This window comes from Parapedobacter koreensis, assembly GCF_900109365.1.
In the GTDB taxonomy this organism is placed as follows: domain Bacteria; phylum Bacteroidota; class Bacteroidia; order Sphingobacteriales; family Sphingobacteriaceae; genus Parapedobacter; species Parapedobacter koreensis.
The window spans coordinates 230,687-288,357 of the sequence record NZ_FNZR01000002.1 but is presented as its reverse complement, the minus strand read 5'-3'; the positions used below and the strand labels follow the sequence as shown (position 1 = coordinate 288,357).

The following is a 57,671-nucleotide window of genomic DNA, read 5'->3' as shown; positions in this document are numbered from 1 at the left end:
TTAATACAGGAATTGCAAATTCAAGAGCATTAGGTGTAGCTGGCGAACAGTCAGTAGGTTTGTCCGGAACAAAAACAGCTATCCAAATTGGTGGTAGAACTAGGATACCTGATGCCCTTACTAGAACAACTTTGACAGAAGTAAAGAATGTTAAAACACTAAGTTTTACTAGCCCGCTAAGAGATTTTCTGGCTTACTCCCAGCAAAATGGATTGGATTTTGTACTTTATACCCGTCCAAATACAGTTTTGTCTGGACCTTTACAACAAGCCATAAACAATGGATTAATTATTCACAGATTTATCCCCGGGCTATGATTAAAGAAAATATAACAGAATTAGAAAAGAAATGGGTTGAATTATTGAAAAGCCCTAAAAGGTTAAATGCACCTAAAATTACTAATACAAAAATTGTTGCTGCTGAATTACAAACCCAATTATTACAGGATGAAGAATACCAGAAATGGATTAAGGAAAAGGACGAAGTACGAGCAGCACTTGAAGCAGCTTATGCTCAAGATGAGAAACCACTGGTTGAAGACTTGGTGAAAGCGGGTATGAATATAAGGTCATCTTGGGATTTGGTGAATGCCAAATCAAGCTATAAATCAGCCATTCCGATTTTGATAGAACATCTATCCAAACCATATTGTTTAAAGAATAAAGAAGGAATTATTCGAGCACTGGCAGTGAAAGAGGCAAAAGGCGTTGCTTGCAAGACCATTCTTGATGAATATAATAAAACTGAAAAAAAAGATGCTAACTATCGGTGGTCTTTTGGGAACACAATGGCGGTGATTATGACGGCGGATTATATTGGAGATGTTTTAGCCATTGTTCAGGACGAAAGTAATGGGGATTCCAGACATATGTTTGTTACAGCTTTGGGAAATACAAAATCTTCAAAGGCAGAAGAGACGTTAAAACAATTGCTGACCGATAAGAGTGAAGTAATAAGAAAAGAAGCTCAGAAAGCTTTAAAGAAAATCAATTAAAAAATCAATATTACCCGATGTTTGGATTAGATGATACGGATTTGCATTTTGAAGAAGTGAAAAAGTTATTGGCTCAGACAAAATCACTTCTCATTTAATAAACGAATACATAACAAAAAATCCAAATAGGGAGTATCATAATAGGAAATGAAGTCAACAAAAGAAATTCTCGTAATGTTAGTTCATGAACTAAATAATCATCTTGATAAGATTAAATCTATCAATCCAATATCAGTATATTATTATAACGAAATATTAGGAGATACTTCTTTTCTTATAGTGGGGCTGCTAGAATCGCTTCTGAAGGAAAGTTGTAGTGAATGGGGTGAGAAAAAATGGATTGACGATAGTCTTATAACAAATGTTATTGTACAAAATAATAAACTGAAAATTGAAGGCGTAATTATATGGGGTAAAATGGATATTACCGAACAATGGACAGATCCTTTTTCTTTCGAGATAGAGCTACTTAGGGATGAAATAAGTTTTAAAGAATTTACCTTTTTGTTTTGCGATCTGGATAATCCTGAAATAACATATGAAGACTTTAGAGATAATCGTGATTATTGGGTAAGGACAAATAGGAAGTGGAAGTATGTTATTAATTCAAATGAAGTTTTAATATAAATACTCCTAGCAGAACAAATGTTCCCAGGAATGAAAAAATAAGCAGAAGCCCAGCAAGTCGGGAGAGTGTAACTTAAACAGTGTCATTTCATTGATAAACGGATAAAAAATAATAGATTCGTAAATCCGCAACGGCAAGAGCATGAAGACTGCCAGGACCATCCTTTAAGAAATTACCTGGATTATTCCATGACGACGCCCATCTTGCTGAATTTGTCTATGCGATCGGCAACCAATTGGTCGGCTTGCTTGTTTTGTAAGGTGGCGATATCGGTAAGGATCTGCTGCTTGACCGATTCGGCAATTGCCTTCGGATCATGGTGGGCACCTCCCAATGGTTCGGGGATGATGCCATCGATGAGCCCATTTTTCAGCATATCGGCGGCTGTCAAGTTGAGTGCTTCAGCCGCTTTTTCCTTGTAATCCCAACTGCGCCAGAGTATGGACGAACAGGATTCAGGGGATATGACCGAATACCAGGTATGCTCAAGCATGTAGACCCGATCACCGACGCCGATGCCCAAAGCACCACCGGAAGCCCCTTCACCGATAATGATGCAGATGATGGGAACTTTCAGCACGGACATTTCCATTAGATTGCGCGCAATGGCCTCGCCCTGTCCCCGCTCTTCGGCTTCTATACCGGGGTAAGCCCCCATCGTGTCAATCAACGTGACAACGGGCTTATTGAATTTTTCGGCTAACTTCATTAACCGTAAGGCTTTTCGGTAACCTTCAGGATTAGCCATCCCAAAGTTGCGGAACTGCCTTTCCTTTGTGTTTTTGCCTTTTTGGTGGCCAATGATCATAAGGGATTGGCCGGCAATGGTCGCAAAGCCACCTACGATGGCTTTATCGTCTTTTACATTCCGATCGCCATGGAGTTCGATGAATTCCTCACAGATTTGGCTGACATAATCGAGCGTCTGCGGCCTGTCCGGATGGCGTGACATCTGCACTTTTTGCCAGCCCGTCATGTTATTGTATAGCTGGTGTTTGGTTTTTTCCAGCTTATCCTGCAACTCTACCAGCGTTGCGCTCATGTCTACTTTTGTCTTGTCGGCTACTTGGCGCACTTTTTCGATCTGCAATTGCAGATCGGCTATTGGCTTTTCAAAATCAAACGTTGTCTCCATAAAACGCATTTGCAAAATCAGGCCGCTAAGTTAGGGAATTGTATTGCTATTTAAAAATGTGGGCCATAGCAATGGCTTGGTTTTTGTGTAACTTTGCCTTGTTCAGTGTCGATATAACGCAATCATGCATATGATTAGAGCAACTACCTTATTTGTTAGTTTTTTTTTGGTGCTGATATCGTCCGCTTTAGCGGAGACGTATCCCGAGGTTTTGTTTGAGAATAGTATGTTAGGAGGGAGCTATGCCTATAGCGCCATACACCATGAAGGTGGAAGCTGGGTGGAAAACGTAGGTGGCCGACTACCGGTGTCGGATTCGATATACTTTACCCCCGGTAACGCGTTGTCGTTGAAATACACCGCTCTGCAACAAGGCAACTGGTATGCGCAGATTGTTTACCCATATGCTTCAAACCATTACCGGCCGGAAAGCACGGATGTGCTGACATTCAAGCTGTATGTGGTGTCAAACACAAAAAGTAGCGCGCTGCCCAAGCTGGCCATCTACCAGCAGGATACCTTGAGTAGTTCGGTGGATTTGGCCAATTACATCACGGATTTTCAGACCAACATGTGGCTCAATGTACGTTTGCCAGTACGGGATATCCATGGGGTGCGCATGGACGAGGCAATTGACGGCATACGGTTTTCCCAAGGGGCGGGTGACAATGGCACCCATTGGCTGTATATCGATCAGATTGAATTTTTGCCAGCTAAACCACCCCGCGTAAAATTGTCTTCCCCTGCTGTGCTGTCCGCTGCGAAAGCCTATGATAGGCATGTAGACCTTACTTGGCAATTACCGCTGACGCCGAGTATCCGGTACATCAAGATTTACCGATCAGAAGACAATACCCATTTTGATCCCGTTGCCATACGGCCCATCTTCGTACAAAAATGTACAGATTTTGTGCCCTATTCGAATAAAACATACTATTACAAAATTGCATGGGTAGATTACGATTACCTTGAATCACCATTTTCCGAGGTCATCGAAGCATCACCAAAAACAGCCAATAATGAAGCGTTGCTGGATGTTGTGCAAGCGGCGCATTTCAACTATTTTTGGGAAAGGGCAGAGGTAAACAGTGGCATGCATGTCGCACGATTTGGCGTAGACGATGCGACGGTTTCGGTGAAAGAAACCGGCTTGGGCATTTTGTCTTACGTCGTGGGAGCCGAGCGGGGCTTTGTATCGCGATCGTCGGTAAGAAACAGGTTGCAACGGATATTGAATTTTTTGGACAAAGTGGAGCGCTACAATGGGGTGTTCCCTGCTAAGATAGACGGCCGTACGGGCAAAGGGGTTTTTGCTGTTGACACGATACCTGAGGCTGATTTGGAGGCCACAGCGTTTTTGATGCAAGGATTGCTGGTCGCTAAACAGTATTTTGAGGGAGACGGCGATAAAGCGCATTTGCTGACTGAAAAAATCGATACCCTGTGGAGCGAAGTTGCATGGAACCAATTCGTCATCGAAGGGCAAGAGAATATTTTGCTTGACCGCTGGTCGCCTGTTGTTGGGTTTCGGGATGCATTGCCATTAGGTGGGTTCAATGTGGATTTTATCTGCTATATCCTCGCATTGGCTTCCCCCCAATTTGCTTTAGGGCCGGAGGCTTATACCGAGGGATTGGGAATACACCGGAAATTGGCGGATTCAACGCATGCGTTGGAATTAGTGGGCAATCCTGCTTTTTCCGTGCAGCTTCAGCAAGAAAACGATCCGGTATTGCCCCATTACGTTGAATTTCCTTATACATCAGACAGTACCGTATATGGCCTGCCGATAACGGTCGGATCGGTAGATACGTCGCTGCTCGAAGCTTATAAACCTTTTCTGGCATTTGACCCACGGAATAAAAAAGATAAATTCGTGAATTATTTTGCGAACAATGTCAATCTTGCAAAGGCCTACCAACGGCGGGATAATGAACATAGGTGCTGCGGGTTTTCGAAAGATATATGGGGAATGGAAGCGGTTGTGGATACCACAGATTCCCTGTCGGATACACTATATACCGTTAATCCAGCTATCGCATCGGCCAGTTATGGCTATATGCCAGCCGAGGCCATGCAATCCATCCGTGCATTTTACGACGAGTTTGGCCAAGCCCTGTTTACGGAGTATGGATTCCGAAAATGGATTGCCATCAACGACAATGCGTTGGCGGATGAGTATGATGCTATGAATCAGGCGGCTGTGGTGGTGATGATTGAAAATGGACGCAGCGGACTGATTTGGAAGTTATTTTCAGACCATCCGGATATAAAAAAGGTTATTGAAAATCATTTTTCTGTTGAGTAGTTTTTTTATTTTTACCTCATCGATTTCCAAACATGAAACACTATATCGCTCTTTCGTTCGTATTGATTTTTTCCGCAGCGCTCTTTTCCTGTAAAAACAAGAAAATGACTGTCAATCCCGGTGCACAAGTCACCATTGATGGCACCCAGGATGGCCTAAAACATGTGCAAAGCAATTTTGAAGACGCAGCAATGACGGATAGGGGCATTATGGTAACCTTTGATGCGGATGTGCTTTTTCCGCTTAATTCCTCTTACCTGACTGATCAAGCGAAAAGCGAACTGGATAAATTGGTAGCGCTTTTAAATGACTATCCCGGCGCATCGCTTATCGTAGACGGTCATACGGATGCTACCGGGACGGAAGAATATAACCAGTGGTTATCTGAAAAAAGAGCAGAATCTGTGAAGAAATATGCCGTTGACAAAGGCATGGATGAAAGCCGGATTGCCACCCATGGATATGGCCAGGCCAAGCCCGTAGCGCCCAATAATACCAAAGAGGGCAGGCAACAGAACCGCCGGGTAGAAGTGACCATCGTAACGGAGAAACCGTAACTTAAGTTGACAGCTTCAATTCGTCTGCCGTAACGGTTTTACCATAGAATCTTCCCGCCCGTTCCTCGAAATCTGCCGCGTTGTCCGTGGTGAAAAAACGGATGGTGTTGTTTTTTGTACAAAGGGTCTCCACTTCCGGATGCCGCTGGAGGTAATCAACCAAGCTGCTGGCTACCAATTTGCCTTGGGCAAGCACCTGGATATGCGGTGGCATGAAACGCCGGATCAGCGGTAGGAGCAATGGATAATGCGTGCAAGCCAGTATGACGGTATCAATATCGGGAGATTGCTGGAGCAATCGATTGATATCGGCTTCCACAAAGTAAGCAGCCCCCTGGGAATCCAATTCATTGTTTTCTACCAGAGGCACCCACAGCGGACATGCTTGCTGGTACACGGCTACATCCGGGAAAAACTTATGGATCTCAATGGGATAAGAAGCGGATTTCACGGTTCCGGGGGTCGCCAAGATGCCCACATGCCGCGTATGGGTATAATGGCCGATTACTTCTGTCGTTGGCCGGATGACTCCCAGCACTTTATGCAAATCGGTATAAAGGGGCAAATCGCGCTGCTGGATGGTGCGGAGCGCTTTGGCAGAGGCGGTATTACAAGCCAACACCACTAAACGGCACCCCATTGCAAAAAGACTTTCCACGCATTCTTTGGTGTACGCATATACCGTCTCAAATGAGCGAGTGCCATAAGGCACACGCGCATTATCACCCAAATAGATGTAATCATATTGCGGTAACGCCTTCACAATTTCCCGGAACACGGTCAGCCCGCCATAACCCGAATCAAATATTCCTATAGGGCCCATATGAGATGTGAGATTCTAACGTCTACTTCAACAAATATGGTTTTTCTTTATAGGTTTTCCATAAAAATTCGCCAAATAAGGTGTTGGCCCAAGCAAACCATTTACGGGTGAATCGCTTCGGGTCGTCCTTATGGAACGATTCGTGCATGAATCCCGTGTCGCCGTGGGTGTTTTTCAACGACTCGATGCACGATTTTATCTCATCGTCATTGATGGATGTCAAGCCCCGCATGGTGGTGGCCATGGGCCAAATCATGTCGCGGCCGATATGCGGGCCGCCGATGCCCTCGGCTGCCGAACCTTTGAAGAAAAACGGATTGTTTTCGGAAAGCACATACGTGCGTGTTCGCTGATATATCGGATCCTGAGCATCCACGGCGCCGAGATAGGGCAGCGATAACAGGCTTGGGATGTTGGCATCATCCATCATCAGGTAACTGCCAAAGCCGTCCACTTCGTAGGCATATATCCGTCCATGCATTGGATGGTCAATGATACCGTATTCCTTTATCGCGTTTTCAACCTCGTCGGCCAGGTCGAGCATTTCCGTGGCAAGTGCCTGCTCGTTGGCAATGTGTGCGAGCATTTCAGCCGAATGGCGGAGGCTCACCACGGCAAACAGATTAGCCGGGATGAGAAAAGAGAATACGCTGGCATCATCACTGGGCCTGAAGCTCGAACAGATCAATCCCACGGGGTTGACCGGATACCCATATCCGTCTACTTGCAAGGTGTCGGATCCGCGCGCCGTTGTCCGTTCAAAGTGGTAAGGGCCAAGGTTTTCTTTCCGTTGCTGCTCCCTGAACGTGCGGAGGATATTGCGCTGTGCAGCTATCCACTCGGCATCGAACGGCGTAGTATCGCCGGTAGTTTTCCAGTAGCCATGAGCCAGGCGGATGGTGTAGCAAAGGGAGTCAATTTCCCATTTCCGCTCATGGATGCCGGGTTTCATATCGGTATGGTCGCTGCCCCATTCGCCGACCTTAGTGGGATCATTATAAAAGGCGTTGGCATAGGGATCGATGTTGATGCACTGGCTCTGCTTATTGACCAGGCCTGCAATCAGGCGCTGGAGCTTGGCGTCATCTTTCATAAACGGCAAATACGGCCATACCTGTGCACAGCTGTCGCGTAGCCACATGGCGTCGATATCCCCGGTGATGACATACGTGTAGGGCTTGCCATTCTTTTCCTCCGGAAATACCGTGGTGTCCAATGTATTGGGGAAGCAGTTGCCAAATAGCCACCCCAATTCTTTATTGCTCACCTGTTGCTGGAATTCGCGGATAGCTTGCTCAATGGCCGCGCTGCTGAAATGGCGCTGGCCTTCGGATACGCGCACGGTGGGAAAATCCTGAGCGGCCGAAGCCACTGAAAATTTACCGGCCCAGATTCCCGCGCTTAGCATAGCGGTGTTTTGGATAAACGTTCTTCGTTTCATGGTGTTAATATTGGGTTTGTTTTGGCAATTGCCTCATGGATGCCGATTTAAGGGCTGCAATATGCGAAAAAAAACTAATATAGTGATTTGCCAAATGCTGCCTTGATTTTAACGATAATATGGCTTAATTCTTGGTTGGCAATGTTATCTTTGCTAACTGATTTTTTCTTATGGTAAAACATTTAAATGATTGTTGCTTGCGGATGGTATTATCCGTTGTCCTATTAAGTTGCGCTGTTTACATCGGAAACGCACAATCAACATACCAACCCTATTCCTACCAGTTTTACCAGAAGCTTAATAATGTACTGTACAGTACCGATACCCGGCTTCATACGGCCCTGAAACCTTTCATCATTGATAGTGCCTTGCAGCCGCGGTATGATTCATTGATGCAATTGGGGGTGACCGAGCGGGCGTCCTGGGGAGGGCGTAAGCTGTATAATGAGCATTTGATTGATATTAAAAAAGACGACCACACATTTTATGCGGATTTCCTGCCAGATTTCCAGATTGGGCGGGATTTTGCAGGTGGGGGAAGGACGACCTGGCTGAATACAAGGGGGGCGCAGGCGGGCTTGACCATACAGGATAAATTTTCACTTTATGTGAATTTCTTTGAGAACCAAGCGGTATTTCCGAAATACTTAAACGATTATATTTTTGAAAATGCCATCACCCCAGGCCAGGGGAATGGGAAAACATCCTACTCAAATCCCAAGATGAGCGATTGGATGTATTCTTCGGCTACCCTGTCGTATACGGTCAATAAGTACCTGAATGTGACATTGGCCTACGATAAGAATTTCATTGGCGATGGATACCGTTCGGTACTGCTCTCGGATATTTCGTCGAATTATACTGCGTTGAAACTGACCGGTACATTAGGAAATGTGCAATACATGAGTATGTGGACGTACATGCTTGATCCGGTGCATCCTCGGTCGGATACGTATGACCCCATCACCGGCTTGCCGACAAGGGGGGGCGATAATTGGAAATGGGGGGCATTTCAATATTTGGATTGGAATGTCGACGACCGGTTTTCGGTGGGCTTATTCCAATCAGTCGTATGGGGTGCTAAAAATGCCGCCGGCCGCAGGGGATTTGATTTCAACTATTTCAATCCCATCATTTTCATGCGGTCGGTCGAACTGACCAATACGTCTTCACCCGACAAGATGCACTTGGGACTGAATACCAAGTACAAAGCCCTGAAAAACCTGTCGGTATACGGGCAATTCCTTTTGGGGGAGTTCGTGGCAAAGAACTTTTTTTCCACCAATGGCCACGTGACGAACAAATGGGCGGCTCAAGTTGGCTTTAAAGGTTTTGATGCTTTCGGTATTAAGGATTTGAACTTTTTGGCTGAATACAATACCGCGCGCCCCTATACCTATGCCCATTTTGATCCGGTGAGTAACTACAGCAACTACGGGCAAGCGTTGGCCCATCCCTGGGGAGCCAATTTCAGGGAATTGGTCGGGATATTGAATTACTCCTATCGGCGGTTTGACTTTTCATTCCAGGGTACCTGGGGCCAGTTTGGCACGGATCCAAACCCGGAGGCAAATTTCGGAGGCGATATCTTTAAATCCTACCTGACACCCACCAACGAATATGGCAATTACATTGCCCAAGGCGTCAAAAACAACCTGTTGTATGGCGATGGACGGGTATCTTACCTGTTCAATCCAAAATACAACCTACGGATTGAGGCTGGTGCGGTATACCGTCGGCAGGAAATCCCCGAGTTGGGCAAACATCCACAAACGGGCATGATTACACTGGGATTGCGTGGCTCGTTCCGCAATTTCTACTACGATTTTTAGAATAGGTGATTTTTTTTGATATTGCAGCAATATGAGCAAGATTATCATCATCAATGGCCCGAATCTTAACCTATTGGGCGTACGAGAAAAAGGCATTTACGGCGACCAGGATTTCATGACTTTTTTTACGGCGTTGCGTGAATCGTACGCTGGCGTGGAGTTGTCTTATTTCCAAAGCAACCATGAAGGTGCGATCATTGATAAAATCCATGAAGTTGGATTCGCTATTGATGGAATTATCCTGAATGCCGGAGCTTACACCCATACCTCATTGGCCATTGCGGATGCGATTGCGGCGGTAACCACACCAGTGGTAGAGGTGCACATATCCAATGTGTACGCCCGGGAATCCTATCGCCATCATTCGTACTTGGCCAAAAACTGCAAGGGAGTCATTTGTGGTTTCGGCCTGGATGGCTACCGGCTGGCTTTGGAGAGCTTGCTAACAAAATAAATAAACTTAGGACAGCACATCCAGCCATGACTGCCGCCATCGGTACGGTGGTTTCATTGTGGAGGTAGCTGACCAGTGCGGATGACAGCGCCCCGCACCCCATCTGGATGCTGCCCATCAGCGCTGAAGCACTACCAGCCAATTTACTGAACGGACTGAGGGCTAATGCCGATGTATTCGGAAATACAAATCCCTGTGAACCTAAAAACAGGAAAATCAAGCCAATCATTAGCCATAAATTGATAAGTCCCGTCACGCAAAGGAAGGTCAACATGAGGCCGATGGACGATTGGGTCACCAGTGCTATTTTGGCGATTTTTTCACTGCTGTACTTATTGAGTAAGATGCTGTTCAATTGGCTTGCCGTAATCAATGCGGACGCAATGAATGCAAATACCAACCCATACTGCTTTTCATCCAGTCCATACAGCGAGACCATGATATAAGGCGAGCCCGCCAGATAGGCGTATAGCCCCGAAGAGGCCAGTCCGCCCGCAAAGGCATAGGTAAAAAACTGCCGTGTCTTGAACACCTGCCAGTACGACTGCGTAATGGGCTTTGGCATCAGGGACATTTCGGGGTTCGGTCCCCTGCTTTCGGGAAGGAAAAACGAGACAACGGCCAGGATACAGGCCGTAATGACAGCCAATACGATAAATATGCCATGCCAGTTCCAATGAGCGATGACAAAGCTTCCCACGGTAGGGGCCAATATAGGTGAAATGCCAATGACCAGCATGAGCAGGGAAAAAACCTTGGCACTTTCTGATGGCCCGAAAAAATCCCTGACCATCGCCCGCGATGCTACCATGCCGCCGCAACTGCCCAACGCTTGGATAAAGCGGTAAATCATCAAGTTGTCGGCAGAATTGGTCAACGCACAGCCCACGGATGCAGCGATATAAATGACCAATCCGACAATCAGTGGTATCTTGCGGCCAAAGCGATCGAGCAGCGGCCCATAAACGATCTGGCCGGATGCGATACCAATGAAAAAGGAAGTGAGCGAAAGCTGGATATGCGCCACGGTGGTATGCAGGCTGGCTGCTATCGAATCAAAACCGGGCAGGTACATGTCTATGGAAAAAGGGCCGACGGCCGACAATAATCCAAGGATGATGAAAATAAAAAGACGATGCCTTTTTGTAGATGCCATGTGGCCACAAAATTACTTCTTTTTGCCCACCTGTTTGTTGTATGGCCTGAATAACAGGTAAACACCAATAGCAACGAACGGAAGGCTCAACAGCTGCCCCATGTTGTACGTCATACTTTCCTCAAACGCTTCTTGATTCTCTTTTAAAAATTCAAGGACAAATCGCGCACCAAATAAGAGAATCAGGAACAGGCCAAAGATAAATCCCGGTTTCAACAATGGTTTTTTGTGGTAGATATTCCACAATAAAATAAAAATGAGGATGTAAGACAACGCTTCGTATAATTGAGCAGGATGCCTTGGAATTTGGTCTACATGCTCGAATACCACGGCCCAGGGCAAATCAGAAGGCAAGCCGATGATTTCCGAATTGAAAAAATTGCCGATACGTACAAAAGCGCCTGCCAGGGGAATGACGATAACGAGCCTATCGGTGATCCAAAGGAAGTTGGTCTTCGTTTTACGGCAAAAGAGGAAAATGCCCGCCAGAATGCCAAGGGCACCGCCATGGCTGGCCAGTCCATGGAATCCCGTGAGCGTGAATTTGCCATTGACATAGGTATAGGGTAAAATCATCTCCAGCGGATGATCTTTATAATAATCAAATTCGTAAAACAAGCAATGGCCCAACCGGGCTCCCAATAGTGTGCCGACGAAAATATAGATGCTCAACTGATCGAGCAATTCCTGCGGTTTGCCTTCCCGCTTGAAGATGCGCAGCATCAGGAAATAACTGCTGACAAAGGCAAGCAGGAAGCACAGCGTATAATACCGGACTTCAAAACTACCGATGCTGAATATTTCCGGACTTGTATTCCAATGGATTGCAGTCAATATACTGTTTATCATGGCTATGATCTGTTTAGGCTGGTAAATATAGTGTTTTTAAAGTTTAGGACCTGCCTTTGCTTTCCGTTCTTTTTTGGTTTGCTGTTTCAGGATATATTGTTTCTCCAGGAAAGCGATAACTTCTCCTGCGATATCTTTATGGGTTGCTTTTTCGATGCCTTCAAGTCCCGGGGATGAATTGACTTCGAGTACCAGCGGCCCGCGATCGGATGGCAGCAAATCCACTCCACAAACCGTTAGCCCCAATTCCCTTGCCGCCCGAATGGCCGTTTCCCGTTCGGCTTTGTTGAGTTTTATGATTTCTGCGGTACCGCCACGGTGCAAATTTGACCGAAACTCGCCCTCTTTGGCTGTGCGTTTCATGGCTCCCACCACTTTGCCATCCACGACAAAGGCCCGGATATCGGTACCACGGGACTCCTTGATGTATTCCTGGATGAGGATGTTGTTGCCCAAGCCATAAAAAGCTTCGATAACGGAAGATGCAGCCTTCCGGGTTTCGGCCAATACAACACCGATACCTTGTGTACCTTCCAGCAGTTTGATCACCAATGGTGGGCCGCCGACCATTTTGATCAAGTCATCCACATCACGTGTCCTGCGGGCAAAACCCGTAGTAGGCATGCCGATGCCTGCCCCGGAGAGGATTTGCATGCAGCGCAGCTTGTCACGTGATCGGGTAATCGATTGGCTGGGATTGGCTGATATCACCCCCATCACTTCAAACTGGCGGACGATGGCCGAGCCGTAAAAGGTGACGGATGCCCCGATGCGTGGAATGATCGCATCGATGCCGGATATATCCTGCCCCTTATAATGGATGCTGGGTTTTCCCTGCCTGATACCTACATAACATTGGCTATGGTCTATTACTACACATTCATGGCCACGCAGCTGAGCAGCTTCCACTAACCTGCGGGTAGAATACAGACTTCTGATTGTTGATAATACGGCGATTTTCACGTGTGCTGCAATTAATTGTCGATAGAAACAATGACAATGGGTTAATGTTTGGGATGCTTACGCCCCCTAGTTGATTTTTTTGATAAGTTTGCCTGCGATACGTCTACAAGAAATTTTTTCCGGATAAAGGATCTGCCCAATAGTATCGGAAATTCCATGCCTGAACGATCGCGCAGTGAAAGTTCAATCGGATGCAATTCGTTAAATATTGAAATTGCCGTGTTGATGATGTATCGGTTTTCTTCCTGGCCAAACGAATTCCGAATCCGCCGTTCACTATGAAAGGGGAATGTATAGGTATTTGCTTGATGCCCGAGATGGCCATCCAATGGACGAAACTCAACATATTGTTTCCGGCCTTTCTTGATTAATCGGACGTAACTGCAATGCAATACAGCTGTACGCGCACCGGTATCTACTTTAGCAGGGATATTTGTAATTCCCAGCTCCGGCAAGTCTACGATTTCCTTCCATCCGATGGTCTTCAACATAGCGGTAATGTATGGTGTGCATATCGCCGTAGGTAGGCGGGGTATATCAATAATAAACGTAAGTACCGAAAGGCGATTTAATGGATACTTGTTTCACGGTAGAGGTTTCTACGCGCCCGATAACTTGCGCGCCGATGCCAAACTGCGCCGCAATATGAATAATGCCGTCAGCAATGGACTCCGGCACATACAATTCCATTCGATGCCCCATATTAAACACTTTGTACATCTCCTGCCAACTGGTATTGGACTCTTCCTGGATGAGCTTAAATAATGGCGGTATCTCGAAAAGATTATCCTTGATGACATGCAGGTCGTCAATGAAATGGAGTACTTTCGTCTGTGCCCCGCCGCTGCAATGAATCATGCCATTGATCTGCGGGCGATATTCATCGAGCACCTGCTTGATGACGGGTGCATACGTGCGCGTAGGGGACAAGACGAGCTTGCCTATCGTTATAGCACCATGGCCTGGGACGTCGATAGTTTCGGTCAACCCCCTCGTGCCGGCAAACACCAACTCGTCCGGAACAGCCGGATCGTAGCTTTCAGGAAACCGGGTGGCGATGTCCTTGTAAAATACATCATGCCGTGCCGATGTCAGTCCATTGGAGCCCATGCCCCCATTGTACGCGGTCTCGTAGCTGGCCTGTCCATAGGACGATAACCCCACGATGACATCACCAGCCTGTATGCGGTGATTGGAGATGACGTCTGACCGCCTCATCCGGCAAGTGACCGTACTGTCTACGATGATGGTGCGTACAAGGTCGCCGACATCTGCTGTCTCACCACCAGTGGAATAAATGCCGACGCCTAACTCCCGAAGTTCAGCGAGGATAGCTTCCGTTCCATTGATGATTTCAGCAATGACTTCCCCGGGGATAAGGTGCTTATTGCGTCCGATAGTGGACGACAATAAGATATTATCCGTAGCGCCTACGCACAGCAAATCGTCGAGATTCATGACAATAGCATCCTGGGCAATGCCACGCCACACGGAACTATCGCCGGTTTCCTTCCAATATACATAAGCCAACGATGATTTCGTACCCGCACCATCGGCATGCATGATGTTGCACCATGCCTCGTGGCTACCTAATATATCCGGAATAATCTTGCAGAACGCTCTTGGAAATAATCCTTTATCCAAATTTTTGATGGCATTGTGCACATCCTCCTTACCTGCGGAAACCCCTCGTTGATTGTACTTCAAATCAGCCATTCCCTCGTTAATCGATATGCTTGATTTCCACGCGGCGATTGCGTGTTCTTCCTGCTTCTGTATCGTTGGACGCCACTGGTTTTGTAGCGCCGAATCCATTGACCGCCAGGTTATTTCCGTTGATGCCTGAATTTACCAAATATAACTTAACGGCATTTGCCCTATCGATAGACAGCTCCATGTTATACGCCGCCGTACCTTCTATGGATGCATGTCCGTCAATGACAAACTTGGCATTAGCGTCTTTCTGCATTTCCCTCGCAATTTGATCGAGGATGGCATACGATTCGGTTTTCAATACATGCGAATCATACTCAAATTGGATGTTCTTGAACGTATAGTTTGGCGGAGTTGCAGGGGTTGCTGCGGGTTGGGTTGGTGCCGCCTTGGGTTCCTCTTTCTTCGGCTCGGCCACGACGCGTTCGGCAGGGGCTTCCCTTTCAATTACTTCTGCGGCAGGCTGGAGTACGACTTGCTTTGGCTTACAACTTTGATAAGAAATGGCCAATACGCCTACATAGGCCATTAATATACAACTCTTTACGGTTTTCATGTAAAATAACTTTGCTGCTGTAAACATAGGAAATATCTGTTAAATAATATTGGATAAGATAATACATAACTATGATTTTTTTTGCATATACTTGGAACTTAATCCGTTTCTGGTTATAAATATTAAATTAAATTAACCCATAGTTATTTCAAGATGAATGCAATGATAATGCCAACCCCGAGCGTGCGGAACGTGTTTCTCTTTTTTATGTTGTTGTTTTGCAATTGCGCGCTTGCCCAAGAAGGTTTAAAAGTGGCCATAGCTGGATTGAGCCATGATCACGTCAATCCCCTGCTCAATGCCTACCAACGGCATGAAGTGAATATTGTGGGCATCGCGGAAGCTGACAAAGCGTTGATACGCCGCGTCCAAGACCGGTATAAACTTACCGACGAATTGTTCTATACGACCGTCGATGAAATGCTCAAAGCCGTGAAACCCGACGTGGTATTGGCTTATAACGCGATTTCCGAGCATGTGGATGTTGCCGAGGCCTGTTTGCCATTGAAGATACCATTGATGGTGGAGAAGCCGCTGGCAATCAATAACGAACAGGCGCAACGCATCGCGGCGCTGTCTGCCCAATATGGCACTGCCGTATTTACCAATTACGAAACCACGTGGTATAAGAGCAACCAGGCGCTTAAACAACTGGTAGACGACGGGGGGATCGGCACCGTGAAAAAGGTAATCGTCAAAGATGGCCACCAAGGTCCCAAGGAAATCGGATGCAGCGAGGCTTTTTTGAGCTGGCTTACCGATCCGGAAAAAAACGGGGGCGGGGCGTTGATTGATTTTGGATGCTATGGAGCCAACCTCATGACGTGGTTGATGAAAGGCGAGCGCCCCGTGGCCGTGACCGCCGTGACCCGTCAGCTGAAACCATCGGTATATCCAAACGTGGATGACGATGCCACCATCATACTGGAATACAAAGGAGGTGCCACAGGCGTTATTCAGGCTTCGTGGGATTGGCCGTATAGTATTAAAGACATGCATGTATACGGTGATCGCATTTCGTTGCACGCTGTGGACGGTAATACCCTGGTGCGCTATTCCAATCCCCGGAAACAGGAAAACGTACCGGTAAAGGAAGACTATTTTACTGATCATTTGGCTTATTTGCAGGCAGCGCTTAATGGAAGCATTGACGTAGCGGACGATTTATCTTCCTTGGCCAACAACCTCGTTGTCGTGGAAATCCTGCAAGCTGCGCGGGAATCTGCCAAGCGGGGGAGCCGGGTTGTGCTATAAGTGGTTTCCGCCACTTATTCGATGCGGCTTTGCAACAGCGTATCACACCATTGGTGATAGGTATCCTGTGTAAAATGGGAGGTAGGGATGGCCAATTCGATGGTATGCAATGCCGTGGGGCCTTCGGCCACATAGGTCAACAACACGGCTGACCCACAATCACCTTCCGCGGATTTGGTGTTTTTGATGGCATATAAGATGGCTGTTCGGCCTTCGACGACTTTTTTATCGACCACGTCGAGGGATGCATCCGGACAGCCAGCCTTTTCAAATTCAAGCTTTTCCTGGGGCGATCCTTCAGCTCTCATCGGATAATAACGTTTGTCGATGGTCGTGACGGTGACCATTTGCACAGGTGCCTGTTGGGCATCCTTCCCCCTTATCGCATATGACGTGCCCCGTATGCCTTTAGTGTCTTTTGGTATGTTCTGGCTTTTCCATCGATATTCAGCGGGAAGGCTGATCACTATCTTTTCCTTGCCGGGAGTAGGCTGGGCGTAGCCATGAAACGTTGATAGCAGTTGGACGATAATGAAATATCCGATTATCCTGCACATGCTCATTAAATTAAGGGTTCAAACCGCATGGCAAATTTATCCCGGTAAGCTTTTGGCGTCATTCCAGTATTTTCTTTGAAGAGCTGCCTGAAATTTTTCATGTCATTATATCCGGCGGATAGCATGATCTCGAGTAATCCTTTTTCGGTATTTTCCAACAACTTCTTGGCTGCTTCGATTTTGGTTTTTTGCAGGTATCGGATGGGGGTGAGCCCCGTAGCCTGCTTAAACCGGCGTACAAAATTCCGTCTACTGGCCGGAATATCGGCAATGGCTTCTTCGATGCTTCTAATTTCCGGAAATTGGTTTTTGATTTTGTGCTGGACACGCATCACCAATTCATCATCATGCGCTTCCATGGGAGCGAAATGGCTGAAGTGTGCCTGGTTTTCGCGATCCATATCGATGGAAAATATTTTGGCAATACGGACAGCCAATTCCCTTCCGCAGCATTTTTGTATCAATGCCAGCATAAGGTGGAAACCACTCGTGGCACCGCCGCTGGTATAGATATTGGCATCATGCGTTACCACTGCATCCTGTTCGAGCTTGACTTTTGGAAAATATGCTGCCAGCTTATCAGCGGCATCCACATGGGTAGTAGCCCGTTTATCGTTGAGCAATCCCGATGCAGCGAGCAGGAATGCCCCTGTACAGTTGCTTGCCAATACGGCACCTTGATGATACTGTGCGTGCAACCAGGGGAATAGGCAGCTGTTTTCTTCCAGCGTTTTTGCCATGTCTACCGGGCCGAAAGCAGGCACGAAGATCATATCGTAGAACGAGCCGCGCTCAATCGGCGCGTAAGCAATGTGGTTGAGACCGTCGGGAAGTTCCTTGGCGGTTGCGCTGCCTACAAATGTGATGTTGAAAAAATCGGGTTTGCCGTCTTCATTCAAGAGGCGGTTGGCAGTTTCAAACACATCAGCGATGGCTGCAAGGCTCAACAATCGGTAATTACTGGTCAGAATGATGGATAGTTGCATGGTAATCGCATCGTTGTTTTACACCAAAGGTACAAACCTTCCGCGTATTGAGAAAAATATGCCATCAAAAAATTATCTTTGCCGTTTGAAGTCGATTTGTATGAATCATATCCGCAATTTTTGCATTATTGCACACATAGACCACGGAAAAAGTACGCTGGCCGACAGGCTGTTGGAATATACAAATACCATCACCCAACGGGAAGCGCAGGCCCAACTGTTGGATAATATGGATTTGGAACGGGAGCGTGGCATCACCATAAAGAGCCATGCTATCCAGATGAATTACGTAAAGGATGGGCAAGAGTACGTGCTGAATCTTATCGATACACCGGGGCACGTGGATTTTTCTTATGAAGTTTCGCGTTCCATTGCCGCTTGCGAGGGAGCATTGCTCATTGTGGACGCTTCGCAGGGGATTCAGGCGCAAACCATTTCCAACCTGTACCTTGCGCTGGAGCACGATTTGGAGATCATCCCCGTGTTAAATAAAATGGATTTACCGGGGGCAATGCCCGAGGAGGTGAAAGATCAGATTGTCGACCTCATTGGTGGCAAGCGCGAAGACATTATTCCGGCATCTGGCAAAACCGGATTGGGCGTAAGGGATATCCTGAATGCGATTATCGATCGGATACCCCATCCGGTGGGCGACCCGGATGCACCGCTGCAGGCGTTGATTTTTGACTCCGTGTTCAATTCATTCCGAGGCATCATGGCTTACTTTAAAGTCGAAAATGGCGAAATACGCAAAGGTGACAAGGTGAAGTTCATCGCCACCGGCAAAGAATACATTGCAGATGAAATCGGGACGTTGCGACTCAATCAAGTGCCCAAAGAAGTAATCCGTACCGGTGATGTAGGCTACATCATCTCGGGCATCAAGGAGGCGCGGGAAGTAAAAGTAGGCGATACCATCACACAGGTAGCGCGTCCAAGCAAAGAAGCCATCAAAGGATTTGAAGAGGTAAAACCAATGGTCTTCGCGGGCATCTATCCGGTGGATACGGAAGATTTTGAAGAGCTCCGCGAGAGTATGCACCGGTTGCAGCTCAACGACGCCTCCTTGGTGTTCGAGCCGGAATCTTCGGCAGCTTTGGGCTTCGGCTTTCGCTGCGGATTCCTCGGGATGCTGCATATGGAAATTATCCAGGAGCGGCTGGAGCGGGAGTTTGATATGACGGTCATCACGACGGTACCCAACGTATCCTATAAAGCCTATCTCACCAAGGATCTGGAGGAAATCATCGTGCATAATCCTTCCGATTTGCCCGACCCCAGTAAACTGGACTATGTAGAAGAACCCTATATCAAAGCCAATATCATTACGAAGTCTGAATTTGTCGGTCCGGTAATGTCGCTCTGCATCCAGAAACGGGGCATCATCATCAACCAGTCTTACCTTACCGCGGACCGTGTCGAATTGGTATTTGAGATGCCAATGGGTGAAATCGTTTTTGACTTTTACGATAAACTGAAAACGATATCCAAGGGATATGCTTCATTTGACTACCATCAAATCGGATACCGCCAATCCGATTTGGTCAAGTTGGACATACGCCTCAACGGTGAACCGGTAGATGCCTTGTCTTCCCTTATTCACCGGAGTAATTCCTATGACTTTGGCAAGAAAATCTGCGAAAAGCTGAAAGAATTGTTGCCGCGGCAGCAATTCGAAATAGCCATTCAGGCTTCCATCGGAGCCAAAATTATCGCCCGGGAAAATATCCGTGCGTTGCGCAAAGATGTAACGGCCAAATGCTATGGTGGGGATATATCCCGTAAACGTAAATTGTTGGAAAAACAGAAAAAAGGAAAAAAACGCATGCGCCAGGTGGGGAATGTTGAAATCCCGCAGTCTGCATTCATGGCAGTTTTGAAGTTGGATTAGTTTTGGACAACAGACATTAGACATGAGACGCGGGTCTCAAATCTGATGGCTGATAGCTCAAATATCATAAATATGAAATTACTCGATGGAAAGCTGGTATCAGCAAAAATAAAAGAAGACATTAAAGAAGAGTCGGCAGCTTTTTTAGCGTCAACAGGAAGACGGCCGCATTTGGTGGCAATTCTCGTGGGAAATGATGGCGCGAGTGAAACATACGTGGCCAGCAAGATGCGCAATTGCGAACTCGTGGGTTTTGAATCGACCAATATTCATTATCCGGCCGATATTTCCGAGGAGGCGCTGATTGACAAAATCAAGGAACTTAATGCGGATGAACGGGTGGACGGCATGATTGTGCAATTGCCGTTGCCAAAACACATTGACCCCGATCGGGTGACGGAAGCTATTGACTATCGGAAGGATGTGGATGGCTTCCATCCCATAAACCTCGGCCGCATGCAGCGCAACTTACCGTGTTTTATTCCCGCCACGCCTTACGGCATTTTATTGATGCTGGAGTATTATGGTATCAATACAACAGGTATGCATGCCGTGGTGGTCGGGCGGAGTAATATCGTCGGCAGCCCGATGAGCATCCTGCTTGCCCGCAATACCAATCCCGGCAACTGTACCGTGACATTGACCCATAGCCGTACCAAAAATATCAAGGAAGAAATCCTGCGTGCCGATATCATCGTGGCGGCTATTGGCAAGAAACATTTTATCACAGCCGATATGGTCAAGGAAGGCGCAATCGTCATTGACGTGGGAATCAACCGTGAGATCAGTAACGAAACAAAATCAGGCTATAAACTATATGGCGATGTAGACTTTGAACAAGTTGCTCCCCGGTCATCATGGATCACGCCGGTACCGGGTGGAGTAGGGCTGATGACCATTGTAGGCTTGTTGAAAAACACATTGGAGGCGGCAAAGAAAAGCGTTTACAACTAGTTGATAAACAGTTGGTACAAATATTGCGGGTAGTAGTGAAAACATTTAATAGCTATAAGATGATGAAGAAAATAGCATTCGCAGCCTTATTCGCTGGGGCGCTGGCTTTTGCGGCTTGCAATAACAGCCAATCAGGTGCCGATTCGCATGACCATGATCATTCGGAGCATGATCATAGTCATGATGGACACGATCATGACCACGAGGGCCATGACCATACCGTAGGGGAGGAGATTGATTCGGCGATCGATAGCATCGAAAAAGCTGGTGACGAAATCGGGGCCAAAGCGGAAGAAGTGGGAGAAGACACCAAGTCAACTTTCGATGAGGCCAAAGAGGGAATAAAAGCAGGGGTGCAAAGTGCCAAGGAGGAAGTAAAGGAAGCTTCCAAAGCCGCCTCCCAGGATATCAAGAACGCAGCGAAGAAAGTGGGCGATGAGGTGAATAAAGCTGCCAGCGAGGTAAAGGAAGATCTGAAAAAGAAAAATTGACTTATCAAGCGATTGATCGTACCACATCACCCATGGGCCATACCGCCCATGGGTTTTTTTTAGTATGAAACTGCTCATTATAGAAGACGAACAAGGTTTAAGAGACAATATTGTCCAGTTTTTGTCTAAAGAACAATACATTGTCGAGGCAGCCGTTGATTTTCATTCGGCCATGGAGAAGGTTTCGTTGTATGACTATGATTGCATTTTGCTGGATGTCGGGTTGCCCGACGGAGACGGGCTTAATCTGCTTAAAGCACTCAAATCGAAAAGAAAACGGGATAATGTGATCATCATTTCGGCCAAGGACTCCTTGGACGATAAGCTGGAAGGCTTGGAACTCGGGGCTGATGATTACCTGACCAAGCCCTTCCACTTGGCTGAGCTGAATGCCCGCATCAAAGCCGTATTGCGCAGGAAAGCTTTGGGTGGCCGCAATGTAGTCACATTGAATAACATGGAATTGGATTTCGATGGCAGGGTGCTCACCATTGATGGCATTGATATCCACTTGAATCGTAAGGAATTTGATATACTCGCTTTTTTTGTGGTTAATAAAAACCGACTTATCCATAAATCTGCTTTGGCTGAGCATGTGTGGGGCGATCATATGGACAACGCGGACAATTTCGATTTTATATATTCCCAAATTAAGAACCTACGCAAAAAATTGAAAAACTATGGTGCAAACCTGGAAATCCAGGCCATATATGGTGTAGGCTATAAGTTGACCGTATAGATGAAATTGCTCAACCATACACTATTATACTTATCGGCTTCGCTGGTTTTTATCTTGAGCATATGGGCGGTGATTTTTTATTTCAGCATGATGGATGAGGTATACGACAGCATCGATGATGGTATCGCCAACTATAAAATCCTCATCATAAAAAAAGCCCGGCAAGACACGACATTGTTAAACAAAAGAAACTTCGGGGAAAGCAATTACGCCATACGGCCCATTGAACGGGAAAACGCATTGCGGGCCACCGAAGTGTTCAAGGATACGGCTATGTATATGGAGTATGAAGAGGAGTTTGAATTGGTGCGCATGCTTACCACCTATTTTTCTACGGATGACAATCGGTATTATGAATTGAAAATCATTGCTTCCATGGTGGAGGAGGACGATTTGGTGGCTGATTTGCTGCATGCTTTGCTTTGGCTTTACCTGGCGGTCATAGCCAGTGCGTTTATCATCAACAATTGGGTACTCCGGAAAATCTGGCGGCCTTTTTATCAATTGCAACATGAGTTGAGGGGATTTAGACTTGGGGAAGATAAGGTTTTCAATCCACCGCAAACCAAGGTAAGCGAATTCCGGGATATGAATAATACGGTGGCCGAACTGCTGAAAGCCAATATTGCCGTCTTCCAAAACCAAAAGCATTTTATCGAAAATGCATCCCATGAGCTGCAGACGCCCTTGGCGATTTCACTCAATAAGCTGGAGTTGCTGCTGGAACAAATCCAAGGGGAGGATACCCAAGCACAGTTGCTGGCCAATGCCATCCAGCATCTCGAACGGATGACCAGGCTCAATAAATCGTTGCTATTGCTTTCAAAAATTGAAAACAAACAATTTTCCAAAGAAGAGTATGTGGACTTCAATGTGCGCCTACAGCAACAGATCGAAGATTTTAGCGAGCTGTTGCAGTACAAACGCATTAACTTAGCGGTAGCCGAACAAGCCCGGTTGAAACTGCTTTTCAATGTAGACCTGGCCGATGTTTTGATCTCGAATTTATTGAAAAATGCCATTGTACATAACCATGAAGAGGGGCGTATTGATATTACGGTGACAACTAATGGTTTTGAAATAGCCAATACGGGAAAAGCGCAAGCCTTGGAACCGGAAAAAATATTTACCCGTTTTTATCGATCGACTGATTATCCTTCCTCTACGGGGCTTGGCTTAGCCATTGTAAAAGCGATTGCACAGCGCTATCAAGCTAATGTGGCATACCGCTATGATGGCGGGATGCATCGCATTGTCTTTTCAACTCGTCAATTGATATAATCCTCGTCGGCTGGATCCAATGGCTTGTTTACCTCGAAAGTGGGGTCAGTGTATTGGGTTGTTTGATGTTGTTTCTTCCGCGGGCGGCCAAGCAAAAACCCGACCACAGCTCCGATGAAAAACATGACACCCAATACCGCTAACTTAGGGATAGACCGTGTGCCGAATATCCAAAAATTGACCTCATCCATATTTTTCATGAGAATTACCGTCACCAAGACGGTAATGATGACAATAAAAATCGTTTTTGCGCTCATGTTCGCTTTTTTGGGAGATTTTATGAACGAAAGTACTAAAATCTTTATGGGCAGTGCTAATAAATGGTTAACTTTTTTTAACATTTTTTTTATAAAAATTTGTTTATATGGTTGAACATTGTATTTTTGACGCAGCGATAGAATTAAGACACACATAAAGCACCTTATTAATTACACTGTATTGGCTTTTTTATTAATTTGATTTGTTCGTATTGATTGACGTTTTATTTGTGCAATCAATTACCAAATGATTCCATGCCATATTTTTGTGGTTAGTTAAAGGTGCGTTAAGAATGTAAGAGAAGGCAATGTTTGGAAGGATAAATATCAACCATGACAACATTAATTACAGCTTTTAAGACATTTTTTCAACTAAGGTTTTATTCACTTATTATTAAACCGGGTGAGTAGATATGTTACAGGTATAATCCGATAGCGATAGGATTTGAGCTTTGTAACATTCTTTTAATTTTCTAATTTTCTAATTTTTTAACCAAATTCACAAACACATGAAACAAAGATTACTATGTTTCTTTATGTTGGGTATATTGCTGATCGGGTCAGCGTATGCCCAAGACAGAAGAATCAGCGGTAGAGTGACTGCTGAGGAAGATGGAAACCCAATCGCCGGCGTGTCCGTGTTGGCTGTTGGTGCCAATATTGCTGCACAGACAGATGATTTGGGTACGTTTACGATAGACGTCCCATCTTCCGTAACCTCCCTTGAGTTTCGTTACCTTGGATATATCTCTCAAACGGTATCCTTGGGCTCGAATACAAACATTACCGTGGCCTTGGCAACGGATGCCACGGCGTTAAGTGAAGTGGTGGTTACGGGTTACGGAACACAACGGAGGTCCGAAATCACCGGTTCAACGGCAAGAGTTTCTGGAGCAGCTGTTGCTGACCGGCCATTGCAAAGCTTTAGTCAGGGATTGACTGGGCAGGCGGCGGGTGTGAACATCGTTCAACCTAACGGTCTGTTAAACAATCCCCCTGTAATCAGGGTACGTGGATTAAGCTCTTTGACGCTGAGCTCGTTTCCGTTGGTTGTTGTAGATGGGATACCTATTTCAACAAACGATGTGTCACCAAATTCAGCGACTAATAACCCTTTGGCCGACATCAATCCTTCAGATATTGAATCCATTGACATTCTGAAAGATGCGGCTTCTGCCGCGATTTACGGATCGAGGGCAGCTGCAGGTGTATTGTTGATTACTACTAAACGGGGAAAAGCAGGAGAAGCTAGGGTTACCTACGACGGGTGGTTTGGTATTAACAACGCTGTACGTTTGCCTGAGGTGCTCAACGCCCAGCAGTATATGGATCATAAGAATGCAGCAATTGACAGAGCGTATGAGATTAACCCGAGCGCTTCTCTTCCGCCGCGTAATGCATTTCAACCCAGTTATGATGCTAACGGTAATCTGATAGATACGGATTGGCAGGATTTAGTGTATCGCACTGCTTATTCCCAAAACCACAATGTGACCGTTTCTGGAGGTGGAGACAAGACCGTTTATTATTTTTCAGCGGGTATAACCGATCAGGATGGCTTTTTGCGGGAAAACAGCTTCCAACGCAAATCGGCGCGATTTAATGTTGACCACAAGGTGACGAATTGGCTCAAATTCTTGGGAAATGTAAGTTATACCAATTCAATGAATAAATCACCGAATAGTGGTTCTGACCCTGGATCGGCATTTAATTCTTCTGGTTTGGGACGTATTGCAGTGGCACAGGCTCCCAACGTTGGCCCATATAACGAAGATGGTAGTTACAACGTGCAAAATGCATCGATAGGCTGGGGAGCAAATCAAACAAGTCTCCAGTTTGCTAATCCGGAAGTACTCATCAAAGAAGACAAAAACTCTTCCGAGAACAACCGTTTATTTGCTAACTTGGGTGCAGAGGTGCAACTTGCTGAAGGGTTATCCTTCCGGACGTCATATACGTGGGATTTTCGTTTGACGGAAGACATACAGTTCTGGAATCCAATTAATGGAGATGGATACAGCCCCAATGGTAGTGCGACTAACAGGAATACACGAGCTAACAACTGGAACTGGATTAACACCTTGCAGTATCAAAAAAGCTTCAATGGTATACACAACCTCAATGTATCGTTAAGTACGGATGCGCAAAAGCAACGGACTCAAAATTGGGGTGCTAACCGCCAGGGATTAATCGATCCGTTTTTTAATCAATTCCAAGGAACCTATAATATTAACAATGCATCCGGCAATGGCATTACGCAATTGTCCTATATGGCATATATAGCTATTGCAAGTTATAACTACGCGAACAAGTATTTTATCAGCGGTAATTTCCGTCGTGATGGCAACTCTGGTTTAGCACGTGGTAACCAATGGGGTAATTTTGGTGGAGCTTCGGTTGCATGGGGTATTTCCCAGGAGGAATTTTATAAGAATTCGTCACTTTCCGAAACGGTATCTAATTTAAGGTTCAAGGCAAGCTGGGGCCGTGTAGGTAACGGCAATGTCGGTGCATACAACGAATATTCTACGTATGGTTCCGGGATTTATGGAGGAGCCCCTACTTGGGCATTTAACCGGGCAGGCAACTCGAACCTTAGCTGGGAAACCAGTCAACAAACCAATATTGGAGTAGATATCGGATTGTTTAATGATAAAATAATTGTGGAGGCCAACTGGTTCAATAAAGACATTGATAATATGATCTTGGATGTTCCACAAGCTCCATCCAAAGGGATTCCCAATAACGAAATTCGGGCGAACGTTGGTTCAATGTACAACAGGGGTTGGGAATTTTCTGTCTCAGCATCTCCTATCTCCAAGGAGAACTTCCGTTGGACAACGAACTTGAATCTTGGTTTGATTAAGAACGAAGTAACTTCGTTGGTAACTGGGCAACAGTTAGCTTTTTCGACTGGTGGACTTGAATTATCCAATGTTACTGTGACAGGGCATTCCGCTGCCAGCTTGTATGGCGTAAGGGTAGTGGGGGTTAATCCTGAAAACGGTCGCCAAATTTTCCTCAATGGCGATGGTGAGCAAGTTCAATATTTACATCTTGGTGGAGCTAGCGCGTGGACCTACCTTGATGGCAGCCCTGCCGTTGCTCCGAATACCACACCTGTGGTTCTTGGGGGAACTATCCCTACTTGGTCGGGAGGTTTTAACAACTCCTTCCAATATAAGAATTTTGATTTGGCATTAAATTTCACGTTTTCGGGCGGAAATTATATTTATAACGGATCACGTGCCGGATTGTTGGACCAACGTGTATGGAACAATTCAGTAGAAGTATTGAATGCATGGACGGCGATAGGGCAACAAACAGATATTCCGATGGCCGTATGGGGTGATAATGTTTCGAATGGATCAGCTTGGTTAATCGATTCAAACATTGAGAAAGGGGATTTTCTCCGGTTGCAGACCGCAACGGTAGGCTATCGACTGCCGACAACGTTGTTTGGTAACTCCGGAATTAACTCAGCGCGGATTTATGCTTCCGTAAATAATGCCTTTATCTTGACGAATTACACGGGTGTAGACCCTGAAATTTCATCCAATGGTGGCGATAATTTGGGGTCGGGTATTGAACGGAATACCATTCCTCAAGGACGGGCTTTCACATTTGGCGTTAACATTGGTTTTTAAATCTTGGAAAAATGAACTTATTAAATTATAAAGCAAAAGGATATTTAGGCAAGAAAATAGCGTTTTTGTCTATCCCCTTGTTATTATCCATTTCCTCCTGCAGTGAGGACTTTTTGGTGGCCGAGCCGGAGCTTGATATCTCAGACGTAGTGATATTTGAAACACCGGAGCGTGCGGAAGCAGCGATATCAGGTCTATATCTCGGAGCAAAGCATGGGCGGTTATTTGGTGGCAGGTATCTGATTTATAACGATATCAAAGGCGAAGAGTTTCTTAACCGGACTACCAACGTTGTTACCGGTTATAGTACGTATCAATTTACAAATGATGCGTCGGATACCTATATTGCCGATTTTTGGAATCATGGCTATCTAACAATCAATAAGGCCAATATTGCGATTGCTGGATTAGAGGCAAATACTTCCGGATTGGACGGAGCCTTGGTGAGCCAATTTGTTGGTGAGGCTAAATTTATCCGGGCGTTGTGCTATTTTGGGTTGGTACAGATATTTGCTAAGCCTTTTGTCCTTGACAATGGGCAATCTCGGGGATTGCCGTTGCGCCTACAACCAGAAACGGGCTCTGACAATAATGAGTTGGCACCAAGCTCGGTAGGTGAGGTTTACAACCAAATATTGGCGGATTTAGATGCTGCGATCGGTAGTCTTCCAGCAGACTATAATGATGATGAGAAGAATGTTACCAGGGCGCATGTAAATGCTGCGATTGCTTTAAAAGTACGGGTACTGCTGGCAAAAGGAGATTATGCTGGTGTGATTACCGAAGGTAACAGATTAGTTCCTACATCTGCACCTTTCATTGCTCCGTCGGGGATTTCGCATCGACTACAACCTGATATCACATCGGTGTTTAGTGCTCCTTATCTTACGGCGGAGTCCATTTTCTCATTCCCCATGGCGGCTACCAACAATCCAGGAGGACAGAACCAACTTGGCTTATACTATAATATTGGTAATGGTAATTTGGAGTATACCGTCAATACCTCATCACCGGGCATATTTACAAATCCACAATGGGGAGAAAATGATGATCGCCGTACCGAGTTTATCGGTGTGGAACCAAGAGGCACTTATTTTACTAAATTTGCTGGCGTTTCTCCATTTGTCGATTATGTGCCCATCATTAGGTATGCCGAAGTGTTGTTGAACGTTGCGGAGGCAGAGGCAGAAGTAGGTGACGTAAATCGCGCAAAAGCTTTGTTAGAAGCTGTCCATCATCGTTCTGACGCTGCGTACGAGTTCGGTACATTAAGCCGTGACGAGTTGATTGAAGCCATTCTTGTTGAGCGTCGCATTGAATTAATGGCGGAAGGATTCAGGGCGAATGATGCCGCAAGAAGGGGATTGCCTCATGAGTCTGTTGGCGCAGGAAGTGCAATACCACCAACGGATAACCGATATGTTTTCCCCATTCCTATTTTGGAAAGGCAGACTAATCCGGCCATTGGTGACTAAAATTTTTCAATTAGAGAGAATAAGGCCGTCAAAAAACGGCCTTATTTCTTTCTTTATAAACGATAAATTATGAATGCCGTTATTGTTAAATGTTGTTTAGCTTTTGCAATTACCTTGTCTTTATTTAAGGGGTATTGCCAAATAGCTATTTCTGCCGATCCGGTTGGCGGTAAACCGTTGACAGGCGAGAGTTACTTGGACGTTAAGGGTTCGCCCTTTCTATTTGAAGATTGGAAGACAGGAAACGTAACGCTTGATAATGACACCGAATATAAAAATGTCCAACTAAAATATGATGAGGTAGAAGACAGGTTGATATTCCAAAATCATAAAGGAATAAGTCAAATGTTTATGAAGCCAGTCAAATCGTTTGTCATTTACGTTGATGGTAACAGCGGCGATTCTGTTTTATTTTCAACTCAGTTTTCTTCTAATAAAACGGGATTCCACCAAATTTTGGCGTCAGGTGATGTGTATCTATTGAAGAAAGTAAAAAAAGTATTGATGGACGAAAAACAGTACGGGTCAGCCAAGACCATTCGTAATGTTGTTCCTTCTACTAAATATTTTGTTTATAAAGGCGGTCAACTGACTGAAGTTAAATTAAATAAAAGAATGCTATCAGAGGTCTTTAAAGATAAACAAAGTGAAGTAACTCAATATATTGCAGACAAACGATTGAACTTAAAAGATGAAAAAGATTGGGGAAATGTTGTAACGTTTTATAATACCCTTTGATCATGTAATAGAAGATCGCTAATAGTTTGCCATAATGCTTATTGTATTCCACACACTTAAACTACCTTACCAATAAGATAAATTTGTTTGCCAAAATTTAAAATAGAAGTAATGAAAAAAAGTGTATTTTTATTGATCACCATACTAGGTATGGCTTCAATTTCACTTGCGAAAAGTGAAGAAATGAAACCGTTGCATAAGACAGTTGATTTGCAACAACAGGCATTTTTGATGCATCGGATAATCGTTGATGCTATATCCATAGAGGTGTATTATCGCGTTGCAGGAGGAGAAGTAACCTCGTTTTATTTCGAAGTGCTATCCGCAGATCCCGATGATTACGTCGTTAATTATAATGTCTCTTTTGGGTGGAATCAAAGTGGTACAATTGTCACAATGACGGGCTTTATTACAGTGGGCAATGTAGGTGCTACTTATTATTTTGACGAATACGAACTTACACCTATGTAGTGCTTAGCGCACGGCGAAGTATCAAAGCCCTGAGAAAATAGAAAAGCCGCCTCATTATCTTGAGACGGCTTTTAAACGTTTACGATAATTCTGGACTACACTCTCGCCCTACTCAGCCACTACTTCAAACGGCAGTTGTACCTTTACTTCCTTGTGCAAGTTGAGGTTAGCTACATATTCACCCAATACTTTGGGATCTTGTTCGAAGGTGATGCGGCGGCGATCCACGTCAAAACCTTGTTTTTTCAATGCTTCTGCTAATTGGATGCTATTTACTGAACCAAAGATTTTTCCGGTTTCGCCAGCTTTGGCACCAATGGTCAGTTTTATACCTTCCAGTCTGTTGGCCAATTCTGTCGCATCCTTTTTGATTTTTTCCTGCTTGAATTGTGCCTGGCGGATATTTTCAGCCAACACTTTTTTCGCAGAAGAAGTAGCCAATACCGCGAATCCCTGTGGGATGAGGTAGTTGCGCCCATATCCAGGCTTTACGGTGACAACATCGTCCTTTTCGCCCAGCTTTTTGATGTCTTGCTTTAAAATTACTTCCATGTCGTTTCCCTCCCTATTTTAGTGAATCTGTGACATAAGGCAACAAGCCGATGTGGCGTGCGCGTTTTACTGCTTGCGCTACCTTACGCTGAAATTTCAATGATGTGCCGGTAAGCCGACGGGGCAATACCTTGCCTTGGTCATTGACAAATTTCAACAGGAAGTTGGCATCCTTGTAGTCGATGTATTTAATGCCATTTTTCTTGAAACGGCAATACTTTTTACGATTGTCCTCTACCTTGGGGGCAGTTACGTATTGAATTTGTTCGTTTGCCATTAGTTTGCTACCTCCTCTGTTTTAGGCGTTTCGGCCTTCTTGTTGAAAGCACCACTGCGTTTTTTCTCATTGTAGGCAATGGCATGTTTGTCTAATTTGATGGATAGGAAACGCATCACTCGCTCATCACGCTTGTATTCAATTTCCAGTTTACTAATCAATTCACCTGGAGCCTTGAATTCGATAAGGTGATAAAATCCGGTTGTTTTTTTCTCAATCGGATACGCAAGCTTTTTCAAACCCCAATTGTCCTCATGGACAATTTCGGCTCCGCCTTCGGTAAGGATGCTCCGGAATTTTGCAATGACTTCCTTTGAAACTTCCTCTGAAAGCAACGGGGTAAGAATAATAACGGTTTCGTACTGTTGCATACTTTTCGTTTAAAAAATAGAAAAATTAATAAATCACTCCGTCTTGAAACGGGCTGCAAATTTATACATAAAGTTTTTGATATCAAAGGGGTATTCGTATAATTTTTCAGGGGAAAATTTGAATATTAGAAATAAAGCATTACCTTTGCGCTTCGAATTTTAGAGACAATTTAATTATTAATCCATTAACAATGTACGCAATAGTAAATATAGCCGGACAGCAATTTAAAGTTGCAAAAGACCAACAGCTCTTCGTGCACCGTTTGCAGGGAGATGAGGGCGCTAGTATTGAATTTGACAATGTATTGTTAGCAGAAAATGATGGTAAATTTACCATAGGTGCCCCTACGTTGGAAGGAGCCAAGGTTTCAGCTAAGATTTTGTCACATTTAAAAGGTGATAAGGTGATCGTTTTCAAAAAGAAACGCCGCAAGGGATACAAAAAGAAAAACGGACACCGTCAACAATTCACTAAAATTGAGATTACGGGTATTTCATTATAATTTAGGAAGGATTGTTTAACTTAGGCTTTTGCCTTTAACTAATAAACGAAGTAAGACATGGCGCATAAAAAAGGTGCTGGTAGTTCGAAGAACGGCCGTGAGTCACATAGCAAACGTTTAGGGATAAAAATATTTGGTGGCCAACAGGCTATTGCGGGAAATATTATCGTTCGTCAGCGTGGTACTAAACACCATCCGGATGTAAACGTCGGTATAGGCAAAGATCATACGTTGTTTGCATTAATCGATGGCAAGGTGGTGTTTCGCAAGAAGGCGAACAACAAGTCGTACGTATCGGTTGTACCTTTTGAGAAGGAAGCCGTTGTGGCAGATCAGCCGAAGCCGGTAGAACAACAAGTGGCTACCAAAGAAGCTGAAGTTGTGGCTAAAGCGGATGAAGAAGCGGCAGAGAAACCCGCTAAAGCAGCCAAGAAAGCAAAACCTGCCGCTGCAAGCGAAGCGGTTGCTACCGAAGACCAAGCGTAAAGTAACGCTTAGTCATTAAGAATAAAGACCACGGGTATGATGCCCGTGGTTTTTTGCGTTTATGCGACCCTAACCGAAGCCGCGCATCCTACGCGGAACCCCTGTCGATTTCGATTTTTTTCGTACCCCCTTTGTAATTGTAGTGGATTAACTACAAACGGTTGAAATTGTACGATTTATCTGTTTTAATTTCATAAAAAACATTGAGATTTGTTTCATAAGATTGAACGAAGGCACTCAGCATATGAAAAAACAGATACTTCTGGTAGAAGATGAACCCACGATTCAACGGTTGTTGTATTTTTTGCTTTCAAAAGACTTTGATTTGCGAATCGCGGGCAATGGGTATGAAGCGTTCCTTTTGTTGGAAGCCCATCGGATTCCGGATTTGATAATTATGGATTGGGTGATGCCCCATTTGGACGGTAAATCCTTCCTCAAATGTTTAAAAGTAAGCGGTTTTTACTGCGACATTCCCGTTATTGTCTTATCTGCGTCTGAAAATATCAATGAAGAGCTGAATGGTCTGCCTTATGCTGTCGATAAATGCCTTCGTAAGCCGTTTGATCCAATCATTTTAAAACAAGCGATTGCTGAGACATTTAATACTAACGCCTATTAAAATCATATTCTACCACCTATGGATTTATTGAAAGAACTTAGACAACAGCACAACTTCATAACGATTTCTGCTGCATATTTTGGTGGGAAGTTTGCCGACGAGCTGTACAGCGATTTTGGCGAATATGTAGACATCACCCTTTTTGATAGCTTGACGTCGCTGAGAAGCCATTTGCACCACCAGTCCTTGTTTTTTATCCCCGATGTGGTCATCCTGGAAATTGAAGATAATATTGCCGAGATCTATTCATTTATTGTTGAACTAAAAACGTCGCCAATCACCCGTGGGATAAGCGTTGTATTGTTAGGGTTTAAGAACAACAAGGAAGTCATTTCGCAAACGTTTAGGCCTTATGTAGATGATATCTACTTCTATCCATTTAATGCGCAGAATATTCGTGAACGGCTGTTCTTCATTTTCAAGTTCAAGTTGATCACAAATAAGCCGTTGCTGCCCGACCATAGGGCAAGCAAGACCAAGGAGTATAAAACGCCGTTCATGAAACGATTATTTGACGTGTTGGTAAGCAGTATTTTGATCGTTTTGTTTTCCCCGGTTTTTTTAATCGTCATGGTATTGATAAAGCTGGATTCGAAAGGTCCGATATTCTATAAAAGTAAACGTGCCGGTTCGGGATATAAAATTTTTGATTTTTATAAATTCCGATCCATGAAAGTCAATGCGGATAAAGAACTGGACAAACTGGCTGTCTTAAATCAGTATAACGGACAGTCAGCTTTTATCAAAATAAAAAACGATCCGCGTGTGACCAGGCTGGGAGCGTTTCTTAGGAAAACGAGCCTCGATGAATTACCGCAGCTTTTCAACGTATTGAAAGGGGATATGTCGTTGGTCGGAAATCGGCCGTTGCCCTTGTACGAGGCGCAAATGCTCACCTCTGACGAATGGGCCATGCGCTTTTTGGGCCCGGCTGGCATTACCGGGTTGTGGCAGGTCAGTAAGCGGGGGAAAAGTGAGATGTCGGATGCCGAACGTAGACAACTCGACAATCAATATGCTCAGTATTATTCCTTTTCGATGGATTTAAGGATTATGCTATTGACCATTCCCGCAATGATTCAGAGCGAACGGGTATGATGAAGGATTTCGTAGACGTATTACTACAAGATGAAATATAGTGCTCGAAATATAATAAAATTCATCATAATTAATTTCACTTTTGTTTGGTCATTTCGTTGAGCTAGAATTAGATTCAAACGTTTGCTACTTTGTAAAAACATTTTTTAATCATAATCTATGAAAAAGGCAATTTTCACTGTTTTACTTGTTTCATTATTGGTTGGACATCAAAAGTTATCTGCCCAAGAGTCTATTATGGGTGAGATAAATTATGAATATTTAGAAAAACTGATTGACTTGGCAAAAAAGAATTACCCAAGGAATCAAATTATGAAAATTCAGGGAGAACGGAGTAAAGCTGCGGTTTCAGCTGCTAAAATATCCTACCTGGATTTGATCCAAGCATCTTATTTCTATAGCCCTGCTGAAAGCTATTTGGCTTCTTCATCTCCAGGCACTAACAACGTTTCGTTGATTCTTTCAGGGTTTCAGTTCGGTGTTGTTTTAAGCCCCGGTTTATTTTTTCAGAAACCCTATACGGTAAAACAGGCAAAAGCGCAATATGAAGTTGCCATGTTGGAAACGAAAAATTACCAAACAGTCCTTGAAATTGAGGTGAAGACCCGGTATTATAACTATGTGTTAATCCTGAATGACTTAAAGGTGAAAAATCAAGAAGCGCAAGACAGCAAATTCATGCTGGAAAGTGCCCGGGAGCAGTATGAACTCGGTGAAATAGAACTTGAGGACTACAATATGCGAAAGGGAGGCGCTACGCAAGCTGGCTTGTCCCTCGCACAAACGGAAATTAACTTTTTAAAGGCTAAGGATGCGTTAGAGGAGATTATCGGGGTAAAGTTAACGGATGTCAAATAAAAAAAAATAGTGGCTATTAGATTTAGTGTCATATGATTGATTTAAATGCATTTTTCAGGTATCTGTGGAAATACAGTTGGGTAATTCTTGCAGTGGTAGTGGTTAGCGTTGTGACTACCTTTTTTTTGGTCAAGAAACTTCCAGAAGATTATACATCCCAAGCTCAGCTCGCTACTGAGGCCCCCGCTCAATTAATAGCACAAGGCGGAGAAGGTTATGAATACGGGAACATCGTGGAAATGATGAAGATGCGGCGTGTGATAAATTTGCTGTCTTATCGTTTAATCATCCACGATTTAGAAAATCCAGACAAAGCGTTTAGGACCCTGCCGGAAGAAATAGCGGCAGAAACAAGGCAGGATATGGTTGCCGAGTATAAGCGAAAACTGTTTGACCGATCAATTTTGACGGTATCGGATGAAAAACTGTTTGACATTGTGAATACGCTTGGCTATGGGGAAAAGAAGCTTCTCAGTGCGTTGACCATACAGCAAGGGGCTGAAAGCAACTTGATTAAAGTAGAGTTTATATCGGAAGATCCGGACTTATCTGCTTTCGCTGTCAATACGTTTTGTACGGAGTTTATTGACTACTATAATAGTATAACAAACGCCAGCAATACCAAGTCGCTACAACTGCTGGACTCTTTGCGAAAAGAAAAAGAGCAGATTATGAACGACAAAAATGCGCAGCTCCAAGCTTATAAAAGCAGCAGCGGCGTATTGAATGTAGCTACCCAGTCTGGCATTGTCTACCAACAGGTGTCTGAATATGAGAGCAGGTTGTCGCAAACGAATAGAGAAATAGAATCACTAAGAAGCGCAATTGCACGGATCAACAACCAGCTCAATAGCCTGGAAGAACCAGCAGCAAGTGCTCCGGCGCCAAGCCAAAGCAACAACATTACCAAAATAGACGATGAGATTAGCCGCGCTAATCAGCGGTATATCGATAACGGAATGAGGCCAGCGGATAAGACGATACTAGATTCGTTACAAAAACTGCGCGTAAACGCGTTATCAGCGACTCCGAGACGAAGCGCGCAGGCAACGAACACATCCATCATCAGGCAGTCCTTGATTAGTGAGCGGATGGATCTGGAAACTTCGCTGGCACTTGCTGAAGGGAGCATTGCATCGACACAGCAGGGGCTTGCCGAAGCACGGCGCAAATATAATGTGATGGTTCCTACCGATGCGGGTATCCAACGGTACGAACGTGATGCAGACCTTGCTACCAAGGATTATACAGAGGCATTAAATCGGTATAACCAGGCTAGTTTGGGAAATACGGTTGGATTGAAGTTGAACCTGGTGGAACCCGGTTTGCCCGGTTTGCCGGAATCGTCTAAGCGAATAATGTATACCGGGCTGTCTGGAGTTGCCAGTTTTTCCTTGTCTTTCGCCATCTTGTTTATCGCTTTCCTGCTTGACCACCGAATCATTAATGCACAACAATTGGCTTCTGTGACCAAAGGAAAAGTAATTGGGAATCTAAATCTGATTAAGCGCTCGGACAAGGATCTCAGAAGCATCTGGAAAAGCGACGGGGATGTACCCGATTATAACTTGCATAAAGACTTACTGCGTTCGCTGCGGTTTGAAATTAATAAGCAATTGTCGGCCCAGAAAGGTGAGAAAGTGTTAGGGATAACGAGCTTGTCATCCAATGAAGGAAAAACATTTATTACCATGGGGTTGGCCTATGCGTATGCAATGACGGGTAAACGGGTGCTGCTTATCGGCGAGGACTATCCAGATTTGCTGAACCTGATAACCAACACGGAAAAGTCTTCAGGCGAAGACAAACAGCATACCCTGGAGTTTGAGAAGTTTTTGGTAAAAAAAGAAATACAGGCAGAGGATTTTATTACCGTGCTCAACCGGAATTCCAACAGTACCTCCTTGTTGGAAATGAAGGATTCACAAAACCTCATAGCCGGTTTTGATGTACTTCGGCGTGAATTTGATATTATCCTCATCGATATTAATAGCTTGAAGGATATCAATAAAGTCAAAGAATGGCTCATGTTTGTGGACAAGTGCATCGCCATATTTGCATCCGGAAACTCCATTAAACCCGAAGATGAGGAGTTCATCTCATTCATTAATAATGAACCTACGTTCATGGGATGGGTTTTGAATAAAATTCCGGTAAAGCATTATCGTCAAAAAATTACCGCGTAAGACATTGCCATGGAACAAAAATGGGTGATATCGGATCGTAAGGTCAATCCATTAATTGCAATTGGTTGCCTATTGGTATCCGTTATAATTAGCTTCGCTACATATAAGTTTGGGACTGCTTTACCGATACTGTTTGTAAGCTTATCCTTTATGGCGCTAATGCTGTATACCTTTTTGCATAAGCCCAAAATAGCCCTCTTTATGTTGATTGCCTACTGTTTTTTGGTGGGGATCTTGGGACGTGAGGTTGATATCGGGATACCGTTTGGCTTGCTAATCGAAGGGTTATTGCTGGGTGGGTGGCTAATTACGGTGATAAAAAGCAGCAGGGGCGATTTCAGCAATGTAGCCAATGAACTCTGTCTTTTGTGGGTTTTGTGGTTTATACTGAGTGTCTTGCAAGTAGCGAATCCGGCGGGAGGAAGCTTAAATGGTTGGGCTAGCGAACTTAAAACCGTTGCGCTTTATCCAATGCTTATCATACCGCTGACCTTCATGTCGTTCAAGAGCAATAAGGATTTGAATGTTTTTTTGATAATTATCATCGGGTGTTCGGTACTTGCGGCACTGAACGGCATTAAACAGGAACATTGGCGGCTGTCTCCCGGAGAGTTGAAATTTTTGAATACGGGTGGCGATGTGACCCACTTGCTTTGGGGAAAACTGAGGGTTTTTTCTTTTTATACGGATGCAGGGCAGTTTGGGGCATCCCAGGCGCACATCGGTTTGGTCGCATTGACGTTGGCATTGGGACCCTTCAAGCGATGGAAGCGGATTCTGCTGTTCATTGCCGCTGGCTTGATGTTTTATGGCATGCTGCTATCAGGAACAAGGGGCGCATTATTTGCCTTGCTGGTCGGCGCTGTTTTCGTCATATTTTTGAGTAAAAAATTCAAAATATTGCTGCTTGGCGGAATTGTGCTGGCATTGTTTGTGGGCTTCTTGAAATTTACGCATATCGGGGATGGCAATTACCATATTTATCGGTTGCGTACGGCGTTGAATCCGAAAGACGCTTCGTTGAATGTCCGCTTCGAAACGCAGGCTTTCCTTAAGAATTATTTGAAAAATAAACCCTTCGGTGAAGGATTGGGCGTGATTGGCGCAAATGGGAATGAGTATAACGCTGATATGTTTATCTCCACGGTACAGCCGGATAGCTATTTCGTCAAAGTATGGGTGATGTATGGCGTGGTGGGACTGACAATCTGGCTATGCATTACGGTTTATATCCTGGGGAAATGTTGCGGCATTGTCTGGAACATTAAAGATAAAGGGCTACAGACTAAGCTTATCGCGTTGACTTCGGGTTATGCGGGGATACTGTTTTGCAGTTATGGCAACGAGGTGATCAATGTGTTTCCATCGTCGATGGTTGTGTATGTATCTTGGGTTTTCGTGTTCTTGGGGCCAAAATTGGAGCGGGAAATCCTGGCGAGAAAAAAATTGGCCTCTTAAATAAATACTAGTCATATGCCTTACGAAATATTTGCTTTACCGATTTTGATTTGTTTTACACTGGGTTTTATTATCGGCTATAGAACGATGGAAAAACAGCGGCAGAAGAATTATTAACGATGTCTATCTCATCTTTTGTCAAATCCAATCCAAGAACAAAGAAAGTTGCGTTATGGATGCTGATGCCAATCAATGACAATAAACCGAGACTCTGGGTTAGGCTGTTTCTCAATCCGTTAAAACATAAAAGAGGAAAACGCGCAAAAATAAGGCGCCGGGTACGGATGGATGTATTCCCCTTCAATGCGTTTACGTTGGGGCGGGCTTCAATTATAGAAGATTTTGCAACCATCAATAACGGGGTAGGTGATGTCCATATAGGCGACAAAACAATCATCGGTTTGGGCAATGTCATTATAGGCCCTGTTTCCATAGGGAATGACGTCATGCTTGCGCAGCATGTGGTGGTATCCGGTCTTAATCACGGATACGAAGACACCAGTATCCCACCAAAAGAACAAGGTGTGGTCTGCCGGCAGATTACCATTTCGGACGGTGTCTGGATCGGTGCCAATAGCGTGGTTACCAGTGGTGTCACCATCGGAAAACAAGCTGTGATCGGTGCCGGTAGCGTGGTTACAAAGGATGTGCCGGCTTTTTCCGTGGCGGTAGGAAATCCTGCGAAAGTGATCAAGCGCTTTAATTTCGAAACACAGCGTTGGGAAAGGCTTTGACAATTTGCTGAAAACTATGGCTTAGTGATGAACACCAGACATTATTTTGAAGATGTATCGCTTTTGGTAACCCATTATAACCGGAGCAAATCCCTGGAAAGGCTCTTCGTGTCATTCGAACGGCAGGGCTGTTTTTTCAGGGAGATCATCGTCTCTGATGATTGCAGCAATGAGGAGCATTTGCGGTTCATCGAAAAACTACGTGCAAATTTTGACTTTACACTTGTTTCCGCCAAACAAAATGGCGGGCTGGGAAGCAACATGAATAAAGGGCAGGATGCTGTCAAAACACCTTATACCCTTTATGTGCAGGAAGACTTCATCGCGCTTGATGGCAGCTGCTTACACCTGCAAAACGGCAGGAAACTTCTTGAAGAGCGGGCAGATTTCGACATGGTTCGGTTTTATGCTTATGTAAATTACCCGTTCCTTAAGCCAGACAAAAATGGTTTTTCGGAGATGGTATTTAAGTTGTGGAGCCCCGGACTGGATAAATTCCCTTATTACAGCGATCACCCGCACCTGCGGAGGAGTACATTCACCGATAAATTCGGGCGCTACCCTGAAGGACTGTCCGGCGACAAAACGGAATTTATCATGATGATGTCCTTTTTGAGGAATAGTGGCAAAGCTTTCTTCTTTAACGACTATAAAGGTGTATTCGAACAAGCCAATACGGCGGTGGAACCCAGCACGATGAAAAGGGGTTTTTTCCGGAACAGCAGCAATGTGTTTATTGTGTTCATCAGGACAATATACCGGTATCTCAATTATTATTTTGGTTATTTATCCGGTAGGCCATTATGGCTGTCATGATATGCTCCTATGACTAACCAGCAACATTTCATCATCGTCGGCCAGCAGCCTTGGGATACGGATATCGGCAGCAACTGCAAGAATATTGCGCTGGAGCTGAGCAAACATCACCGGGTATTGTATGTAAATTCCCCCCTGGATAGGATAACGTTGTGGCGAAACCGGAAGGATCCCCATGTCCAGAAACGCATAGCCATTATCAAAGGAAAAGCTGATGGGCTTATCCGGATAAATGAAAATTTATGGAACTTATATCCCGATTGTTTAGTCGAGTCCATTAATTGGATAAAATTTCCTAAGCTGTATGACCGACTGAATAAGCGGAACAACAGGTTATTCGCCAATTCAATTCATTCAGCGATCCGGTCATTGGGATTCGGGGACGTCATCCTGTTCAATGACAATGAAATGTTCAAAGCGTTTTATTTAAAGGAACTGCTTAGGCCTAAGCTTAGCATTTACTATTCCCGCGATTACATGCTGGGCGTTGAATACTGGAGACGGCAAGGTGAGCGGCTGGAGCCTTTGCTGATAGCAAAAAGCGACCTGTGCTTTAGCAATTCCATGTATTTAAGAAACTATTGCAACCGATATAACGCCCGGTCATATTACGTTGGGCAAGGTTGTGATATTGATTTTATGGCTGAAGTTCCAGCGAATCGAAGTGGTGATGACTTCCGCGGCATCACTTCGCCTATCATTGGCTATGTGGGATCATTGGATAGCAACCGGTTGGATATTGGCATTATCGCGCATATCGCGGAGCATTTTCCGGATTGCGCTGTTGTATTGGTGGGACCCGAAGATGATGCGTTCCTATCGAGCCCGTTGCATCAACTGAAAAACGTACATTTTCTTGGAAAAAAGCCCGTACAGGATCTTCCTGCTTACATCAATGCGTTTGATGTGTGCATCAATCCACAACTGGTAAATGCCATTACGGTGGGCAACTATCCACGGAAGATTGATGAATACCTCGCGTTAGGCAAGCCTGTTGTGGCTACGGCCACAGAGACCATGGATATTTTCAAGGATTTTGTATACCTGACCGCCAGCAAAGAAGGCTATATTGCATGCATAGCCAAAGCATTTGCGGAAGACAACGAGGCAACCAGGACGGCAAGGAAGGCGTTTGCAGCTTCCCACACCTGGGAAAATTCGGTGGGTGAAATGTATAGTAGAATAGCGGCACGCTTAGCCGACGCATAAGCGTGCATCTTTTTAACGTATTGGCTTATGGAATTTTTATGGTTACTTTTTCAGGTGTTTATCGGATACCATCTCATGGTGCCGTTGTTCTTTTTTTTGCTGTTTAGACTCAAGAAGCGGACAAAAAGCAGAATAGCTACCGTAAGAAAACAAGCTTATGACTACGGCTTGATTGTTACAGCCTATGAAGAAACCAAGTTTCTCCCCCAGGTGGTTAATTCATTGCTGAATCTCAACTACGATAATTATGTGATTTATGTCGTGGCAGACAAATGCGATGTTACGGATCTCCAATTCAGCGACCCCCGGGTAGTCATCTTGAGACCGGAAAAAACATTAGCCAGTAACGTCGGTTCCCATTTCTATGCGATACATCGGTTTATAAGGGCGCATGAAGTATTTGCCATCATTGACAGTGACAACATGGTGCATCCGGAGTTTCTGAATGAATGCAACCGATCTTTCGATAGTGGCTATGACGTGGTGCAGGGATTGCGGGTTGCAAAGAATACGAATACACACTATGCTGCATTGGATGCCGCAAGGGACATTTACTATCATTTTTATGATGGCGAGGTACTCTTTCATTTGGGGTCGTCAGCTACGTTGGCCGGATCGGGAATGGCGATGAAAACGGCGTTGTATGTCGACTGTATGGCTGCCGTTGATGTAAAAGGGGCTGGGTTTGACAAAGTACTGCAGGCAGAACTGGTACTGAGGGGGTATCGAATCAGTTTTAACGGGGAAGCCATTGTGTATGACGGAAAGACGGCTTATGCCGATCAGTTGGTCAATCAGCGTGCGCGCTGGATAAACACATGGTTTAAGTACCTTCGTTATGGATTCCTGATTTTGTCCAAGGGAATAGTAAACCGCAGCTTAAACCAACTCTTGTTTGGTTTTATTTTACTGCGGCCGCCGCTGTTTATTTTCCTGTCCTTATCGGTGGTGTGCATGCTGGCAAGTTTCTTCCTAAGCCCTATCAGTGGACTGGTCTGGCTGGCAGCCTTATCGTTATTCATACTCGGGTTTTTCGTGGCTTTATGGAATTACCCGACCAACAAAGCAATATATCAATCCCTGGCAAGAATACCGTTTTTTGTATTCCACCAGTTTAGGGCACTTTTACATGCAAGGAGTGCGAATAAACGTTCTGTGGCGACAAAACATGCCCGCAGTTGATTAGCCCATAAAAAGAAAGGAGCATCCTATGGAAATTTTTCGCTTAAATCGGATGAGCAGCGCATTGCTGGCATTGTGCTTTGGCATTTATCATATACAATGCTCGGAACGGAAGGGGACGCCGATAGATACGGATTATGTTGCTCCACCAGCTGCTGATACCATCAGCAGTATCAAATTCAAAGATATGCTGGGAATCAATGGCTTTGAGTGGGAGTTTTTGAATGAAAATAATGAAATCGATGCGGAAAAAACCGCATTAATAAAGCCGTTTGGCGGATTCAGGCATTACCTGGATTGGAATCGAATAGAGACGGAAGAAAACGTATACGCTTATCAACCGTCTTTAAACGGCAACTGGGGGTATGATGATATTTACCAATGGTGCAAAACCAATGGCATCCCTGTACTGGTTTGCCTCAAAACAATACCGGACTGGCTGCGGGCCACGTATCCCGAAGGCGAAGACGATTATGAGAACGCGCCTTTGCCCTATGGGCAGGATAAGGCGGATCCGGCTTCATATAGGCAATTTGCCAAATTGGGATTTCAGTTTGCCGCACGGTATGGCCACAATGCGCAGGTAGACACTGGCTTGGTCTCTGTATCGCCCGATCCGGCATGGAGCCCCAACCAGCGGAAAATCGGGCTGGGCCTGGTAACGTATATCGAATGCAATAATGAACCCGATAGGACATGGAAAGGCGAAAATGCACATCAGACAGCCGAAGAATATGCAGCCAATCTTTCCGCATTTTATGATGGGCATCTTGGCCAATTAGGCCCCGGTGTAGGGGTGAAGAATGCCGATCCGGAAATGCAGGTGGTCATGGGGGGATTGACGAAAGGCGACGTGGATTACCTTTCGAAAATGATCGAATGGTGCCGTGTGAATCGGGGGTTAAAGGAAGATGGCACGGTAAATTTATGTTTTGATGTGATTAATTACCACCATTATTCTTTTTCGAATGAAGATTTGTTTGCGAAGGGCACCCGTGGCAGGGCTCCCGAACGATCCAGTGCTGCTGAAGCGGCGATAAAGGTAGTAAGCCTGGCTAAGGAAGAGGCCAATGGGACACCCGTTTGGATAACGGAACTGGGATACGACGTGAATAAAAAGAGTCCTTTAAGAACGCTGAAAATAAAGGATAAAAGCCCGTTGATTACCCATGCGGATTGGTCGCTGCGTTCAAGCCTACTTTATGCCAGACATGGAATTAAGCGGTTGCATTTTTATATGCTGAATGATGTGGACATCCGCAGTTCAATCCAATTTTCATCTTCCGGTTTTGTGCAGGGGTCGGAAAGGAAGCCCGCTGCAGATTATTTCTTGCAAGCAAACGAATTGATGGGTGAATATGCATACTTGCACACGCTGAACAGCGATCCAATCGTGGATGTCTATGCATTGGATGATAAAAGGATGTATGTATTGATGGTGCCGGACGAGCAGGGTAGGGAAGTAGACCATGAACTGGAAATGCCCGAGGCGGAAAAAGTGAAGATATATACCTTGCAAGTAGGCCAAGACAAAATGGCTGTGCGCATTGAAGACGTCGTCGCCGGAAAACTAAAAATCCACGTCACTGAAACGCCCGTGTTCGTGGAACCAATCGGTGTGCCCGGGCTTTAAGTTCAAACCGTTTGCGAGTTGCTGATGACTTGTGGCGCCGCGGCGTCGCGTTGTTTCGGTTTAGCGGGCCTTCCCACCATCACAGGGAGGTATTTGTTGCATATATAAATGATCGGCAACGAGAGCAGTAGCGTCGCCGCCACGACCGTAAAATTCAAATACAGGTTGTCTGTAAGCAAATCATCCGGGATCTGAAAAGCCATTGAAATGGCCTTTTTGACAACACTCATGACCATCAGATGGAAAGCAATGATGACCAATGTGTTCTGTGCTAAATACTGGAACAGCCAAACGGGGCCCAACAACATTTCCAGTACCCGGCTCAATGTCAAAGCGAAGAGGATTCCCGAAAAGGCACCCATAAAAAACAGGGTAAAACTGTCATACGTGCTTTTGTTCATGTCTATGAAGTTCCGTGAAGAAATAACGTACAGTAGGAATCCGGAACATGCCGAAAGCGTTATTAGCTTTGGCAAAGAAAGCGCCATGATTTTATTGACGTTTTCTTTCAGCATGTTCGCGACGCCGTAGAATACTATCCCGATGATGGCGATATTTAAGCTCCATGGCCACCTAATGGGATCATACTTTTGATCAATGAAACAAACGGCAAGGATTCCTGCCAATAACACATAACGCCGTGCTCCAGTCACGTTTCTGAACAAAAGAAAATAAATATTTTCCAAGACAAACAGGCAAATAATAAACCAGGAAGCAATGCTATGTATTAGCCAATCCTCGTGTCCATTGCCATAAAATATCCCGATAAATGGGGTGTATAAAGGCTCCGATATGACATAATGGTAATCAAACCTTCTGAAGAAAAACAACCAAAGAATATACGTTACAAAATTTAGGATAAAATAAGGAATAAGTAACTGCTTGGTTCGAGCCTTCAAGAACGCGGTGTAATTGTCGAATTTTTTGAAGGAAAACAGATAGCCCGACAAGAAAAAAAACAAAGGCAGGGCAAACGCTGAGATGAAGGCAAACCAATTCCCCCTGCCCGTGTGGTGAGCACATACGACGAGGGTGATGCCTATGAACTTTGCATAATCAATCCAAAGTATGCGTTTTGAATTTTTGGTAACGGATGTATTCGCCATAACCCTGATAAAATATTGAATTGAATGTTAGGATTGGGAGATAATTTCTTGGGGCCTCCTAAATAGCTGTTGTTTCGGCTTATAAGGCCTTCCAACCATGATGGGCAAATATTTGTTGCACAAATGTATGAGCGGTAATGACAGTGCCAAGGTGGCTGCTACAACGATAAGGCTGAGGTACCTGCTATGTATAACGACGGCACTGGGAATATCAAACGCCAATGCAATAAAATTCCTTGAAAGACTTATCAGGAAGGTGTGGAAGGCAAGGATAACCAATGTGTTTTGCGCTAGATACTGGAAAACCCAGACAGGACCCAATACGATATCCAACATACGGCTTAATGTCAAAGCAAATAAAATTCCTGAAAATGCGCCTATGATGAACAGGTAAAAATTGCCGTAAGTACTTTCAAGCATATCTACATAATTTCTTGTAGAAACGAAGTATACAACAAGCAGGGAGGGCACCGATAGCGCAATCAATCTGGGCAAGGGCAGATTCATGATTCGTTGTGTCTCTTCTTTGAGGATATTTGCGGTTCCGTAGAATATCAAACCAATGATAGCTGGATTAAAACCCCAAGGCCATCTTATCGGGTCATATTTTTGATCCAGCAAGGAGACGATAAAAATACCGGCCAATAGTATAAACCGGAATGCGCCTTTTGCGTTCCTAAATAGCAGGAAATAGATGTTTTCCAACGTAAATAGACAGATGATAAACCACGAGGCCACACAATGTATCAGCCAGCTATCGTGCCCGTTGCCATAGAATATTCCAATGAATGGCCTGTATGAAGGTTGGCTGATCGCAAAATTTTCGTCAAATTTCCTGAAGAAAACTAGCCAAAGCGCATAAGCGATTAGGTTTAAAAGAAAATAGGGGATGAGTAGCTGCTTGGTGCGAGCTTTTAGAAAAGAAGCATAGCTGTCAAATTTTTTGAAGGAAAATAAATAGCCTGACAAGAAGAAAAATAAGGGTAGCGTAAATGCCGAGATAAAGGTAAACCAACCATCCCTGTCGGTCTGGTGAGCACACACCACCAGGCTAATGCCGATAAACTTTGCATAGTCAATCCAAAGTATACGCTTTTGATTTTGATGATTTTTTGTCATAGCTCCTAAGACAACTTTCGGTGTATAAAATTGTATTTGAATCGTTTGATATCCGCCATGAAACGGTTATAGATGACATTTACGAAATTTCCTTCCTTCTGTAACGTGCGAATATCTGTCCATACGCGGGCCTTTGCTGATCTCACCTGTTTGATTTTGCCGTATTTCATCAAATCAAGGCATAATTGCCCGTCTTCTCCGCGTCGGTTTTCCTGAATGAATCCGATGTTGAGGCCATATTCTTTGATGTAACCCATGCTTATTCCGAAACAATTGAAATAAGGTTGCCTGAAATGCCTGATCTCTGCCATGATATCTTTCAATTTTTCAAGGACGAGCAACTGCCACCGGGGAAATCCGCCCTCCCCGATAAAGGAATACCGGCCATAGACACAGACAACCTTGGGCTGTTTCAAAACATGAACCATTTCGTCTACCCAATAGGGCGGATAGATGCAATCCGCGTCCGCTGTGAGGATATATTTGCCTTTGGCGTGTACCTGACCCTTTTGCCTGGCTGGCCCGGCACCTTGCTTCAATTCAATGAATGCGCGGACATGCAGTTGGTCTATCGTATGTTGTGTTTTATCTGTTGAGTTGTTATTGACTACAATGATCTCCAAGGGATAGGCTGAAATCGTTTCTGCTAAACTTGAAATACACCTCAAAATATTGGTCTCTTCATTCCATGCAATGACGACGATGCTCACCACCGGATCGGGATGGGAGAGACTATCCAACTTTGCGTTGACTTGGGTAAACGTTTCTTCCGTAATATCTTCAAAACGCTCAACGGAAAATTGAAATTTAGTAAGCCATTTTGGATTCCTAAAACCTGCCATTTTGTTTGTAAATATCTGCCAAATTACTGCAAAATATTAGTAAAAGAAATGGCCAGCTCCGACTTTTATCGGGGAACAACGGCAAGAATTTGGCGGGAAGGAAACCCAAATATGCTCAAAATCCGCAGAATGGATATTGTAGGGGCTTGTTTCCTGGGCTACGCTTCAAACCCTGCAAAAATGCAGCTTGTAGTGGAAAAACTACACGTAGAGGCCGTTTTCGCACATCGGATTCGGTATTTATGCCTACTTTTGCTTCCGAAAATTCCAAAGTTAAGTGAATAGAAGAACATATATTAAGTATGCAGTGACTATCGGTTTGGCAACGGTTTCTTCTTTTTCAATTTTTCAATGGATACGCACCCGCCAAAAGGTAAACTTAGCTGCTTTGCATTTAAAAAGAGAAACAATAGCAATTTTGGCAGATACAATTATCCCAAAAACCGAATCGCCCGGGGCGGCGGAGGCCAATGTCGCAGATTTTGTTGTTAATATGGTAGATGCATGTTTTGATACCAGTCGGCAGCGCCGGTTTTTGGCAGGCTTAGCGGAGGTGGATGACTATTGCAGGGCTACCTATCATCAAGCGTTTATTGAATGTGGGATGACAGATAGGGTTTCGGTGCTTAATCATTTAGAAGCGAAAGCAACTTATCGCATGCCGCTAATCGGCGAGTTAAATAGGCTGTTTTTTGGAGAGCCGTTTATTGTGACATTGAAATCCCTGGTTGTTGAAGGGTATTGTACGTCAGAACTTGGGGCCACCATGGGATTGGCATACGATTATATTCCTGTGCATTATCAGTCGTGCATAGCGATGGGGGAAAGTCAACGGGTATGGGCAACTAATTAGTGCCATCATCCTTATTCAAATTGAGCGATGTCTAATTTAATTGGAAAAGCTAAAATGAGCAATACCTATGATGCCATTGTTGTCGGCTCCGGCATCAGTGGCGGGTGGGCTGCACGTGAGCTTTGCCTCAAAGGATTAAAAACATTGCTGCTTGAACGGGGAAGGAATGTCGAACATATCAAGGATTACCCTACGGCATTGCTCAATCCTTGGGATTTCAAACTCAGGGGCAATGTCCCACTTGCCTATAAGCAAAACAACCCGGTGCAGACCAACGTTTCTGACGATACCGACATGCTTTTTTTCGCAAATGACCAAGATCATCCCTATATCCAAAAGAAACCGTTTATGTGGTTTAGGGGATACCAGGTAGGGGGAAGGTCGTTGACGTGGGGTAGGCAATGTTACCGGCTCAGCGACTTGGATTTTGAAGCGAATGAAAAGGATGGCACAGCGGTAGATTGGCCAATACGTTACCGGGATATTGCACCTTGGTATGATTATGTGGAGTCTTACATTGGCGTCAGTGGGAAAAACGAGGGGCTACCGCACTTGCCAGACGGTAACTTCCTGCCACCTATGGAACTCAATTGCATCGAAAAGCATTTAGCACAATCGATTAAAAATAACCATGAGCATCGATTGCTTACCATAGCGCGCGTGGCCAACCTTACTCGTGGCTGGGATGGCAGGGGGCCCTGTCTCAATCGTAATCTTTGCTCCAGGGGATGTCCCTATGGGGGGTATTTTAGCAGCAATAGCGCCACCATTCCGGCAGCCATGGCCACGGGTAATCTGACGCTTAGGCCCTTCTCCATCGTCGCGGAAGTGCTCCATGATGAACAGGCGGACAGGGCAACGGGCGTCCGCGTCATCGATGCGTTGACGCATGAGGTCACGGAATTTTACGCGAACGTTATTTTTATCAATGCATCCACCATCGGTACAGCAGCGATTTTATTGCAGTCGCGCACGGATAGGTTTCCAAATGGGCTTGGCAATGACAGTGGGCAAGTAGGGCACAACTTAATGGATCACCACTCTTCGGCTGGTGCCTTTGGCATCCATGACGGATTTGAAGATCGCTATTATAAAGGAAGAAGACCTTGCGGCTTTTTAATTCCGCGCTACCGCAATCTATCCGCCACGGAAAAAAATGGATTCATCAGGGGGTATGCCGTACAGGGGAGGGGCGAAAGGCAAGGGTGGAAAAGTACATCGCCCAACATAAAAGGATTTGGCAGCGAATTTAAGGAAAAACTGACCAAGCCGGGCCCATGGACGGTGTGGATGGCCGGATGGGGAGAGTGCCTGCCATATTATGATAATGAAGTGCAATTGAGTACGACACGTAAGGATAAATGGGGGCTGCCGCTCGTTGAAGTCAACTTTTCTTTCAAAGAAAATGAGTATCGCATGATGGATGACATCAAGGAAACCTGCGCCGGGATGTTGGAGGAAGCCGGATTCCAACAGGTCAACGCGTTTAATTATGAAAAGCCGGGGGGGGCTACCGTGCATGAAATGGGAACGGCGCGGATGGGGAAAGACCCGAAAACTTCCGTCTTGAATGGATATAACCAGATGCACGCAGTCAAAAATGTTTTCATTACGGATGGTAGTTGCATGACTTCCTCTGCCAACCAAAACCCTTCACTCACGTACATGGCACTGACCGCAAGGGCTTGTAGTTTTGCAGTCAATCAGTTAAAAAAAGGAAATTTATAATTTTATGTTCCTCAAGCTAGTTTTTAAATATCAACTAACAAAATTTGTCATCGTCGGTTTATGCTGCGCGGCGGTTGAGTTCGGTGTCTTTAGTTTCCTGGTCCATATCCAGGCTATCGATTACCTCATTGCTAATGTAATCGCGGTGGTGATAGCAATTATCCTGAACTATGTGTTATCCAGGAAGTACGTGTTTCAAAAAAGCAAGTATTCCAGATCGATGGAAGTGATATCATTTGTGGTGTTTTCATTGATGGCTATTGCCTTAAATCAATTGATTTTGTGGCTTTTTGTCGAACAAGCCCTTATCACCAACATCCAACTGGGAAAAGCGATGACGATTATCATTGTCGCGATATTTAACTTCAGCACTAAGAAATATTTGGTATTTAAACAGTGATAATCCCAATGCATTATTTTGCTTATTCATAAACGCCTATTGTATTCAGACTTCTATTCATGATGAAAAAATTACTTTCCTACCTCCGACTAATCCGTGTAAACCAGTGGGTAAAAAATAGTTTTATTTTCCTGCCAGCCTTCTTTTCACTAAAGCTTACCGATACCCATGTGGTGCTGCAATTGCTGGTGTCGTTTATCGGCTTTTCGTTAATAGCCAGCTCGGTATACGTATTCAATGACATGTTGGATGTCAAAGAAGATAGACTGCATCCTGTAAAACGAAATAGACCGCTTGCCAGCGGCCTTGTTTCGACGGCTGAGGGAATTGGTTTAATTGGTGTGTTATTGGCGATTGGGCTATCCATCTTTTTGTTTTTCATCCAGGATCCATTGGTGCTGCTGATCGTGCTGCTTTATTTGGTGCAGAATGTGCTGTACACCATTAAACTTAAGCACATCTCAATTTTGGACATCGTGATAATCGCCGTGGGATTTGTATTGCGGATTGCATTGGGCGGACTGATTTCTGACACGGTGCTTTCCCATTGGATTATCTTGATGACGTTTGTATTGGCGCTGTTTCTTGCGTTGGCCAAGCGGCGGGACGATGTGTTCAACTTTGTCAGGACGGGGGTCAGCCCAAGGAAGAACTTGCAGGGGTACAATTTGGAATTCCTCAACGTAGCGATAACGTGTATGGCTACGGTCGTTGTCGTGTGCTATGTCATGTATTGTACGTCAGAAGAAGTCATCAACCGTTTTGGGAAGAATGTCTATTTGACCTCCTTCTTTGTTATCCTGGGCATGCTGAGGTACCTCCAATTGACGTTTGTATGGTTGATTAGCGGGAGCCCTACCGCCGTATTGCTGAAAAACAGGTTTTTGCAAGTGATTATCCTGGGATGGATATTGTCTTTCTTTGCCATCATTTATTATAATCTGAAATGGTAGTGGACCGGGCTTACGGGTATTCAAAAACCTTTTTTCACCTGGGATATTTCCTTATCGCGGTGCTTGGTTTTACGTTGCTGCTTTCGAGTGTCACCTTTTATCTCGGGGGGAGCATCGGCTTTTGGCAATTCCCGGTAGCCATTCTTTTCGCTATCCTTTCAAGCCACTATTTACAGCGCGGCGTCAATACGCGGGGAAGTTCACGGCGCTCATATGTGGCCACAGTTGGTGTTCCGTTGCTGCTGGTCCTATTGTCTTTACTGGTTTCTGCTTGTTTTTATGACGTATCTTACGATGGCCAGGCTTACCACCAAGAGGCCGTCATTCAATTGGCAAATGGATGGAATCCCTACTGGGATGCCCCGTTATCCGAACGTGTAAACCAGGCGATTTGGATAAACCACTATGCTAAGGGGATGGAAACCGTACAGGCCGCCATATATGCTGCTTCTGGTACAATAGAAGCGGGTAAGGCGACGAACATGATGCTGTGGATGGGGAGTTTCTCCCTTGTCGTATCCTGTATTGGTTATATGGGTTGGCTGTCCTTAAAACAGGCGGTGCTTTTGGGGGCGCTGTTTGCGAGCAACCCCGTTGTGATGAATCAATTGATTACCTTCTATGTAGATGGCGTTCTCGCATCGTTGTTGTTGGCCTTGCTGGCAACGGGTATCTGCTTCTTGTACCGCCTTGAACGGCGGCTCCTGCTGTTGTTTGCGTTTATCGTCATCTTGATTGTCAATGTAAAATTCACGGCCATTGTATATGTGGTATTTATTGTTGGGGGATTTTTACTTTGGTTGGCGTTCCAAAAAAAATGGCCCGTTTTCAAGATGTTCCTACTGGCAGCTGTTGCTATAGGGATCCTATCGCTGGTGGTTGGGTATAATCCCTATGTCACCAACACGGTAGGCTATGGGCATCCGTTCTATCCATTGATGGGTAAAGATCCGGTGGATATTATGGTTATCAATACACCATTGGACTTTGAAGGGAAATCCGAATTGCAGCGGTTTTTCATTTCCCTCTTTTCGCGTACTGAAATCGTGTACCCTTGGGACGTTGGTATTGCGAAGCTAAAAATCCCCTTTACTGTATACGAGGGCGAAATCATCAGTACGCCACGAGTGGATTGCCGCCTGGGTGGTTTTGGCCCATTCTTTAGTGGAATCCTGCTGCTCGCAATCGCATTGTTGGCTATCCAATACCCCAAGGGAAGGAATAAGCCGGTTTTTTACGGCATCATGGGGTTTATCGCAATCACCATTGTATCATTAATCATCATGCCGGAATCCTGGTGGGCGAGATACGTCCCCCATTTTTGGTTTGTGCCCATAGCGATATTGCTTGGATCGGAGTTGCTTTTGCCCGGAAACTACCGGTTGCTGAAGGGATGCCTATATGTAGCCCTTGTATTGAATATCGGATTCAGTTTTGCAGGCTTTTTGTTGAATGCGATACTGAAGAGCAAAATCAATTACCAACTGGAAGTTTTGGCTTCATCCAACCAACCGATTGTCGTGGAATGGGGTGATTCGGCGAGCAACCGGATTCGTTTCGATGACCGTGGCATCCCGTTTCACGAGCAAAAGAATTTATTGAAATTACGCGAAGAGGGAGCCCGAGTGGAAAAAATAGCGGGCTCTCAAGCGATGTTTATATGGCCCGACGATGCGGATCGGTCGATAACAAAATCACCGTGGCTCAGGCTCACGGAGCATTGGATACCCTTACGGTGGCAACATTATTAGCGTTTTAGGTGATAGGTTTATGTTAGCGTCGCGTTTTTTCAACATTGGTTTTCAATTGATTGGGGTTCTCGTACTCACCCTGCTTTTATCGTCATTGACGTTGCTGGTTGGTGCGCAGGTAGGTGCCTGGCAATTCCCGCTTGCGGTATTGATTTGCCTGGTAGGGGTGGTAGCGACAGCGAAAACCGCGCACGAGCGCAAACGTGATCTATTGGTTTATCGCGTTGCGGTACCCCTATTGCTAATCGTTTTTTCGATAGGGATAGCAAATAGCTTTTATGATGTTTCGCATGATGGCCAAGCCTATCATCAAGAAACCTTGATTCAGCTAAAGGCGGGTTGGAACCCGTATTGGGATGGGCCATTGCCTGAGCGTGTCAACCAAGCGATATGGATCAGTCATTATGCCAAGGGAATGGAGCTCATCCAGTCGGCTATTTATTGTGCCATTGGCAGCATCGAGGCAGGTAAGGCGACAAATATCCTGTTGTGGCTGGGCAGTTTCTTTTTGGTGCTCTCCCTGCTTTGTCAATTTCAGTGGCATTCATTCTTCAAAAAATTGGTTGTTTCGGCATTGCTGGCGAGTAATCCAGTGGTGATCAACCAACTGCTGACCTATTACGTGGATGGCGCACTGGCCTCGCTTTTGCTCTGCCTGCTGGCTACCTTTTTTTTCATTGCCAGAGGCGGGATAGCTACGAAGGAAGTTTATTTCCTTTATGCTGCCGTCTTTGTGCTCGCGTTCAATGTGAAATTCACCGCGGTTGTTTACGTGGCCTTGTTTACGGCAATGTTTATTGGCTGGCTTGTGATCCATCGAAACTGGGGCGCGATGAAAAAAGTAATCGGTGTATCGGCAGTCGCGGTCACGCTCGCTGTCGTGGCGGGCTACAACCCTTATGTTACAAATACAGTAGGCTACGGGCATCCGTTTTACCCCCTTATGGGCCCAAACAAAGTGGATATCATGACGGCTAACCTGCCCGTCAGCTTCGACGAAAAATCAGGTTCCGAAAAGTTTTTTATATCGCTATTTTCGCACACAGACAATGTGATGCTGGACAATGGCCGGGTTCCTAAGCTGAAAATACCGTTTACGTTTAACAAGACCGATATTGCCAGTGCCCCCAAAGTGGATGTACGCATCGGTGGGTTTGGCCCATTATTCAGTGGGATACTTTTATTGGCGATAGTTTTGTTTGGCATTCTTGTCGTCAAATTCCATGGCGGGCGCCTGGTCCGAAACATGGGGTACCTCTTGCTTGTGCTGGTTTTGTCTGTCGTCATTATTCCCGAGTCCTGGTGGGCAAGGTATGTGCCGCAATTGTGGTTTATTCCCCTTGTTATCCTTTTAGCTGCAGATGCCGTCCAACCGAACCGGTTGAGGTGGTTCAATCGATCCCTCTATATACTGCTGCTGTTGAATGTTGGATTCACGCTGACGGGCATACTTTGGAATTTGGCGGTTACCAGCCGAATTAACTACCAGCTTCGTGTATTGAAATCGGCCAATGAACCGATAGTAGTGCAATGGGGCAGCGCATCAAGCAATCGTGCCCGTTTTTGGGAAAATGATATTCCCTATATCGAGCAAGATTTGGAGGGAGTCGCGGGTGCGGTGGGCATCGTACGATCAACTTCGAGATTTATAGTCCCTGATAATATAGATAGCATACAAATACCACTCATCATAAAATGGACAACGGGAACATTGCCGGGAATAGAAGAATAATTGCCGCTTTTGATTTTGACGGCACGATTACTACAAAAGACAGCTTACTGCTCTTTTTATTGTTTAGAATCGGCTTTTTCAGGTTAATGGCAAATGCCGTTGCATCTTCATTGTACCTGGTGGGATATAAACTTCATCTCATCCCAAATTACAAAGCGAAAGAAAAACTATTCGGCAATTTTTATAAAGGAGTGCCCATCGAAGCATTTGACAGGCGTTGTGTGGCTTTTGCGGAGAAGTTGACGAAAATACTCCGTCCTGAAGCCGTTGCAAAATTGAATTGGCATCTTAAGCAGGGACACGAAGTCGTCATCATTAGTGCTTCCATCGCAAACTGGATAATCCCATGGGCCGTCAAAAACGGGATCCAGCACGTTCTTGCCACGAAAATTGAAGTTCACAATGGCTTAATCACGGGTAAATTTTTATCACGGAATTGCTATGGGCCGGAAAAATTAAGTAGGTTTTTGGAACAATATCCGGATAGGGATAGCTATGAATTGTACGCATATGGTGATACCGAAGGAGACCGGGAATTATTGGCAGCGGCAGATCACCCGTTTTACCGGACTTTTTAGCCGGCAGGAGTGCCTTGTATGCCTAATGGTTAATGAATGATAAGAATAAAGGCAATGGATAAAGCAAGTGGCTTAGCAAAACACTATTTTCTGATTGGCTTTTTTTTGATGCTCGTGCTTGGCCTGACCCTGGTCATCCTGTCGCTTACCTTTTTCCTGGATGGTCACGTCGGACGTTGGCAGTTTCCCCTGGCATTGGTTGTCGCTACAGGCATAAATGCCTATATCTTGTTTCGATCCCAATGGATGGGCACCGCTGAGATTAAGGGCAAATATTATACGCTGGGCGCATCCGTACTGTTTGTCTTGCTGGCCATCCTTATTTCAGGTCAGTTTTATGATATATCCGAAGACGGGCAGGAGTACCACCAGGAGGCAATCATTCAGCTTAGGCAAGGTTGGAATCCCTACCGGACAGCACTGGATGACAGCATTACGACGCATTCGATTTGGATAAATCATTATGCCAAAGGCATGGAAACCATCCAAGCTGCCATCTATGCGACGACCGGAAGGATAGAAACGGGGAAGGCTACCAATCTGCTGCTTATCGTTGCAGGCTTATTTTTTTCGTTATCCATACTCGTGCCCAAAATTTCAACGCCTAAGGCGTGGATAACCAGCATATTGCTGACCTGCAACCCCGTGGTCATAGTCCAAGCGCTGACGTATTATGTGGATGGCGTCTTGGGATCTATTTTCCTGATTTTTATCGCGGCTACTATACTGGCATTGAAGGAAAAACAATGGATGCACTATCTGTTGATAGTCGTGATTATCACGCTCGCTTTTGGCATAAAATTTACTGCAGTGGTTTATATGGCCATGCTGATGGCGGCGGTTTTTTGCTGGCTATTATTCCATAAGAAGCTGAAAAGCCATAAAATTCTCATTGTTGGCTTTGTCTCTGGAGTTGTATTGGGCATCCTGGCGGGGTTTAATCCGTATGTTACCAATACGCTCAATTTTGGGCATCCCTTTTATCCCTTGATGGGGTCCAAAAAAGTGGATATCATGACGCGCAATTCGCCTGCGACCTTTGGGGAGCGATCCCCCGCAGAGCGGTTTTTTATTTCCCTTTTTTCCCATACGGATAATGCCATCATGGAAACCGGCGGAAAACCGGTATTGAAAGTTCCCTTCACGCTTAATGAGGTAGATATCGTCAATTCGGGCAAAGTAGATACAAGGGTAGCGGGTTTTGGGCCGTTCTTCAGCGGTATAGTGATACTTGCTATCCTATTGTTTATCCTGCTTGCTATCCAATGCCGTAAAGAAAGAAGGTTTAAAAACATACTTTCTATAATCATCACCCTGGTTGTAACCATTGTCATTATACCAGAGTCCTGGTGGGCAAGGTATGTGCCGCAATTTTGGTTTATTCCAATTATCTTGCTGGTTACAAGTGAATGGTTACTGCCCGGTAAGCATAAGGTGCTCAAGTTTGCGGTATATACAACCCTCGCTGCCAATGTGATTTTTGCCTTTTCGGCGATTGTTCAGAACATCGTTATTACCAGCCAGATCAACCACCAGCTGGCTATCCTTAAAGATACAAGCCAGCCTATTGTTATTGATTTCAGGAAATCCGCGAGTAATCGCATCCGTTTCCAGGAGCATGAGATTCCCTATATACAGCAATCCTTTGAAAACGACAGCGTGGGCGAATGGATCATTCGTTCGGAAGCCCGGTTTTTGCCGCCTGAAAATATCAACAGGGAACTAACGCCCCCGGTCATCCTGAGGTTGTTGGGCGGACTTAGAATCAAGCTCAAGCCTTGGGGAGGGATAGGGCAATAATGGTATTAACCTTTATGTCAATAACGCCATGTATTCGGCAGCCATTTTTCCGTTAGCCTTAGCCAAACGGACTTTTGGATAGCCGTGTTGTCCATCTCTTCAGATTTGATAAACAACGCTTCCGAACCAGTCATGCCGTGGTGCGTAGCTTCGTCTAAATCCTGCTCCTCGTAGGGTATCCCGCGTTCGATAAACCGAATACGGTTGCTCGCCGACCCTTGCCAGTCTACGACAACAGTTTTTCCAGAAGCTTTGAAGACATCAAGGTCATACTTAATGAGTTCGGTCAAGGTGATGTTAAAGAAGATGCCGATTAAGCTGAACATCATGTTTAGTATACCCGAAGCATAAATCAACCTTTTTAGGATTGTATATTGGTTCTTGAGCAGCAATTCGCCCGCAAGGAGCAATACGGGCGGGATGAACCAAAATTGCGGCACATACCTTGCCCACCAAGATTCCGGCATGATAATGACGGACAGGATAATCAACGCGATGAACCATACCAAATAGTTGAAGATCGCCTGATTCCTTGCTTTGACAAAAAGAATGCAAAACAATCCCAACGATAGCAGTAATATACCGCTGAAGAATGGCCCAAAGCCCCCAAGCCGTGCGTCAACCCGCGCAGCATTTACCACATCAATCTTGTTGAATGTAAAGGGGACTTTCAA

At 45.0% G+C, this 57,671-nt stretch carries 56 protein-coding genes (2 of these 56 running past the window's edge); 37 read left to right on the top strand and 19 right to left on the bottom strand.

Going from position 1 to position 57,671, the window contains the following annotated elements; genetic code table 11:
* The 3 genes from BMW65_RS05425 to BMW65_RS05415 all read left to right on the top strand — a co-directional run.
* Nucleotides 1–317: the 3' portion of a putative toxin gene (locus BMW65_RS05425; RefSeq protein WP_143053817.1), read on the top strand. The gene continues 67 nt to the left of window position 1, outside the view; 317 of the gene's 384 nt are visible here — the last part of the coding sequence; the start codon falls outside the window, past its left edge; it ends in the stop codon at nt 315–317.
* Nucleotides 314–994, top strand: coding sequence for a HEAT repeat domain-containing protein (locus tag BMW65_RS05420; RefSeq protein ID WP_090603407.1), 681 nt, complete (start codon nt 314–316; stop codon nt 992–994). Before BMW65_RS05425 ends, BMW65_RS05420 begins: the two co-directional genes overlap by 4 nt.
* Nucleotides 995–1,141: 147 nt before the next feature.
* Entirely contained in the window at nt 1,142–1,621 is a 480-nt protein-coding gene (locus BMW65_RS05415; protein WP_090603405.1) for a hypothetical protein, read from the top strand.
* A gap of 182 nt (nt 1,622–1,803) precedes the next feature.
* On the opposite strand, the gene BMW65_RS05410 is transcribed toward BMW65_RS05415, so the two are convergent.
* Nucleotides 1,804–2,757 (bottom strand): acetyl-CoA carboxylase carboxyltransferase subunit alpha, encoded by a 954-nt coding sequence (locus BMW65_RS05410; protein WP_090604253.1) that lies wholly within the window; start codon nt 2,755–2,757, stop codon nt 1,804–1,806.
* A gap of 130 nt (nt 2,758–2,887) precedes the next feature.
* Here BMW65_RS05410 and BMW65_RS05405 point away from each other — a divergent pair, with 130 nt between their 5' ends.
* On the top strand, nt 2,888–5,065 hold the full coding sequence (locus BMW65_RS05405) for a glucoamylase family protein (RefSeq protein ID WP_177181011.1): 2,178 nt from the start codon (nt 2,888–2,890) through the stop codon (nt 5,063–5,065).
* 32 nt (nt 5,066–5,097) lie between these two features.
* Nucleotides 5,098–5,622, top strand: coding sequence for an OmpA family protein (locus BMW65_RS05400; RefSeq protein WP_090603402.1), 525 nt, complete (start codon nt 5,098–5,100; stop codon nt 5,620–5,622).
* Nucleotide 5,623: 1 nt separating this feature from the next.
* On the opposite strand, the gene murI is transcribed toward BMW65_RS05400, so the two are convergent.
* Nucleotides 5,624–6,445, bottom strand: a complete 822-nt coding sequence (gene murI, locus BMW65_RS05395) for a glutamate racemase (RefSeq protein WP_090603400.1) — start codon at nt 6,443–6,445, stop codon at nt 5,624–5,626.
* Nucleotides 6,446–6,467: 22 nt separating this feature from the next.
* On the bottom strand, nt 6,468–7,886 hold the full coding sequence (locus BMW65_RS05390) for a glycoside hydrolase family 125 protein (RefSeq protein WP_090603398.1): 1,419 nt from the start codon (nt 7,884–7,886) through the stop codon (nt 6,468–6,470).
* Nucleotides 7,887–8,089: 203 nt separating this feature from the next.
* Between BMW65_RS05390 and BMW65_RS05385 the strand changes: the two genes are divergently transcribed.
* Both BMW65_RS05385 and aroQ read left to right on the top strand, forming a co-directional pair.
* The gene (locus BMW65_RS05385) at nt 8,090–9,718 is read left to right on the top strand and encodes a gliding motility protein RemB (protein ID WP_090603397.1); all 1,629 of its coding nucleotides are present in this window, start codon (nt 8,090–8,092) and stop codon (nt 9,716–9,718) included.
* 31 nt (nt 9,719–9,749) lie between these two features.
* Nucleotides 9,750–10,172: a type II 3-dehydroquinate dehydratase gene (gene aroQ, locus BMW65_RS05380; RefSeq protein WP_090603395.1), complete on the top strand. Its 423-nt coding sequence runs from the start codon at nt 9,750–9,752 to the stop codon at nt 10,170–10,172.
* Here the strand turns inward: aroQ and BMW65_RS05375 are convergent.
* Genes BMW65_RS05375 through BMW65_RS05350 form a run of 6 tightly spaced genes read right to left on the bottom strand, consistent with a single transcriptional unit; the run spans nt 10,111 to nt 15,436 of the window.
* Nucleotides 10,111–11,328 carry a multidrug effflux MFS transporter gene (locus BMW65_RS05375; protein ID WP_090603394.1) on the bottom strand — a complete coding sequence of 406 codons (1,218 nt, stop codon included), beginning with the start codon at nt 11,326–11,328 and terminating at the stop codon, nt 10,111–10,113. The two genes, aroQ and BMW65_RS05375, sit on opposite strands and share 62 nt — an antisense overlap.
* 12 nt (nt 11,329–11,340) lie before the next feature.
* Nucleotides 11,341–12,177 (bottom strand): prolipoprotein diacylglyceryl transferase, encoded by an 837-nt coding sequence (gene lgt / locus BMW65_RS05370; RefSeq protein WP_090603393.1) that lies wholly within the window; start codon nt 12,175–12,177, stop codon nt 11,341–11,343.
* 36 nt (nt 12,178–12,213) lie between these two features.
* The gene (gene rimK, locus BMW65_RS05365; protein ID WP_090603391.1) at nt 12,214–13,140 is read right to left on the bottom strand and encodes a 30S ribosomal protein S6--L-glutamate ligase; all 927 of its coding nucleotides are present in this window, start codon (nt 13,138–13,140) and stop codon (nt 12,214–12,216) included.
* 41 nt (nt 13,141–13,181) lie between these two features.
* Nucleotides 13,182–13,631: an ATP-dependent zinc protease family protein gene (locus BMW65_RS05360; RefSeq protein WP_090603389.1), complete on the bottom strand. Its 450-nt coding sequence runs from the start codon at nt 13,629–13,631 to the stop codon at nt 13,182–13,184.
* Between the two features lie 46 nt (nt 13,632–13,677).
* A complete protein-coding gene (locus BMW65_RS05355) occupies nt 13,678–14,856 on the bottom strand; it encodes an AIR synthase related protein (RefSeq protein WP_090603387.1) in 1,179 nt (392 codons plus the stop codon).
* Between the two features lie 7 nt (nt 14,857–14,863).
* Nucleotides 14,864–15,436, bottom strand: a complete 573-nt coding sequence (locus tag BMW65_RS05350) for an OmpA family protein (RefSeq protein WP_245747510.1) — start codon at nt 15,434–15,436, stop codon at nt 14,864–14,866.
* 126 nt (nt 15,437–15,562) lie between these two features.
* On the opposite strand from BMW65_RS05350, the gene BMW65_RS05345 reads away from it, so the two are divergent.
* Complete coding sequence (locus BMW65_RS05345) at nt 15,563–16,663, top strand: Gfo/Idh/MocA family protein (protein ID WP_245747509.1); 1,101 nt, start codon at nt 15,563–15,565, stop codon at nt 16,661–16,663.
* A 14-nt stretch (nt 16,664–16,677) separates the two neighbouring features.
* Here the strand turns inward: BMW65_RS05345 and BMW65_RS05340 are convergent, their stop codons facing one another.
* Both BMW65_RS05340 and BMW65_RS05335 read right to left on the bottom strand, forming a co-directional pair.
* Nucleotides 16,678–17,220, bottom strand: a complete 543-nt coding sequence (locus tag BMW65_RS05340; RefSeq protein ID WP_143053816.1) for a hypothetical protein — start codon at nt 17,218–17,220, stop codon at nt 16,678–16,680.
* A gap of 5 nt (nt 17,221–17,225) precedes the next feature.
* Nucleotides 17,226–18,206 (bottom strand): GlxA family transcriptional regulator, encoded by a 981-nt coding sequence (locus BMW65_RS05335; RefSeq protein WP_090603382.1) that lies wholly within the window; start codon nt 18,204–18,206, stop codon nt 17,226–17,228.
* Nucleotides 18,207–18,306: 100 nt separating this feature from the next.
* Here BMW65_RS05335 and lepA point away from each other — a divergent pair, with 100 nt between their 5' ends.
* From lepA to porY, 5 genes are all read left to right on the top strand, one after another.
* Entirely contained in the window at nt 18,307–20,097 is a 1,791-nt protein-coding gene (gene lepA, locus BMW65_RS05330) for a translation elongation factor 4 (protein ID WP_090604250.1), read from the top strand.
* Between the two features lie 72 nt (nt 20,098–20,169).
* Nucleotides 20,170–21,051, top strand: coding sequence for a bifunctional 5,10-methylenetetrahydrofolate dehydrogenase/5,10-methenyltetrahydrofolate cyclohydrolase (locus tag BMW65_RS05325; RefSeq protein ID WP_090604248.1), 882 nt, complete (start codon nt 20,170–20,172; stop codon nt 21,049–21,051).
* A 59-nt stretch (nt 21,052–21,110) separates the two neighbouring features.
* Nucleotides 21,111–21,542, top strand: coding sequence for a hypothetical protein (locus BMW65_RS05320; RefSeq protein WP_090603381.1), 432 nt, complete (start codon nt 21,111–21,113; stop codon nt 21,540–21,542).
* Nucleotides 21,543–21,606: 64 nt separating this feature from the next.
* The gene (locus BMW65_RS05315) at nt 21,607–22,281 is read left to right on the top strand and encodes a response regulator transcription factor (protein ID WP_090603379.1); all 675 of its coding nucleotides are present in this window, start codon (nt 21,607–21,609) and stop codon (nt 22,279–22,281) included.
* Nucleotides 22,282–23,562, top strand: a complete 1,281-nt coding sequence (porY, locus tag BMW65_RS05310) for a PorY family sensor histidine kinase (protein WP_090603377.1) — start codon at nt 22,282–22,284, stop codon at nt 23,560–23,562.
* Here porY and BMW65_RS05305 read toward each other — a convergent pair.
* Entirely contained in the window at nt 23,550–23,819 is a 270-nt protein-coding gene (locus tag BMW65_RS05305; RefSeq protein ID WP_143053815.1) for a LapA family protein, read from the bottom strand. The genes porY and BMW65_RS05305 overlap by 13 nt on opposite strands.
* 509 nt (nt 23,820–24,328) lie before the next feature.
* Here BMW65_RS05305 and BMW65_RS05300 point away from each other — a divergent pair.
* The 4 genes from BMW65_RS05300 to BMW65_RS05285 all read left to right on the top strand — a co-directional run bounded on the left by BMW65_RS05300 (nt 24,329) and on the right by BMW65_RS05285 (nt 30,150).
* A complete protein-coding gene (locus BMW65_RS05300; RefSeq protein ID WP_090603374.1) occupies nt 24,329–27,466 on the top strand; it encodes a SusC/RagA family TonB-linked outer membrane protein in 3,138 nt (1,045 codons plus the stop codon).
* An 11-nt stretch (nt 27,467–27,477) separates the two neighbouring features.
* The gene (locus tag BMW65_RS05295) at nt 27,478–28,941 is read left to right on the top strand and encodes a RagB/SusD family nutrient uptake outer membrane protein (RefSeq protein WP_090603372.1); all 1,464 of its coding nucleotides are present in this window, start codon (nt 27,478–27,480) and stop codon (nt 28,939–28,941) included.
* Between the two features lie 69 nt (nt 28,942–29,010).
* Complete coding sequence (locus BMW65_RS05290) at nt 29,011–29,679, top strand: hypothetical protein (RefSeq protein ID WP_090603370.1); 669 nt, start codon at nt 29,011–29,013, stop codon at nt 29,677–29,679.
* 111 nt (nt 29,680–29,790) lie between these two features.
* Nucleotides 29,791–30,150 carry a hypothetical protein gene (locus BMW65_RS05285; protein WP_090603369.1) on the top strand — a complete coding sequence of 120 codons (360 nt, stop codon included), beginning with the start codon at nt 29,791–29,793 and terminating at the stop codon, nt 30,148–30,150.
* A 108-nt stretch (nt 30,151–30,258) separates the two neighbouring features.
* Here BMW65_RS05285 and rplI read toward each other — a convergent pair whose 3' ends face one another.
* The 3 genes from rplI to rpsF are packed head-to-tail and all read right to left on the bottom strand — an operon-like array spanning nt 30,259 to nt 31,350.
* On the bottom strand, nt 30,259–30,702 hold the full coding sequence (gene rplI / locus BMW65_RS05280) for a 50S ribosomal protein L9 (protein ID WP_090603367.1): 444 nt from the start codon (nt 30,700–30,702) through the stop codon (nt 30,259–30,261).
* Nucleotides 30,703–30,715: 13 nt separating this feature from the next.
* Nucleotides 30,716–30,979 carry a 30S ribosomal protein S18 gene (rpsR, locus tag BMW65_RS05275; RefSeq protein WP_079716629.1) on the bottom strand — a complete coding sequence of 88 codons (264 nt, stop codon included), beginning with the start codon at nt 30,977–30,979 and terminating at the stop codon, nt 30,716–30,718.
* A complete protein-coding gene (gene rpsF, locus BMW65_RS05270) occupies nt 30,979–31,350 on the bottom strand; it encodes a 30S ribosomal protein S6 (protein ID WP_090603365.1) in 372 nt (123 codons plus the stop codon). Before rpsF ends, rpsR begins: the two co-directional genes overlap by 1 nt.
* A gap of 191 nt (nt 31,351–31,541) precedes the next feature.
* On the opposite strand from rpsF, the gene rplU reads away from it, so the two are divergent.
* The 12 genes from rplU to BMW65_RS05210 all read left to right on the top strand — a co-directional run bounded on the left by rplU (nt 31,542) and on the right by BMW65_RS05210 (nt 44,135).
* Nucleotides 31,542–31,853: a 50S ribosomal protein L21 gene (gene rplU, locus BMW65_RS05265; RefSeq protein ID WP_090603364.1), complete on the top strand. Its 312-nt coding sequence runs from the start codon at nt 31,542–31,544 to the stop codon at nt 31,851–31,853.
* A 57-nt stretch (nt 31,854–31,910) separates the two neighbouring features.
* On the top strand, nt 31,911–32,339 hold the full coding sequence (gene rpmA, locus BMW65_RS05260) for a 50S ribosomal protein L27 (RefSeq protein ID WP_090603362.1): 429 nt from the start codon (nt 31,911–31,913) through the stop codon (nt 32,337–32,339).
* A gap of 244 nt (nt 32,340–32,583) precedes the next feature.
* A complete protein-coding gene (locus BMW65_RS05255) occupies nt 32,584–32,961 on the top strand; it encodes a response regulator (RefSeq protein WP_090603360.1) in 378 nt (125 codons plus the stop codon).
* Nucleotides 32,962–32,979: 18 nt separating this feature from the next.
* Nucleotides 32,980–34,059, top strand: a complete 1,080-nt coding sequence (locus BMW65_RS05250) for a sugar transferase (RefSeq protein WP_090603359.1) — start codon at nt 32,980–32,982, stop codon at nt 34,057–34,059.
* 159 nt (nt 34,060–34,218) lie between these two features.
* A complete protein-coding gene (locus tag BMW65_RS05245) occupies nt 34,219–34,917 on the top strand; it encodes a TolC family protein (protein WP_090603357.1) in 699 nt (232 codons plus the stop codon).
* A gap of 32 nt (nt 34,918–34,949) precedes the next feature.
* Entirely contained in the window at nt 34,950–37,103 is a 2,154-nt protein-coding gene (locus BMW65_RS05240; protein ID WP_090603355.1) for an exopolysaccharide transport family protein, read from the top strand.
* A gap of 201 nt (nt 37,104–37,304) precedes the next feature.
* Complete coding sequence (locus tag BMW65_RS05235; RefSeq protein WP_177181010.1) at nt 37,305–38,561, top strand: O-antigen ligase family protein; 1,257 nt, start codon at nt 37,305–37,307, stop codon at nt 38,559–38,561.
* Nucleotides 38,562–38,680: 119 nt separating this feature from the next.
* On the top strand, nt 38,681–39,295 hold the full coding sequence (locus BMW65_RS24650) for an acyltransferase (protein ID WP_090603352.1): 615 nt from the start codon (nt 38,681–38,683) through the stop codon (nt 39,293–39,295).
* Between the two features lie 27 nt (nt 39,296–39,322).
* Complete coding sequence (locus BMW65_RS05225; RefSeq protein ID WP_090603350.1) at nt 39,323–40,111, top strand: glycosyltransferase; 789 nt, start codon at nt 39,323–39,325, stop codon at nt 40,109–40,111.
* Between the two features lie 9 nt (nt 40,112–40,120).
* Nucleotides 40,121–41,320, top strand: a complete 1,200-nt coding sequence (locus BMW65_RS05220; RefSeq protein ID WP_090603349.1) for a glycosyltransferase — start codon at nt 40,121–40,123, stop codon at nt 41,318–41,320.
* A gap of 27 nt (nt 41,321–41,347) precedes the next feature.
* A complete protein-coding gene (locus tag BMW65_RS05215) occupies nt 41,348–42,502 on the top strand; it encodes a glycosyltransferase (RefSeq protein WP_090603347.1) in 1,155 nt (384 codons plus the stop codon).
* Between the two features lie 28 nt (nt 42,503–42,530).
* Nucleotides 42,531–44,135, top strand: a complete 1,605-nt coding sequence (locus BMW65_RS05210) for a hypothetical protein (protein ID WP_143053814.1) — start codon at nt 42,531–42,533, stop codon at nt 44,133–44,135.
* Between the two features lie 2 nt (nt 44,136–44,137).
* On the opposite strand, the gene BMW65_RS05205 is transcribed toward BMW65_RS05210, so the two are convergent.
* The 3 genes from BMW65_RS05205 to BMW65_RS05195 are packed head-to-tail and all read right to left on the bottom strand — an operon-like array spanning nt 44,138 to nt 47,202.
* Nucleotides 44,138–45,241, bottom strand: coding sequence for an acyltransferase family protein (locus BMW65_RS05205; protein ID WP_090603344.1), 1,104 nt, complete (start codon nt 45,239–45,241; stop codon nt 44,138–44,140).
* 27 nt (nt 45,242–45,268) lie between these two features.
* On the bottom strand, nt 45,269–46,360 hold the full coding sequence (locus BMW65_RS05200) for an acyltransferase family protein (protein WP_090603342.1): 1,092 nt from the start codon (nt 46,358–46,360) through the stop codon (nt 45,269–45,271).
* A 5-nt stretch (nt 46,361–46,365) separates the two neighbouring features.
* On the bottom strand, nt 46,366–47,202 hold the full coding sequence (locus tag BMW65_RS05195) for a glycosyltransferase family 2 protein (protein WP_090603341.1): 837 nt from the start codon (nt 47,200–47,202) through the stop codon (nt 46,366–46,368).
* 307 nt (nt 47,203–47,509) lie between these two features.
* Between BMW65_RS05195 and BMW65_RS05190 the strand changes: the two genes are divergently transcribed.
* The 8 genes from BMW65_RS05190 to BMW65_RS05155 are packed head-to-tail and all read left to right on the top strand — an operon-like array spanning nt 47,510 to nt 56,997.
* Entirely contained in the window at nt 47,510–48,055 is a 546-nt protein-coding gene (locus BMW65_RS05190) for a gluconate 2-dehydrogenase subunit 3 family protein (RefSeq protein ID WP_177181009.1), read from the top strand.
* A gap of 27 nt (nt 48,056–48,082) precedes the next feature.
* Nucleotides 48,083–49,783 carry a GMC oxidoreductase gene (locus BMW65_RS05185; RefSeq protein WP_177181008.1) on the top strand — a complete coding sequence of 567 codons (1,701 nt, stop codon included), beginning with the start codon at nt 48,083–48,085 and terminating at the stop codon, nt 49,781–49,783.
* A gap of 4 nt (nt 49,784–49,787) precedes the next feature.
* Entirely contained in the window at nt 49,788–50,183 is a 396-nt protein-coding gene (locus tag BMW65_RS05180) for a GtrA family protein (protein ID WP_090603336.1), read from the top strand.
* Nucleotides 50,184–50,242: 59 nt separating this feature from the next.
* Nucleotides 50,243–51,136 carry a UbiA prenyltransferase family protein gene (locus BMW65_RS05175; protein WP_245747508.1) on the top strand — a complete coding sequence of 298 codons (894 nt, stop codon included), beginning with the start codon at nt 50,243–50,245 and terminating at the stop codon, nt 51,134–51,136.
* Nucleotides 51,130–52,887: a hypothetical protein gene (locus tag BMW65_RS05170; protein ID WP_090603333.1), complete on the top strand. Its 1,758-nt coding sequence runs from the start codon at nt 51,130–51,132 to the stop codon at nt 52,885–52,887. The genes BMW65_RS05175 and BMW65_RS05170 overlap by 7 nt, the downstream gene beginning before the upstream one ends.
* A 19-nt stretch (nt 52,888–52,906) precedes the next feature.
* The gene (locus tag BMW65_RS05165; protein WP_090603331.1) at nt 52,907–54,619 is read left to right on the top strand and encodes a hypothetical protein; all 1,713 of its coding nucleotides are present in this window, start codon (nt 52,907–52,909) and stop codon (nt 54,617–54,619) included.
* Nucleotides 54,583–55,197: an HAD-IB family hydrolase gene (locus BMW65_RS05160; RefSeq protein WP_090603330.1), complete on the top strand. Its 615-nt coding sequence runs from the start codon at nt 54,583–54,585 to the stop codon at nt 55,195–55,197. The genes BMW65_RS05165 and BMW65_RS05160 overlap by 37 nt, the downstream gene beginning before the upstream one ends.
* 54 nt (nt 55,198–55,251) lie before the next feature.
* Nucleotides 55,252–56,997 carry a glycosyltransferase family protein gene (locus BMW65_RS05155; RefSeq protein ID WP_090603328.1) on the top strand — a complete coding sequence of 582 codons (1,746 nt, stop codon included), beginning with the start codon at nt 55,252–55,254 and terminating at the stop codon, nt 56,995–56,997.
* Nucleotides 56,998–57,014: 17 nt separating this feature from the next.
* Here BMW65_RS05155 and BMW65_RS05150 read toward each other — a convergent pair whose 3' ends face one another.
* Nucleotides 57,015–57,671 carry the final stretch of a hypothetical protein gene (locus BMW65_RS05150; protein ID WP_177181007.1) on the bottom strand. 840 nt of this gene lie beyond the right edge of the window, so only the last 657 of its 1,497 coding nucleotides appear in the window; its start codon lies beyond the right edge, outside the window; it ends in the stop codon at nt 57,015–57,017.

Coding starts and splice junctions, on each gene's coding strand:
- BMW65_RS05210 (WP_143053814.1), top strand. CDS start 42,531: ATGGAAATTTTTCGCTTAAATCGGATGAGCAGCGCATTGCTGGCATTG.
- BMW65_RS05415 (WP_090603405.1), top strand. CDS start 1,142: ATGAAGTCAACAAAAGAAATTCTCGTAATGTTAGTTCATGAACTAAAT.
- BMW65_RS05225 (WP_090603350.1), top strand. CDS start 39,323: ATGAACACCAGACATTATTTTGAAGATGTATCGCTTTTGGTAACCCAT.
- BMW65_RS24650 (WP_090603352.1), top strand. CDS start 38,681: ATGTCTATCTCATCTTTTGTCAAATCCAATCCAAGAACAAAGAAAGTT.
- lgt (WP_090603393.1), bottom strand. CDS start 12,177: ATGATAAACAGTATATTGACTGCAATCCATTGGAATACAAGTCCGGAA.
- BMW65_RS05165 (WP_090603331.1), top strand. CDS start 52,907: ATGTTAGCGTCGCGTTTTTTCAACATTGGTTTTCAATTGATTGGGGTT.
- BMW65_RS05320 (WP_090603381.1), top strand. CDS start 21,111: ATGATGAAGAAAATAGCATTCGCAGCCTTATTCGCTGGGGCGCTGGCT.
- BMW65_RS05400 (WP_090603402.1), top strand. CDS start 5,098: ATGAAACACTATATCGCTCTTTCGTTCGTATTGATTTTTTCCGCAGCG.
- BMW65_RS05300 (WP_090603374.1), top strand. CDS start 24,329: ATGAAACAAAGATTACTATGTTTCTTTATGTTGGGTATATTGCTGATC.
- BMW65_RS05155 (WP_090603328.1), top strand. CDS start 55,252: ATGGATAAAGCAAGTGGCTTAGCAAAACACTATTTTCTGATTGGCTTT.
- BMW65_RS05240 (WP_090603355.1), top strand. CDS start 34,950: ATGATTGATTTAAATGCATTTTTCAGGTATCTGTGGAAATACAGTTGG.
- porY (WP_090603377.1), top strand. CDS start 22,282: ATGAAATTGCTCAACCATACACTATTATACTTATCGGCTTCGCTGGTT.
- BMW65_RS05350 (WP_245747510.1), bottom strand. CDS start 15,436: ATGTTTACAGCAGCAAAGTTATTTTACATGAAAACCGTAAAGAGTTGT.
- BMW65_RS05215 (WP_090603347.1), top strand. CDS start 41,348: ATGGAATTTTTATGGTTACTTTTTCAGGTGTTTATCGGATACCATCTC.
- BMW65_RS05250 (WP_090603359.1), top strand. CDS start 32,980: ATGGATTTATTGAAAGAACTTAGACAACAGCACAACTTCATAACGATT.
- BMW65_RS05195 (WP_090603341.1), bottom strand. CDS start 47,202: ATGGCAGGTTTTAGGAATCCAAAATGGCTTACTAAATTTCAATTTTCC.
- rpmA (WP_090603362.1), top strand. CDS start 31,911: ATGGCGCATAAAAAAGGTGCTGGTAGTTCGAAGAACGGCCGTGAGTCA.
- BMW65_RS05175 (WP_245747508.1), top strand. CDS start 50,243: ATGATGAAAAAATTACTTTCCTACCTCCGACTAATCCGTGTAAACCAG.
- BMW65_RS05410 (WP_090604253.1), bottom strand. CDS start 2,757: ATGGAGACAACGTTTGATTTTGAAAAGCCAATAGCCGATCTGCAATTG.
- BMW65_RS05205 (WP_090603344.1), bottom strand. CDS start 45,241: ATGGCGAATACATCCGTTACCAAAAATTCAAAACGCATACTTTGGATT.
- BMW65_RS05315 (WP_090603379.1), top strand. CDS start 21,607: ATGAAACTGCTCATTATAGAAGACGAACAAGGTTTAAGAGACAATATT.
- BMW65_RS05245 (WP_090603357.1), top strand. CDS start 34,219: ATGAAAAAGGCAATTTTCACTGTTTTACTTGTTTCATTATTGGTTGGA.
- aroQ (WP_090603395.1), top strand. CDS start 9,750: ATGAGCAAGATTATCATCATCAATGGCCCGAATCTTAACCTATTGGGC.
- BMW65_RS05170 (WP_090603333.1), top strand. CDS start 51,130: ATGGTAGTGGACCGGGCTTACGGGTATTCAAAAACCTTTTTTCACCTG.
- BMW65_RS05295 (WP_090603372.1), top strand. CDS start 27,478: ATGAACTTATTAAATTATAAAGCAAAAGGATATTTAGGCAAGAAAATA.
- BMW65_RS05390 (WP_090603398.1), bottom strand. CDS start 7,886: ATGAAACGAAGAACGTTTATCCAAAACACCGCTATGCTAAGCGCGGGA.
- rplI (WP_090603367.1), bottom strand. CDS start 30,702: ATGGAAGTAATTTTAAAGCAAGACATCAAAAAGCTGGGCGAAAAGGAC.
- BMW65_RS05290 (WP_090603370.1), top strand. CDS start 29,011: ATGAATGCCGTTATTGTTAAATGTTGTTTAGCTTTTGCAATTACCTTG.
- BMW65_RS05220 (WP_090603349.1), top strand. CDS start 40,121: ATGACTAACCAGCAACATTTCATCATCGTCGGCCAGCAGCCTTGGGAT.
- rpsR (WP_079716629.1), bottom strand. CDS start 30,979: ATGGCAAACGAACAAATTCAATACGTAACTGCCCCCAAGGTAGAGGAC.
- BMW65_RS05200 (WP_090603342.1), bottom strand. CDS start 46,360: ATGACAAAAAATCATCAAAATCAAAAGCGTATACTTTGGATTGACTAT.
- BMW65_RS05375 (WP_090603394.1), bottom strand. CDS start 11,328: ATGGCATCTACAAAAAGGCATCGTCTTTTTATTTTCATCATCCTTGGA.
- BMW65_RS05420 (WP_090603407.1), top strand. CDS start 314: ATGATTAAAGAAAATATAACAGAATTAGAAAAGAAATGGGTTGAATTA.
- murI (WP_090603400.1), bottom strand. CDS start 6,445: ATGGGCCCTATAGGAATATTTGATTCGGGTTATGGCGGGCTGACCGTG.
- BMW65_RS05345 (WP_245747509.1), top strand. CDS start 15,563: ATGAATGCAATGATAATGCCAACCCCGAGCGTGCGGAACGTGTTTCTC.
- BMW65_RS05360 (WP_090603389.1), bottom strand. CDS start 13,631: ATGTTGAAGACCATCGGATGGAAGGAAATCGTAGACTTGCCGGAGCTG.
- BMW65_RS05185 (WP_177181008.1), top strand. CDS start 48,083: ATGTCTAATTTAATTGGAAAAGCTAAAATGAGCAATACCTATGATGCC.
- BMW65_RS05405 (WP_177181011.1), top strand. CDS start 2,888: ATGATTAGAGCAACTACCTTATTTGTTAGTTTTTTTTTGGTGCTGATA.
- BMW65_RS05255 (WP_090603360.1), top strand. CDS start 32,584: ATGAAAAAACAGATACTTCTGGTAGAAGATGAACCCACGATTCAACGG.
- BMW65_RS05325 (WP_090604248.1), top strand. CDS start 20,170: ATGAAATTACTCGATGGAAAGCTGGTATCAGCAAAAATAAAAGAAGAC.
- BMW65_RS05340 (WP_143053816.1), bottom strand. CDS start 17,220: ATGTGCAGGATAATCGGATATTTCATTATCGTCCAACTGCTATCAACG.
- BMW65_RS05305 (WP_143053815.1), bottom strand. CDS start 23,819: ATGAGCGCAAAAACGATTTTTATTGTCATCATTACCGTCTTGGTGACG.
- rpsF (WP_090603365.1), bottom strand. CDS start 31,350: ATGCAACAGTACGAAACCGTTATTATTCTTACCCCGTTGCTTTCAGAG.
- BMW65_RS05180 (WP_090603336.1), top strand. CDS start 49,788: ATGTTCCTCAAGCTAGTTTTTAAATATCAACTAACAAAATTTGTCATC.
- BMW65_RS05235 (WP_177181010.1), top strand. CDS start 37,305: ATGTTGATTGCCTACTGTTTTTTGGTGGGGATCTTGGGACGTGAGGTT.
- BMW65_RS05355 (WP_090603387.1), bottom strand. CDS start 14,856: ATGGCTGATTTGAAGTACAATCAACGAGGGGTTTCCGCAGGTAAGGAG.
- BMW65_RS05335 (WP_090603382.1), bottom strand. CDS start 18,206: ATGCAACTATCCATCATTCTGACCAGTAATTACCGATTGTTGAGCCTT.
- lepA (WP_090604250.1), top strand. CDS start 18,307: ATGAATCATATCCGCAATTTTTGCATTATTGCACACATAGACCACGGA.
- BMW65_RS05285 (WP_090603369.1), top strand. CDS start 29,791: ATGAAAAAAAGTGTATTTTTATTGATCACCATACTAGGTATGGCTTCA.
- BMW65_RS05160 (WP_090603330.1), top strand. CDS start 54,583: ATGGACAACGGGAACATTGCCGGGAATAGAAGAATAATTGCCGCTTTT.
- BMW65_RS05385 (WP_090603397.1), top strand. CDS start 8,090: ATGGTATTATCCGTTGTCCTATTAAGTTGCGCTGTTTACATCGGAAAC.
- rplU (WP_090603364.1), top strand. CDS start 31,542: ATGTACGCAATAGTAAATATAGCCGGACAGCAATTTAAAGTTGCAAAA.